48 protein-coding genes and 1 pseudogene (2 of these 49 only partly in view) are annotated in these 57,671 nt (G+C 58.5%); 24 read left to right on the top strand and 25 right to left on the bottom strand.

The features are described from left to right. Nucleotides 1–217 carry the 5' portion of an Lrp/AsnC family transcriptional regulator gene (locus tag CKW23_RS12190; protein ID WP_025259727.1) on the bottom strand. Its footprint begins 278 nt before the window's first position, so 217 of the gene's 495 nt are visible here — the first part of the coding sequence; it begins with the start codon at nt 215–217; the stop codon falls past the left edge of the window. 142 nt (nt 218–359) lie between these two features. Between CKW23_RS12190 and CKW23_RS12185 the strand changes: the two genes are divergently transcribed. Further along, nucleotides 360–1,310 carry a DMT family transporter gene (locus tag CKW23_RS12185; protein WP_025259728.1) on the top strand — a complete coding sequence of 317 codons (951 nt, stop codon included), beginning with the start codon at nt 360–362 and terminating at the stop codon, nt 1,308–1,310. A 223-nt stretch (nt 1,311–1,533) separates the two neighbouring features. On the opposite strand, the gene CKW23_RS12180 is transcribed toward CKW23_RS12185, so the two are convergent. Together CKW23_RS12180 and CKW23_RS12175 are read right to left on the bottom strand one after the other, a co-directional pair. Next, entirely contained in the window at nt 1,534–2,292 is a 759-nt protein-coding gene (locus CKW23_RS12180; RefSeq protein WP_095067638.1) for a carboxymuconolactone decarboxylase family protein, read from the bottom strand. Between the two features lie 19 nt (nt 2,293–2,311). Next, complete coding sequence (locus tag CKW23_RS12175) at nt 2,312–2,896, bottom strand: NTP transferase domain-containing protein (RefSeq protein WP_095067637.1); 585 nt, start codon at nt 2,894–2,896, stop codon at nt 2,312–2,314. A 278-nt stretch (nt 2,897–3,174) separates the two neighbouring features. On the opposite strand from CKW23_RS12175, the gene CKW23_RS12170 reads away from it, so the two are divergent. The 5 genes from CKW23_RS12170 (at nt 3,175) to CKW23_RS12150 (ending at nt 10,063) form a co-directional block, all read left to right on the top strand. Next, nucleotides 3,175–3,789 carry a TetR/AcrR family transcriptional regulator gene (locus CKW23_RS12170; RefSeq protein WP_095067636.1) on the top strand — a complete coding sequence of 205 codons (615 nt, stop codon included), beginning with the start codon at nt 3,175–3,177 and terminating at the stop codon, nt 3,787–3,789. 80 nt (nt 3,790–3,869) lie between these two features. Continuing rightward, entirely contained in the window at nt 3,870–4,979 is a 1,110-nt protein-coding gene (locus tag CKW23_RS12165) for an efflux RND transporter periplasmic adaptor subunit (RefSeq protein ID WP_095067635.1), read from the top strand. Continuing rightward, entirely contained in the window at nt 4,976–8,056 is a 3,081-nt protein-coding gene (locus CKW23_RS12160; protein WP_095067634.1) for an efflux RND transporter permease subunit, read from the top strand. Before CKW23_RS12165 ends, CKW23_RS12160 begins: the two co-directional genes overlap by 4 nt. Before the next feature lie 40 nt (nt 8,057–8,096). Beyond that, nucleotides 8,097–9,389: a beta-ketoacyl-ACP synthase II gene (gene fabF / locus CKW23_RS12155; protein WP_095067633.1), complete on the top strand. Its 1,293-nt coding sequence runs from the start codon at nt 8,097–8,099 to the stop codon at nt 9,387–9,389. Nucleotides 9,390–9,478: 89 nt separating this feature from the next. Beyond that, nucleotides 9,479–10,063, top strand: coding sequence for a flavin reductase family protein (locus tag CKW23_RS12150; protein ID WP_095067632.1), 585 nt, complete (start codon nt 9,479–9,481; stop codon nt 10,061–10,063). Between the two features lie 41 nt (nt 10,064–10,104). Here CKW23_RS12150 and CKW23_RS12145 read toward each other — a convergent pair whose 3' ends face one another. Next, nucleotides 10,105–11,496, bottom strand: coding sequence for an aldehyde dehydrogenase family protein (locus CKW23_RS12145; protein WP_095067631.1), 1,392 nt, complete (start codon nt 11,494–11,496; stop codon nt 10,105–10,107). Nucleotides 11,497–11,598: 102 nt separating this feature from the next. Here CKW23_RS12145 and CKW23_RS12140 point away from each other — a divergent pair, with 102 nt between their 5' ends. The 5 genes from CKW23_RS12140 to CKW23_RS12120 all read left to right on the top strand — a co-directional run bounded on the left by CKW23_RS12140 (nt 11,599) and on the right by CKW23_RS12120 (nt 14,560). Continuing rightward, nucleotides 11,599–12,486: a LysR family transcriptional regulator gene (locus CKW23_RS12140; protein WP_025259737.1), complete on the top strand. Its 888-nt coding sequence runs from the start codon at nt 11,599–11,601 to the stop codon at nt 12,484–12,486. Between the two features lie 65 nt (nt 12,487–12,551). Beyond that, nucleotides 12,552–13,256 (top strand): alpha/beta fold hydrolase, encoded by a 705-nt coding sequence (locus tag CKW23_RS12135; protein WP_025259738.1) that lies wholly within the window; start codon nt 12,552–12,554, stop codon nt 13,254–13,256. 98 nt (nt 13,257–13,354) lie between these two features. Beyond that, entirely contained in the window at nt 13,355–13,735 is a 381-nt protein-coding gene (locus CKW23_RS12130) for a VOC family protein (RefSeq protein ID WP_025259739.1), read from the top strand. A gap of 61 nt (nt 13,736–13,796) precedes the next feature. Beyond that, nucleotides 13,797–14,192, top strand: coding sequence for a DUF4280 domain-containing protein (locus tag CKW23_RS12125; protein ID WP_025259740.1), 396 nt, complete (start codon nt 13,797–13,799; stop codon nt 14,190–14,192). Between the two features lie 35 nt (nt 14,193–14,227). Continuing rightward, entirely contained in the window at nt 14,228–14,560 is a 333-nt protein-coding gene (locus CKW23_RS12120; RefSeq protein WP_095067630.1) for a hypothetical protein, read from the top strand. On the opposite strand, the gene CKW23_RS12115 is transcribed toward CKW23_RS12120, so the two are convergent. The 10 genes from CKW23_RS12115 to tssB form a co-directional block, all read right to left on the bottom strand. Continuing rightward, a complete protein-coding gene (locus CKW23_RS12115) occupies nt 14,561–15,106 on the bottom strand; it encodes a toxin-antitoxin system YwqK family antitoxin (protein WP_025259742.1) in 546 nt (181 codons plus the stop codon). Between the two features lie 10 nt (nt 15,107–15,116). Further along, nucleotides 15,117–17,123 (bottom strand): type VI secretion system tip protein VgrG, encoded by a 2,007-nt coding sequence (gene tssI, locus CKW23_RS12110; RefSeq protein WP_095067629.1) that lies wholly within the window; start codon nt 17,121–17,123, stop codon nt 15,117–15,119. Nucleotides 17,124–17,138: 15 nt separating this feature from the next. Further along, entirely contained in the window at nt 17,139–18,203 is a 1,065-nt protein-coding gene (locus CKW23_RS12105) for a hypothetical protein (protein WP_095067628.1), read from the bottom strand. Nucleotides 18,204–18,285: 82 nt separating this feature from the next. Beyond that, nucleotides 18,286–20,847, bottom strand: coding sequence for a type VI secretion system ATPase TssH (tssH, locus tag CKW23_RS12100; RefSeq protein WP_095067627.1), 2,562 nt, complete (start codon nt 20,845–20,847; stop codon nt 18,286–18,288). A gap of 2 nt (nt 20,848–20,849) precedes the next feature. Further along, nucleotides 20,850–21,869, bottom strand: a complete 1,020-nt coding sequence (gene tssG, locus CKW23_RS12095) for a type VI secretion system baseplate subunit TssG (protein ID WP_025259746.1) — start codon at nt 21,867–21,869, stop codon at nt 20,850–20,852. Next, nucleotides 21,833–23,629, bottom strand: a complete 1,797-nt coding sequence (gene tssF, locus CKW23_RS12090) for a type VI secretion system baseplate subunit TssF (RefSeq protein WP_025259747.1) — start codon at nt 23,627–23,629, stop codon at nt 21,833–21,835. The genes tssG and tssF overlap by 37 nt, the downstream gene beginning before the upstream one ends. Next, nucleotides 23,613–24,062 (bottom strand): type VI secretion system baseplate subunit TssE, encoded by a 450-nt coding sequence (gene tssE / locus CKW23_RS12085; protein WP_095067626.1) that lies wholly within the window; start codon nt 24,060–24,062, stop codon nt 23,613–23,615. Before tssE ends, tssF begins: the two co-directional genes overlap by 17 nt. A gap of 15 nt (nt 24,063–24,077) precedes the next feature. Then, nucleotides 24,078–24,575 carry an Hcp family type VI secretion system effector gene (locus CKW23_RS12080; RefSeq protein WP_025259749.1) on the bottom strand — a complete coding sequence of 166 codons (498 nt, stop codon included), beginning with the start codon at nt 24,573–24,575 and terminating at the stop codon, nt 24,078–24,080. A gap of 75 nt (nt 24,576–24,650) precedes the next feature. Then, complete coding sequence (gene tssC / locus CKW23_RS12075; RefSeq protein WP_095067625.1) at nt 24,651–26,138, bottom strand: type VI secretion system contractile sheath large subunit; 1,488 nt, start codon at nt 26,136–26,138, stop codon at nt 24,651–24,653. Nucleotides 26,139–26,172: 34 nt separating this feature from the next. Beyond that, nucleotides 26,173–26,733, bottom strand: coding sequence for a type VI secretion system contractile sheath small subunit (tssB, locus tag CKW23_RS12070; RefSeq protein ID WP_025259751.1), 561 nt, complete (start codon nt 26,731–26,733; stop codon nt 26,173–26,175). A 192-nt stretch (nt 26,734–26,925) separates the two neighbouring features. Between tssB and CKW23_RS12065 the strand changes: the two genes are divergently transcribed. The 5 genes from CKW23_RS12065 to tssA are packed head-to-tail and all read left to right on the top strand — an operon-like array spanning nt 26,926 to nt 34,453. Then, on the top strand, nt 26,926–27,396 hold the full coding sequence (locus tag CKW23_RS12065) for a hypothetical protein (protein WP_025259752.1): 471 nt from the start codon (nt 26,926–26,928) through the stop codon (nt 27,394–27,396). 51 nt (nt 27,397–27,447) lie between these two features. Continuing rightward, nucleotides 27,448–28,782, top strand: a complete 1,335-nt coding sequence (tssK, locus tag CKW23_RS12060; protein WP_025259753.1) for a type VI secretion system baseplate subunit TssK — start codon at nt 27,448–27,450, stop codon at nt 28,780–28,782. Nucleotides 28,783–28,800: 18 nt separating this feature from the next. After that, entirely contained in the window at nt 28,801–29,571 is a 771-nt protein-coding gene (locus CKW23_RS12055; protein WP_025259754.1) for a DotU family type IV/VI secretion system protein, read from the top strand. Continuing rightward, nucleotides 29,568–33,383 (top strand): type VI secretion protein IcmF/TssM N-terminal domain-containing protein, encoded by a 3,816-nt coding sequence (locus CKW23_RS12050; RefSeq protein ID WP_025259755.1) that lies wholly within the window; start codon nt 29,568–29,570, stop codon nt 33,381–33,383. The genes CKW23_RS12055 and CKW23_RS12050 overlap by 4 nt, the downstream gene beginning before the upstream one ends. Beyond that, a complete protein-coding gene (tssA, locus tag CKW23_RS12045; RefSeq protein ID WP_095067624.1) occupies nt 33,380–34,453 on the top strand; it encodes a type VI secretion system protein TssA in 1,074 nt (357 codons plus the stop codon). The genes CKW23_RS12050 and tssA overlap by 4 nt, the downstream gene beginning before the upstream one ends. A gap of 137 nt (nt 34,454–34,590) precedes the next feature. Here tssA and CKW23_RS12040 read toward each other — a convergent pair whose 3' ends face one another. Further along, nucleotides 34,591–35,679 (bottom strand): DNA/RNA non-specific endonuclease, encoded by a 1,089-nt coding sequence (locus tag CKW23_RS12040; protein ID WP_025259757.1) that lies wholly within the window; start codon nt 35,677–35,679, stop codon nt 34,591–34,593. A 100-nt stretch (nt 35,680–35,779) separates the two neighbouring features. Beyond that, entirely contained in the window at nt 35,780–36,697 is a 918-nt protein-coding gene (locus CKW23_RS12035) for a LysR substrate-binding domain-containing protein (protein ID WP_025259758.1), read from the bottom strand. Between the two features lie 185 nt (nt 36,698–36,882). Between CKW23_RS12035 and CKW23_RS12030 the strand changes: the two genes are divergently transcribed. The 4 genes from CKW23_RS12030 (at nt 36,883) to CKW23_RS12015 (ending at nt 40,925) form a co-directional block, all read left to right on the top strand. Next, nucleotides 36,883–37,632, top strand: coding sequence for an SDR family NAD(P)-dependent oxidoreductase (locus CKW23_RS12030; protein WP_025259759.1), 750 nt, complete (start codon nt 36,883–36,885; stop codon nt 37,630–37,632). Between the two features lie 94 nt (nt 37,633–37,726). Then, a complete protein-coding gene (locus CKW23_RS12025) occupies nt 37,727–39,031 on the top strand; it encodes an MFS transporter (RefSeq protein ID WP_095067623.1) in 1,305 nt (434 codons plus the stop codon). A gap of 17 nt (nt 39,032–39,048) precedes the next feature. Then, on the top strand, nt 39,049–39,909 hold the full coding sequence (locus CKW23_RS12020) for a transketolase (RefSeq protein ID WP_095067622.1): 861 nt from the start codon (nt 39,049–39,051) through the stop codon (nt 39,907–39,909). Further along, nucleotides 39,906–40,925: a transketolase family protein gene (locus tag CKW23_RS12015; protein ID WP_095067621.1), complete on the top strand. Its 1,020-nt coding sequence runs from the start codon at nt 39,906–39,908 to the stop codon at nt 40,923–40,925. The genes CKW23_RS12020 and CKW23_RS12015 overlap by 4 nt, the downstream gene beginning before the upstream one ends. A 54-nt stretch (nt 40,926–40,979) precedes the next feature. Here CKW23_RS12015 and CKW23_RS12010 read toward each other — a convergent pair whose 3' ends face one another. The 3 genes from CKW23_RS12010 to CKW23_RS12000 form a co-directional block, all read right to left on the bottom strand. Beyond that, complete coding sequence (locus tag CKW23_RS12010; protein ID WP_095067620.1) at nt 40,980–41,315, bottom strand: hypothetical protein; 336 nt, start codon at nt 41,313–41,315, stop codon at nt 40,980–40,982. 214 nt (nt 41,316–41,529) lie between these two features. Continuing rightward, nucleotides 41,530–44,667 (bottom strand): efflux RND transporter permease subunit, encoded by a 3,138-nt coding sequence (locus CKW23_RS12005; protein WP_095067619.1) that lies wholly within the window; start codon nt 44,665–44,667, stop codon nt 41,530–41,532. Nucleotides 44,668–44,682: 15 nt separating this feature from the next. Next, entirely contained in the window at nt 44,683–45,888 is a 1,206-nt protein-coding gene (locus CKW23_RS12000) for an efflux RND transporter periplasmic adaptor subunit (protein WP_095067618.1), read from the bottom strand. Nucleotides 45,889–46,026: 138 nt separating this feature from the next. On the opposite strand from CKW23_RS12000, the gene CKW23_RS11995 reads away from it, so the two are divergent. The 3 genes and pseudogenes from CKW23_RS11995 to CKW23_RS11985 form a co-directional block, all read left to right on the top strand. After that, entirely contained in the window at nt 46,027–46,689 is a 663-nt protein-coding gene (locus tag CKW23_RS11995) for a TetR/AcrR family transcriptional regulator (RefSeq protein WP_095067617.1), read from the top strand. A gap of 154 nt (nt 46,690–46,843) precedes the next feature. Beyond that, nucleotides 46,844–50,581: a hypothetical protein gene (locus tag CKW23_RS11990; RefSeq protein ID WP_095067616.1), complete on the top strand. Its 3,738-nt coding sequence runs from the start codon at nt 46,844–46,846 to the stop codon at nt 50,579–50,581. 168 nt (nt 50,582–50,749) lie between these two features. Continuing rightward, a pseudogene (locus CKW23_RS11985) lies at nt 50,750–51,201 on the top strand (IS5/IS1182 family transposase); the annotation flags it as partial. A gap of 5 nt (nt 51,202–51,206) precedes the next feature. On the opposite strand, the gene CKW23_RS11980 reads toward CKW23_RS11985, so the two are convergent. The 4 genes from CKW23_RS11980 to CKW23_RS11965 are packed head-to-tail and all read right to left on the bottom strand — an operon-like array spanning nt 51,207 to nt 54,748. Continuing rightward, entirely contained in the window at nt 51,207–52,043 is an 837-nt protein-coding gene (locus CKW23_RS11980; protein WP_095067615.1) for a sugar phosphate isomerase/epimerase, read from the bottom strand. 1 nt (nt 52,044) lies between these two features. Continuing rightward, a complete protein-coding gene (locus CKW23_RS11975) occupies nt 52,045–53,277 on the bottom strand; it encodes an NAD(P)/FAD-dependent oxidoreductase (RefSeq protein WP_095067614.1) in 1,233 nt (410 codons plus the stop codon). Nucleotides 53,278–53,291: 14 nt separating this feature from the next. Then, complete coding sequence (locus CKW23_RS11970) at nt 53,292–53,612, bottom strand: MocE family 2Fe-2S type ferredoxin (RefSeq protein ID WP_095067613.1); 321 nt, start codon at nt 53,610–53,612, stop codon at nt 53,292–53,294. Nucleotides 53,613–53,650: 38 nt separating this feature from the next. Further along, entirely contained in the window at nt 53,651–54,748 is a 1,098-nt protein-coding gene (locus tag CKW23_RS11965; protein ID WP_095067612.1) for a fatty acid desaturase family protein, read from the bottom strand. A gap of 178 nt (nt 54,749–54,926) precedes the next feature. Here CKW23_RS11965 and CKW23_RS11960 point away from each other — a divergent pair, with 178 nt between their 5' ends. Beyond that, nucleotides 54,927–55,985 (top strand): LacI family DNA-binding transcriptional regulator, encoded by a 1,059-nt coding sequence (locus CKW23_RS11960; RefSeq protein ID WP_095067611.1) that lies wholly within the window; start codon nt 54,927–54,929, stop codon nt 55,983–55,985. 309 nt (nt 55,986–56,294) lie between these two features. Here the strand turns inward: CKW23_RS11960 and CKW23_RS11955 are convergent, their stop codons facing one another. Then, complete coding sequence (locus CKW23_RS11955; protein WP_159918421.1) at nt 56,295–56,876, bottom strand: AAA family ATPase; 582 nt, start codon at nt 56,874–56,876, stop codon at nt 56,295–56,297. Between the two features lies 1 nt (nt 56,877). Then, nucleotides 56,878–57,671, bottom strand: partial view of a B12-binding domain-containing radical SAM protein gene (locus CKW23_RS11950; RefSeq protein ID WP_095067609.1) — the 3' portion only. The gene runs 433 nt beyond the window's last position; 794 of the gene's 1,227 nt are visible here — the last part of the coding sequence; the start codon falls outside the window, past its right edge — the gene reads right to left on this strand; it ends in the stop codon at nt 56,878–56,880.

Below are 57,671 nucleotides of genomic sequence, written 5' to 3'. Positions count from 1 at the left end.
TGACATGGATGAATACATTGAGATGCAGGCCCAATACCTGAGGGTCCAGCAGCGTCACCTGGCCTTTGATCAGGCCCGCTTCCTCCATGGCCTTGACCCGGTTGAAGCAGGGCGTGGGCGAGAGGTTGACCGAGCGTCCCAGATCCGCATTGGTGATCCCGGCGTCCTGCTGCAGCGTGTTCAGAATGCTTATATCGGTTCGATCCAGTTTTTTCAAAAGAATAAACCTCTGCAAAATCGTGATTTGGCAGAGATTACATCTTTGATCTGATGGATTGATAGCCAAGAAGGGAGAAACTTTCTCCCGATACGCCAGTTAAAATTTTTCCCTCGAAGCACTCGTTCAGAAGAGGGAAACCATGTCAGACGCAAGCAAGCACAGTGCCCTGGTGAACGACCCGGCTCATGCGCAGGGCCTGGTGTCTTCGCCCAAGGCCAAGGGTGTGCTTTTGCTGATCATGGCGATCCTGATCTGGGGTGCCAACTGGCCGGTCATGAAGGCGGGCCTTGAGCACATCACGCCGGTCTGGTTTTCGACCCTGCGCTTTGCGAGCGGTGCAGCCTGTCTGCTGGCATTGCAACTGGTGACCGGCAAGCTGCGGCTGCCCACCCGGCAGGATCTGCCGCTGATCCTGAGTGTCGGTCTGCTGCAAATGCTGACCTTTACCGTGCTGGGCGCGATTGCCATGACTCAGGTGCCGGCCGGGCGCTCTGCCGTCCTGGCCTACACCACGCCCTTGTGGGTGACGCCGATTGCCGTCATGTTCCTGCGTGAAAAACTGTCCACGCGGCAACTGATCGGCACACTGCTGGGCGGCGTCGGTGTCTGTGTCCTGTTCAATCCCCTGACGCTGGACTGGGGCAACGGAGCCCTGGTGAAAGCCAATCTGATGCTGCTGGCGGCTTCATTCTGCTGGGCAATGTGCATCCTGCATCTGCGCTACTCAAAGAACACCGCCAGTGCTTACCAACTGGCCCCTTGGCAGATGCTGGTTGCCACCATTCCCCTGATCGCGCTGGCTTACTTCACGGAAGGGCCATTCACTGGCGATGGCTCGAGAACCCTGTGGGAGATCCTGATTTTCATGGGGCCTCTGGCAACAGCGTTCTGCTTTTGTGCGGTCAATGCGGCCAGCATGTGGCTTTCCAGCACCAGCATGTCGACGGCTATGCTCGGTGTACCGGTCGTGGGGTTGTTGATGTCGGTGGTCTTCATGGGCGAGCAACTGACGATGACGTTGATTGTCGGGATCATGGCGATCATCGGCGGCATCCTGATCGTGACGGTCAAACGTTCCAGCGCAGCCTGATACCGTGATTGACGACCTTCATGCCCCGCCGGCGCGCTCATCCATGTAGATGGAGGACTGTAATTGAAGACGCTTGCAGCAACAGCACTTTCGTTGAGTGGATGCAGCAGGTCAGCGAACAGGAATACGCTCAGGCGGCTGCCCTGGATAAATGATAGTGAGCGTTTTGACGAACCCCGCAGAATCACCACGGTAACTCTGCGGGGTTTTGGTTCGAGCGGTTTCAGCTCTTGCGTGACTCGAAGACTTCCTTGAGCACCGGCACGGCGGACATCGCTTTCGGCCAGCCAGCATAGAAGGCCAGGTGCGTCACCACTTCCGAGGCCTGGGCCTGGGTCAGGCCGTTTTCCATGGCGCGATTCAGGTGAAATGTCAGTTGCGCCGACTGATTCTGGGTGATGAGCGCCGCGACGGTGGTCAGGCTGCGATCCCTTGGGCTGAGGTCGGTATTTCGCCATAGATCGCCGAACAGAACGTCATTGGTGTAGCGGGCAAGATCCGGTGCCACAGAGCCGACGGCATTTTCGACACTCTCCCGGCGCTTTTTCTCGCTTTCCTCATTCAGCGTCAGACGGTCTTTCGACGGCGGCTCGACTGTAAGGCCTCTTTCGGCAAAGACCTTTTTCGCTACGGCTGCTGCTGACATTGCATTGGGCCAGCCGCTATAAAACGCGAGATGGGTAATCAGTGCGCTGATTTCGCCGGGTTTCAGGCCATTGTCCAGACCCAGATTGATATGGCCGGTCATCTGCGCCGTTTGCCCGCCCGCCAGCAGAGAGGCCAGAGTGATCAGGCTGCGGTCCCGGGGTTCAAGGTCTTTGCGTTTCCAGACTTCGGCAAACAGCAAGTCTGTCGTGTAGCTATATAACTGTGGCGCGACTGCCAGAACATCCGGCGAAGGTTTGGGGTCCGGCTTGGGTGTGCCTTGACTGGCTTCTGCCATTGAACACGCGAGAAAGGTCGCAGCGGCTAAGTGCTTCATGGTGTGGGCTTCCCTGATTTCAACTTGAGTGAAGTTGCTCTGGCGTATCGACGTCGCGCACGGTGCCAGGATCATCCGTTGCCATGAGGTCGCATGCCGAGGCATTGCCTGCCAGCAATGTCTTTGCGCCCTGATCGCCTTTGAGCAAAAGAAGTTCTGGCCAGAAATGGCGGCCGATAATGACCGGGTGCCCGCGCTGTCCGGCATATACCGGCTGGGCGATACGTTGTGGATCGGCCCGTTGCACCAGGCTGCGCAGGGTCGCCGTTTGCAGCCAGGGCATGTCGGCAAGCAGGATGGCGACTGCGATGGCGGGCGAGGGCATCAGTGCTTCGATACCGCTGGCCAGGCTGTGTCCCATGCCCAGATCGGCCTGTTCGCTGCGCACGATGCCAACATCGGGCACAATCCCCAGCGCTTGCGCATCGTCATCGCTGCGCAGCACCACCCAGACCTCATTGAAGGACTCTCTGGCAGTGTCGATACTGGCGTGCAGCATGCTGCGCCCGTCGGGCAGAAGCGCCCGGCGCTTGTCGTCCGCAAAGCGTCGGCTGCGTCCGGCAGCCAATATGAGACCGATTACGTGGGGTGCAGACTCATTCATCCGGAGTCCTTGAGAACAGGAACAGAGTTGAACAGGCATCATAGAAGACGCACAGGGATTCATTAAGCCCGCAAGCGGGATGCTGTCATGAGCTGTTTTCATGAATAAACAAGGAGGCAGTTCAGGTTAATGCCGATCAGTGAAGATCATGAATCACTTTGTGTCTTGACTGATCGGCATTGCAGGGTGGGCGCTCTGTCTGAAAGATGGAAATTAATGACCAAATCACAATATAGTCACTATTTATCAATCAAGGCCACGCAAACCAGGCTGGAAAAATGACTGAAAAACAGAATGCATCCCCTTCGCGTGGTCCTTTGGATCATAACGTTCGTGACCAGATCGTCGAAGCCGCGACCCAGCACTTCGGTCACTATGGTTACGAGAAAACCACGGTGTCCGACCTGGCCCGTGCCATCGGCTTTTCCAAGGCCTATATCTACAAGTTCTTCGATTCCAAGCAGGCTATTGGTGAGGTGATTTGTACCAATCGACTGGCCGCCATCATGGTAATCGTCGATGCCGCCGTAGTGGATGCGCCGACCGCTTCCGAAAAGCTGAGGCGAATGCTCAAGGCCTTGGTGGAGGCGGGTAGCAGCCTGTTTTTTCATGATCGAAAGCTCTTTGATATTGCTGCTGTCTCGGCCAGGGATCAGTGGCCTTCGGCGCGTGGGCATGAAGTGCGGCTGCGGCAACTTATCGAGCAGATTGTCCGGGAAGGTCGGGAGGCGGGCGAGTTCGAGCGCAAGACACCCCTGGATGAGGTGAGCAATGCCATTTATCTAGTGATGTGGCCTTACATCAATCCGGTATTGTTGCAGTACAGCCTTGATCGGGCCGAGGAGACAACCGTCCATCTGTCGGCATTGATATTGCGCAGCATGGCGCCTTAGCTTGATGTTGTGACTATTGACTTAATTGGTCACTAGAATGAGAATCTGGCTCTGGATCATCTATCTGAGCCCGTGCCCTCATGTCCCGTCGCCGATCTGCTGTCGTTGCCTTTTGTTTGCTGCCGCTCTTCCTGGCAGGGTGTGGCGACTCCTCCGTCGCCCCTGATCCACGCCTTCAAGCGCCGCTGGTCAGGGTCGCTACCGTTCAGGAATCAGCGGATATTTCGCGTTCCTTTACCGGCACCGTCGCGGCGCGGATTCAGAGCGATCTGGGTTTTCGTGTATCGGGCAAGGTGCTTGAGCGCCTGGTCGATACCGGCCAGAGCGTCCGGCAAGGTCAGCCGCTGATGCGTATCGACCCGGTGGACCTCAGCCTGCAGGCCAAAGCGCAGCAAGAGGCGGTTGTTGCCGCGCAGGCACTTGCCAGACAGGCTGTCGACGACGAGGCGCGGTACCGGAATCTGGTCGCTACCGGCGCCGTTTCGGCTTCTACCTACGCCCAGATAAAAGCAGCGGCGGATTCTGCAAAGGCGCAACTCAGTGCTGCGCAAGCCCAGGCCAATGTGGCCCGCAACGCCACAAGCTATGCCGTTCTGCTGGCTGACGCCGATGGCGTCGTGGTGGAAACCCTGGCCGAGCCCGGTCAGGTTGTCAGTGCCGGGCAGCCGGTGGTGAGGCTGGCGCGGGCGGGGCAGCGTGAGGCCATCGTGCACTTGCCCGAAACCCTGCGTCCGGCTGTGGGCTCCGTGGCACAGGCCACCCTGTATGGCAGCAGCCTTGGGGCAGTGCCTGCAAAACTGCGCTTGCTCTCCAACGCCGCCGATCCCGTGACCCGCACTTTCGAAGCGAGGTATGTACTTGAGGGCGCGATGGCCAGCGCACCGCTGGGGGCGACGGTCAGTCTGCAGATCGCTTATGGCGCAGCGTCCGCTCAAGCACTGCAAATACCGATGGGCGCGCTTTACGATCCGGGCACTGGTCCGGGCGTGTGGAGCATTTCCGGCAAGCCTTTAAAAGTGAATTGGCAGCCTGTTCAGGTACTTGCCCTGCACGACGATGTGGTGAGAGTAACCGGCAATCTCAAGGCCGGCGAGCAAGTGGTGGCATTGGGAGCCCATCTGCTCCATGACGGCGATCAGGTCCGGCTGAGCGAAACACTGGATGCCAGAGTCGTCGGGAGCCAGCCATGAGCGAAGGGCGTTTCAATCTGTCGGCGCTCGCCGTTCGCGAGCGCTCCATCACCCTGTTCCTGATCTTTCTGATTTCCGCTGCCGGGATCCTGGCTTTCTTCGGCCTGGGACGTGCAGAAGATCCGCCGTTCACGGTCAAGCAGATGACGGTGATTACTGTGTGGCCTGGGGCTACGGCGCAGGAAATGCAGGATCAGGTCGCCGAGCCGCTGGAAAAGCGCCTGCAGGAACTGCGCTGGTACGACCGGTCGGAAACCTACACGCGTCCTGGCATGGCTTTTACCATGCTGTCGCTGCTCGACAGCACACCACCTTCGCAAGTGCAGGAAGAGTTCTATCAGGCGCGCAAGAAGATCGGTGACGAAGCCAGGCTCTTGCCGGCAGGTGTCATCGGTCCCATGGTCAATGACGAATTCTCCGATGTGACCTTCGCGCTGTTTGCCCTCAAAGCCAAAGGCGAGCCGCAACGGCTGTTGGTGCGCGATGCCGAGTCGCTGCGCCAGCGTCTGCTGCACGTGCCGGGCGTGAAAAAGGTCAACATCATTGGGGAGCAGGCCGAGCGCATCTTTGTGTCCTTCTCCCATGATCGCCTCGCGACGCTGGGCATTTCTCCTCAGGAGATTTTCTCAGCCCTGAACAGCCAGAACGTGCTCACCCCGGCCGGTTCGATTGAAACACTGGGGCCGCAGGTCTTTCTGCGCCTGGACGGCGCTTTCGACAGGCTGAAAAAGATTCGTGACACACCGGTTTCGGTGCAGGGCCGCACCCTGAAGCTGTCGGACGTAGCGACGGTCGAGCGCGGTTATGAAGACCCGGCGACCTTCCAGGTACGCAATAACGGAGAGCCAGCCTTGTTGCTGGGTGTCGTGATGCGCGAAGGCTGGAACGGCCTGGACCTGGGCAAGGCCCTGGACGCTGAAACCACGAAAATCAATGACGGCATGCCGCTGGGCATGACCCTGAGCAAGGTAACCGACCAATCGGTGAACATCAGCTCATCGGTCGACGAGTTCATGGTCAAGTTCTTCATCGCCTTGCTGGTGGTGATGCTGGTCTGCTTCCTGAGCATGGGCTGGCGCGTGGGTGTTGTGGTCGCGGCGGCCGTGCCCCTGACGCTGGCGGTGGTATTCGTGGTGATGGCGGCCACCGGCAAGAACTTCGACCGAATCACCCTGGGTTCGCTGATCCTGGCGCTGGGTTTGCTGGTGGACGATGCAATCATCGCAATCGAAATGATGGTGGTGAAAATGGAGGAGGGCTACAGCCGCATGGCCGCATCGGCCTATGCCTGGAGCCATACCGCGGCGCCCATGCTTTCCGGCACGCTGGTGACCGCTATCGGCTTCATGCCCAACGGTTTTGCCCAGTCCACGGCTGGCGAATACACCAGCAACATGTTCTGGATCGTCGGCATTGCGCTTATTGCGTCCTGGGTTGTCGCCGTGGTGTTCACACCTTACCTGGGTGTGAAGCTGCTACCTGAACTCAAGCAGGTAGAGGGCGGTCATGAGGCTATCTACAACACGCCCAACTACAACCGTTTTCGCCGTTTCCTGAAAAACGTGATTGCGCGTAAATGGCTGGTCGCCGGTACGGTAATCGGGGCCTTTGTGGTGGCGATTATCGGCATGGGCCTGGTCAAGAAACAGTTCTTCCCGACCTCTGACCGGCCGGAAGTGCTGATCGAAGTGCAGATGCCATACGGCACCTCCATCGAGCAGACCAGCGCTGCAGTTGCCAAGGTCGAAGCCTGGCTGCAAAAGCAGAAGGAAGCCCGGATCGTCACGTCCTACATCGGCCAGGGCGCACCGCGTTTCTATCTGGCCATGGCGCCGGAGCTGCCTGACCCATCCTTCGCCAAGATTGTGGTCCTGACGGACAGCCAGGAAGCACGTGAAACCCTCAAGTTCCGTATTCGTGACGCGGCTGCCGAAGGGCTGGTACCTGAGGCGCAGGTCCGGGTGACTCAACTGGTGTTTGGTCCGTATTCGCCGTTCCCCGTGGCCTATCGCGTGATGGGGCCTGACCCCTTGAAGTTGCGCGAAATCGCTGGCCAGATTCAGAAGGTATTGCAGGCGAGCCCGATGATGAGGACCGTCAATACCGACTGGGGACCGCTGGTGCCTGTGTTGCATTTCTCGCTGGATCAGGACCGCCTGCAGGCAGTGGGCCTGACGTCGAATGCTGTCGCGCAGCAATTGCAGTTTCTGCTTACGGGCGTCCCTGTCACGGCGGTTCGGGAAGATATCCGCTCGGTGCAGGTGGTAGGTCGCGCGGCGGGTGACATTCGCCTCGATCCCGCGAAGATTGCCGGTTTCACCCTGGTGGGCTCGGCCGGGCAGCGTATTCCGCTGTCGCAGGTGGGCGATGTCGATGTACGGATGGAAGACCCCATTCTGCGACGCCGGGATCGTACGCCGACCATCACGGTGCGCGGCGACATCGCCGAGGGTCTGCAACCGCCCGATGTGTCCAGCGTTGTCCTGAAGCAACTGCAACCGGTCATCGACGCGCTGCCCGATGGCTACCGGATCGTGGAGGCGGGTTCGAGCGAAGAGTCGGCCAAGGCCAGCAAGGCGATGCTGCCGTTGTTCCCGATCATGATTGCACTGACCTTGCTGATCATCATCCTTCAGGTGCGGTCGATCTCGGCCATGATCATGGTGTTTTTCACCGCACCGCTGGGGTTGATCGGTGTGGTGCCGACTCTGCTGCTTTTCCAGCAACCCTTTGGCATCAACGCCCTGGTGGGCCTGATCGCGCTGTCGGGGATCCTGATGCGCAATACCCTGATCCTGATCGGTCAGATTCAGGACAACAAGGCCCAGGGGCTCGACCCTTTCCGTGCCGTGGTGGAAGCCACCGTGCAGCGTGCCCGTCCTGTGCTGCTGACGGCGCTGGCGGCAATCCTGGCTTTCATCCCGCTGACCCATTCGGTGTTCTGGGGAACGCTGGCCTACACCCTGATCGGCGGCACCTTTGGCGGCACCATCATGACGTTGGTGTTCCTGCCTGCGATGTACGCCATCTGGTTCAGGATCCGTCCTGATAACGCACCAATCGAAAAAGCAGCATGACCCGCGTCTTGCTGCCGACTGTGTAATGAAGAGGTTTTGAATGACTGATTTCACGGCTCAAAAACGAATCGTAGTGACGGGTGTCGGGATTGTCGGACCACTGGGATGTGGCGTGGAGGCGGTCTGGAAAAGACTGCTGGCCGGACAGTCCGGTATTCGCAATCTTGCCCAGCACATCACAGAGGGCACGGGCGTAGCGGTAGGCGGACAAGTGCCGTCGCTGGAAGAAGACGCTATTGCGGGTTATGACCCGGACCGTCTCATTTCGGCCAAGGACCGCAAGAAGATGGATCGCTTCATCGAGTTTGCGCTGGTGGCCGCCCATGAGGCGCTGGAGCAGGCAAACTGGCACCCGGCTGATGAAGAAGCTCAGCAGCGCACTGCGACCATCATTGCATCGGGCGTGGGCGGTTTCGGGGCCATCGCCGAGGCCGTGCGGACCACCGATGCCCGTGGCCCGCGCAGGCTGTCGCCATTCACCGCGCCGTCCTTCCTGGCCAACATGGCGGCCGGGCATATTTCCATCAAGCACGGTTTCAAAGGCCCGCTCGGCGCGCCAGTGACCGCTTGCGCAGCCGGTGTACAAGCCATTGGGGATGCAGCAAGGCTCATCAGAAGCGGTGAGGCCGATATTGCGGTGTGCGGCGGGACGGAGGCTGCAATTGATCGAGTGACCCTGGGTTGCTTTGCCGCAGCTCGTGCCCTGTCCACCGGGTTTGCCGAGCGACCTCAGGAAGCCTCGCGCCCCTTTGACCGTGACCGTGATGGCTTTGTAATGTCCGAAGGGGCGGGGCTATTGGTCATTGAATCCCTCGAACACGCTTTGGCCCGTGGCGCCACGCCGCTGGCGGAACTGGTGGGTTATGGCACCAGCGCCGATGCCTATCATCTGACGGCTGGCCCTGAGGATGGCGGCGGAGCCCGGCGCGCCATGCAGCAGGCCTTGCGACAGGCGGGTCTGAGCCCGGACGAGATTCAGCACATCAACGCCCACGCCACCTCGACTCAAGTGGGCGACAAGGGCGAGCTGGCCGCCATCCGCTCGCTGTTTGGCGCAGGCACCGGTGTGGCGATCACCTCGACCAAGTCCGCTACTGGACATCTGCTGGGTGCGGCGGGTGGCATTGAAGCCATCTTTACGGTAATGGCGCTGCGCGACCAGATCGTGCCGCCCACGCTGAACCTCAATCAACCGGACGAAGCGGCAGAAGGGCTCGACCTTGTCGGCCTGACTGCCCGCAAACTACCGCTGACCCATGCACTATCGAATGGCTTCGGCTTTGGTGGTGTGAATGCCAGCGTCGTTTTCCGTCGTTGGGAGCCGTCAGCGTGAGGATGAACAAGGTTATCGATTGGTCCTACAGAAATGCTTCTTAGTCAGTAGAATGCGCCTTTGCGCTTGCCCGTTCTGAAGGAGTTTTCGTGGATAACCGTATTCGCCCAGTCGATCTGGAAAAGGCCTACAGATTGATCAATCACGGTCCTGCCGTGCTGGTTTCCTCCAGCCATGCCGGGACGCATAACGTCATGTCGGCTTCATGGGCCTGTGCCCTGGACTTTTCTCCGCCGAAGGTCACGGTGGTCATCGACAAGATGACCAGAACCCGTGGGCTTATCGAAAAGAGCGGTTACTTCGCTCTGCAGGTGCCGACGGTGGAGCAGGTGCAACAGGTCTATGACGTGGGCACGCAAAGCCTGAGCTTTATGCCGGACAAGCTGGAAAAGTCCGGTGTCGAGCTGTTTCGTATCGAAGGGCATGATACGCCGCTGGTGGCGGGTTGCTCGGCCTGGCTGATCTGCAAGCTCATACCCGAGCCCCATAACCAGCAGACCTATGATTTGTTCATCGGCGAGGTTGTGGGAGCCTGGGCCGATGAGCGGGCGTTCAAGGATGGCCATTGGGCTTTTGAAACCGCCGATCCTCGCTGGCGCAGCCTGCACTACATCGCTGGCGGGACTTTTTATGCTATCGGCGATCTGGTTCGGGTGGAGAGTGACGAGGAATAACAAGCAGTAGAAAAGGGGAGCGCAAAGCTCCCCTGAATCCATCAGCGGCGGTCCAGCCAGACGGTTTTTGCGTTGCAGAACTCACGCACCCCGAAGTGTGAAAGTTCACGACCAAAGCCGCTTTTCTTCACACCGCCAAAGGCAACACGCGGGTCGGATGCGCAATAGCCATTGATGAACACTCCGCCTGTTTCCAGCTCGTCAGCCAGTTGCTCAGCCAGTTCGACATTGCGGCTATAGATGGTCGAAGTCAGACCGAACTCGCTGTCGTTGGCCAGCTCCAGTGCATGCCTGGCATCTCGGGCGGTGATGATCGACGCCACCGGGCCGAACAGTTCTTCTCTGAAGGACGTCATCTGGTCGGTGACATTGCTCAGCACGGTGGGCTCATAGAAGTTGCCAGCGCCTTCGGCCTTTTTACCGCCCAGCAGCAAGGTCGCCCCTTCGGCGAGAGTCGCTTGCACCTGCTGGTCCAGTTCGTCACGCAAATCGAAACGGGCCATGGGGCCGATATAGGTTTCTGTACTTGATGGATCGCCAATCGCCAGCAGGCGAGTGGCTTCGACGAACTTGCGGGTGAAGGCTTCGACAATGCCCTGTTCGACGATCAGGCGCTTGGCCGCTGCACAGACCTGACCGGTATTCTGATAGCGACCGATCACGGCGGCTTTCACGGCTTCGTCCAGGTCGGCATCGTTGAGGACGATAAAGGGATCGGAGCCGCCCAGTTCCAGTACGCATTTCTTCAAGGCGGCACCCGCTTGTGCTCCAATCGCTGTCCCGGCCCGTACGCTGCCAGTCAGGGTCACGGCGGCAATGCGTGGGTCGGCAATGGCGCGGGATACGCCTTCCTGGGTCACGTTGATCACTTCAAACACGCCCTGCGGGAAACCGGCTTGCTGGAGTGCGTCGCGTATCAGATAGGCGCAGCCCATCACGTTGGGCGCATGTTTGAGCACATAAGTGTTGCCGGCGAGCAAGACCGGAACGGCACCGCGCAGCACCTGCCAGACCGGGAAGTTCCAGGGCATGACCGCCAGGATCGGCCCGAGCGGGCGGTATTCGATACGAGCCTTGTTGTTCTCGACCAGGGTCGGTTCTGGGGCAAGCATCGCCGGGCCATGGCTGGCGTACCACTCGCAAAGCTGCGCGCATTTCTCGATTTCGCCACGGGCTTGAGCAATGGGCTTGCCCATTTCCCGGGTGATCATCTGTGCCATTGCGGTCGCGTTGTCGCGTAATGCCTTGCCCAGCGCAATCAGCAGTTGGGCGCGTTCATCGACCGTCTTGCGTTTCCACAGCGCATAACCGTCAGCCGCGCGGGAAAGTGCAGCTTCCAGTGCCGAGTCAGACTCGAATGCATAATGGCCGACCTGCTCACCATTGGCCGGGTTGATCGAGATTGCATGGGTGTGGCTGGAAATCTGTGTCATGACGCCATCCTCTTGTGGGTGGGAATGGGGCCAGAGTATCGTCGTGCTATGCTTTGCGAAACTGAATAATAATGATCATATCGTTCACGTTTGGAGAATGAATTGGATCTCGTCCAGCTTGAAATATTCAAGGCTGTCGCCGAGCAGGGCAGCATCAGCGCCGCTGCGCAGCACATCCATCGGGTGCCCTCGAACCTGACCACGCGCATCAAGCAACTGGAACTCGACCTGGGCGTCGAGCTGTTCATTCGCGAGAAGCACCGTTTGCGCCTGTCACCGGCTGGCTGGAATTTTCTGGACTATGCCCGGCGCATCCTGGCACTGGTGGATGAGGCGCGCATGGCCATTTCCGGCGAAGAGCCCCAAGGGCCATTCTCCCTCGGCTCGCTGGAGAGTACGGCAGCGGTGCGTATTCCGGCGCTGTTGGCGGCCTATAACCAGCAATACGCCAAGGTCGAACTGGACCTGTCCACGGGGCCGTCCGGCACCATGATCGATGGTGTGTTGTCTGGACGTCTGGTGGCGGCGTTCGTGGATGGGCCGGTGCTGCATCCGGCGCTGGAAGGTGTACCGGTTTTCGAGGAAGAGATGGTGATCATCGCGCCGCTCAACCATGCGCCTGTTACGCGGGGGCTGGATGTGAATGGCGAAAGCATCTACGCCTTTCGCGCCAACTGCTCATACCGCCATCACTTCGAGAGCTGGTTCACCGACGACGCCGCAGTGCCGGGCAAGATCTACGAAATGGAGTCCTATCACGGCATGCTGGCGTGCGTCAGTGCGGGCGCGGGCCTGGCGCTGATGCCACGCAGCATGCTTGAAAGCATGCCGGGCTGCACCACCGTCAGCATCTGGCCGTTGTCCGAGCAATTCCGCTTTCTGCAAACCTGGCTGGTGTGGCGCAGGGGCACGGTTTCCCAGAGTCTGACGCGGTTTGTGGAGTTGCTGGAAGCGCGGGGTGGGCCTACTCGTAACGAGCCGCTTCAATGATGTGCCGAATGAGGTTCGGAAGATGTCATGTATGAGTATTTTTCTTTTGCTCCAGGAGAGCCACGTTGGCGTGCAATAACATTCCTCTCGTTCTTTTGCCCGGTTTGCTGAACGATGAGCGACTTTGGGCTCATCAGGTGGCGGCTTTCGAGTCTGCACGCAGGGTTTTCGTTGCGGATCTTTCCCAGGACGACAGCATCGCGCAAATGGCCCGGCGCACGCTGGAACAGGCGCCGCCGTTCTTTGCCCTGGCGGCCTTGTCCATGGGCGGGTATGTGGCGATGGAAATCATGCGTCAGGCTCCCGAGCGGGTGGTGGCACTGGCCTTGTTCGACACCATGGTCCGGCCAGACAGCGAGGATCGGGCCAGGGTTCGGCGTGGCCTGCTGGAACTGGCGAAGCTGGGCAAGTTCATGGGCGTGACGCCTCACTTGCTGCCCCGGATCATTCATGCTCGTTGCATAGGCACTGCCGCAGCACAGCAGGTCATGGACATGGCGCAGGCCATTGGCAGGGAAGGTTTCATCCGTCAGCAGCAAGCGATCATCGAGCGTCAGGACTACAGTTCGCTTCTGGAGGCGATCAGCGTACCGACCTTGATCGTCGTCGGGGAAAACGATGAGATCACGCCGGTAGAAGAGTCTGCATTCACTCAGCAAGGCATTGCCGGTTCGCGTCTGGTGGTTCTGCCCGAATGCGGCCATCTACCGCCTCTGGAGTACCCTGAACGCACCACCGAGCTGTTGCAGGAATGGCTGAACGCGGTGTGACCCTGTGAACTTGCTGTTTGAGAACAATGCACTGTGGGAGAGGGCCTGCCTGCGACGAGGCAAGTTATTTACATCCCAGACCTATGCAGGGAGAAACCATGCTTATCGATCATCTGGACCACCTGGTCCTCACGACTTGCGACGCGGCAGCCTGTGAGGATTTCTATACCCGCATCATGGGCATGAGCCTGGAAACCTTCGGCAATGGCCGTGTTGCCTTTCGCTTCGGCAATCAGAAGATCAACCTGCATGTGCGAGGCCACGAATTTGAGCCCAAGGCGCATCTGCCCGTGCCCGGTGCGCTGGATCTCTGCTTTATCGCCGCCGGGCCTCTGGATGAAGTGATCGCCCATCTTCGGCAGCAGAACTGGCCGATAATCGAGGGGCCTGTGCAGCGAACCGGTGCCGCGGGGCCGATCCGTTCGGTGTATGTTCGCGATCCTGACTTGAATTTGATCGAGATCTCCGAGTATTTGTGATTGGCAGGGCTAATAGCCTTGGGCTATTTTGTCAGCCGAACTTCACCCAGGGTGCCTGCCGATGTCATGTCCGCAAGTCTGTGCCGGAGCCACGTTGCAATGCAGTTTCGGCGCTGCGCCTACCGTATTGAACGTATTGCCGACCAATCGCGTGCTGACCAGCAGCATGCCGGCGGCGACCATCATGGATCACATCCCGTTGGTCAATATTCCCACCTTCGGAATGTGCATGAGCACGGCCAACCCCATGGTGATCGCGGCCACGGCAGCAGCATTGGGGGTGCTTACGCCAATGCCTTGCATTCCCGCAACAGCCTCGCCATGGATTCCGGGCGGTGCGCCAACGGTGTTATTGGGTGGCATGCCGGCAATCGACTCCAACAGCATGCTGATGTGCAACTGGGCCGGGGTGATCAAGATCGTGATGCCGGGTCAGGTGCAGATGTTGATTCCTTAGTTTGATAAAAACGCTTTTCTGCAAGGACGATATGGATGGGTGTGCTGTTCTCGATTGCTTTCAGTACGTTATCTCTGGTTCTGGCTTCCCGAGTCATGAATGTCGGGCTAGGTATTATTCCGGCGCTACTGATCGTTGTTTTTCTTCAGGTGATGGGCGCCGCTCTTGAAGGTACTGAAAAGCTTCTATATGCGTTTATCGTCATCATCAGCTTGCTGATCTACTTTGCGGGGTTGAAGCGATTTACTGGCGAAAGTACCTGGACGCTGATCAAGCTGACGATAGTCTGGATGATTCTGGCGGTTGTTATCGCGCAGGTCTTCTTCGAGTTACTCGGACTGTCCTTTGCGTTTTATCTGAGATCCTGATCAGGACTGTGCAGGTGACACAGTATTCATCCACCACCAGCGCAGCCGTGAAACCGGTTTGCCCTTGGCGTCCAGCGGGCGGCCGTCATCGGCGAATTGTTGTTCCTGATCCAGCAACTGGCCGTTCAGGTAGCGGGCTTTGAAGGAGGCTTGGCCGTTGGTGTGGAAACGCTGATACAGCCCGTCGCGTACACCGTCCTTGTAGTGCTCCAGTTCCGCCAGTTGTCCGTCAGGGTAATGAATGCTGGCCTCGCCGTGCAGCAGGCCCATTCGGTAGGTGGCCCGGCGTTGCAACAGCCCTTCGGGCGAATAGAAATTCGCGACGCCATGCAGCTTGTCGTTCACATAAGGCAACTGTGCGGAAACCCGGCCATTGGGATGGTAGGTGAGGCTCATGCCCTGTAACTCGCCCTGGCTGTAATTCAGGTTGGCCAGCGGGCGGTCGTTTTTTTCGATCCGCAACGGCCCGTCCAGTTGGCCGTTGTTGAGACGCCCAGCCAGCTGTGCATCGCCACTTTGTACATCCACAGTTTCTGTCTTGGCCATGCTCAGAATCTCAATTGACTTGTACCAGGCCGCCCTTGATGGTCAGCATGCCGCCACCATCCACGGTCTGTGACGCTGCGGCCTTGTTGGTCAGGCTGATGCCCGCGTCATTGGTCATGGTGGTGCCTGCCTTGTTTTCCAGCGATGTGCCCGCCTGATTGGTCAGGGCCGTTCCGGCTTTCTGGGTGATTGAGGTACTGGCCTGTACTGCCAGATCGGCACCGCTCTTGATCGTGAAACTGCCGCCGCTTTCCAGGGTGATGGTGCCGCTGACCTTGAGGGTCAGGTTGCCGTCCACGGTCAGGCTGTAATTGCCTGTGACCTTGTCGGTGTAGTTGCCGCCGGTGCTGTGGGTCTGGTCGCCGCCGACCTTGACGGTGCGAGTGTCCTTCACGTCCAGCGTGTCGCTACCGGTCTGGATGGTGACGCTGCGCTTGCCCTTTTCCAGCGTGACGGTTTCATCGCCTTCCTTGACGGTGCGGGTGCGGGCGTTCTGTACGGTCAGGGTTTCATCGTGGCCGACGGTGACTGTAGTGTCGTTGAGCACATTGGTCTTGAAGTCCTTCTGGGCTTGCAGAAAGACTTCCTCAGCGTCCTTCTTGTCCTCGAAACGCAACTCGTTGAAACCGCCGCCGCCCTTGGAGGAATTGGTCTTGATCCCCGATTGCGTCTGGTTGGCGGGCAAGGCATAGGGTAGGGCGTTGTCGCCGTTGTACACGCAACCGCTGACCAATGGCCGGTCCGGGTCGCCGTCGATAAAGGTGACGATCACTTCCTGACCGATACGCGGCACAAACTGCATGCCGAACCCCTTGCCGGTCCAGGGCAGTACCACGCGCACCCAGCAGGAGCTGGTTTCGTCGCTCTTGCCGTCGCGGTCCCACGGGAACTGGATCTTGATCCGGCCATATTCGTCGGTCCAGATTTCCTCGCCGGATTTGCCGACCACGGTGGCCGTCTGGGTGTGCATGCGCGGTTTGGATGTCACCCGCGCTGGGCGATAAGTCGTTGCCTTTGGGATAGCCTCGAAGCGGTTGCGATAGCCTTCATGACTGGCTTCGTGGGTAACCGCCGTTACTACCCAGTCGATATTCAGCGTCGCATCGTCATGGCCGCTCAGGGTGAAATAGTGCCCCGGCACCAGCCAGCGGCAGTCGCTTTCACCGATAAAGCGTTTCTCCTGACTGCGCAGGCCATCGACCCGTTGCTTGGTCAATGCATCGCCCCGTGCCTTGGCGATATAACCACCCGGATGCTCATACATCGACAACGGCCCGGCCTTGGCTTCGGCCTTGCTGTACAGCGAAGTGGTGGGCGTGGTGAATTCGTAATCCGACGCCGAATACACCCCGGAAACCGCTTGCAACACCAGTTGCCCGGAACGAATCCCGTGCAGCTCCCGATTGCCCATTCCCTGACCCAGATACTTCACCGCCGGCCCGTTGGGAATCGCCGGAAACGCATCGTTGTTGTCCGCCAACACCAGCGTGTGCTTGCCTTCCTCATGGGTGAAAAACCAGAAAATCCCTTCCTCTTCCAGCAGGCGCGACACAAACGCAAAATCGGTTTCACCGTACTGCACGCAATACTCGCGGGGCGTGTAACTGCCGGTCAGCGACAGCTTGTGATCACTGAAACCATGGTCAGTGAAGATCGATGTCACAATGTCCGATGTGGAGAGGTTCTGAAACACCCGGTTATTGCTCGCCAGCGTCAACCACCACAACCATGGGCGCAACAACACCTGATACCGATCTGCCGTGGCGTCTGCCGGAAGCTGCCGGATCTCCGCAACCAGTGCATCCATCGGCCGCAGCATCGCGTCGTTATGCAACGTCGCGGTAACGTGAGTGGCGATGGCAGAAGTCAGCGTCAATGCGGTATCCGCCTGACCATGCAGGAAATACTGCCCCAGAGTATTGAGGGATTCCTCACCGCTGATGGAGTCAGGGTACAGCTCGGTGAGGGCTGAGCCGGTCAGGGAGAGGCTGGTGGTGGTGTCGGTGGAGCGGGGCATGATTGCCTCAATGAATTAAAGGGCTGTGCAAGTGTAGATAACCGGAAAGTGATCACTTCTCATTAAAACGTTATCGCATAGCCTCTGTGTGGAGGTAACTCCTAAAACTGCCGAAGTGTGGACGGCCACTGAGCCGTGACAGACAGCTTGCCAATCACTTGTATTGTGTACAAATGCATAATCCAAAAATCGATTTGTCACTACAACACTCTCATGTGTTTCACTGCCTTCGTGGACAGAATACTGACGATCAAAATGAGCATCGACATACGCAAATGCGGTGTCTAACTCTTGTAGCCTTGTTGTGATTTTGAGGACACGGGCTTTGCTTTTTTGTGTGGTTGTCGGTGCTTTGAGGATGTTTCTTTTCTCTTCTGTCAAATTTCCGTAGTGGCTGTTGAATGCCCGTGCCAAACCGTGCCGGTTGATCAACCCTTCATACCGTCTGGCCACGTCGAGGTGGAGGGTCTTGGTCTCGACTAACGTAAATTTACTGTGAGTGTATCCTACGCCGACGGGACCCAGCTTTTTAAGGTGCCCTATTGAGTCGTTCATGCTGTAGTAGTCATGGTTAAGATCGCCTCCAAAAAAAATCAAGTCATCTCCGACTTCTTGATGGATGAACTGGATGGCGTCTCTGATATGACCGAATGAAGTATTTTCATTGGCATTGGCATGATAAAACGCAAGGTACTTGCCAGTTTGATGTTTTAGTATGACCGGAGCGCGCCGCTCCTGGTCTCCCAATACGTATTCAAAGTCAGGCAGTCCTACCTGTCCTTTTTTGTCTTCGCGAACAAATGTGCTGATGCCCAGTGTGGTGTTTTTTGTGAAGCCACCTTCTTGAGTGAGGTGGACGACAGGTACAAAGTTCCCGGGAAGGTTGTACACTTCGCTGGTCAGGCTTTGATTGATGTTTCCGGTCTTTCCTGTTTCCAGGAAGACCAATATGTCGATGTCGCTTTGTTGGGCGAGGTATTGTTTCAGGAAGTCCCGTTTTTCTGTAAAGGCCTGGGAGTGAGTCGAACTGGACTGGTTGTCGAAATGCTGTGCATTCCACACCATTATTTTTAATGCCATATCTTTTCCTGGTTTATCCCATGGCTGTCTTCGGCGTTGGGTACACTGACGCCTGATTCATGTCGTCGAGGTGATGTAAGTTTCACTCCAACACCCACTCCGCCAACTTCCCCGTCACCTGTTTCATCAATACATTCTCAATATCCCTCGCCCCGGCCCCGCTGCATTTCGCCAGTACGGCCTTGACAATCCCGTTATCAAAATCAAATTGCTTGCCCGTCGCGGCCTTGTACCGGCCACGCAATTTCTCCAGTTTGGCCAGCACGATTCCTTCCAGCGTCGCTTCATCCAGCGGGCGATAAGGCACCACGGTCATGCGGGCGAGGAAGGCGGGGCGGAAGGCTTGTAGCAGGACTTTGTGCAGGCGTTCGTTGAACGGGTCTGTGTCGAGTTCGGGGCTAGGGGTGTCGAGGATCAGTTCGGCACCGACGTTGCTGGTGGCGAGCATGACGGTGTTCTTGAAGTCCACCACCAGGCCGGTGCCGTCTTCCATGACACCTTTGTCGAACACGTTGTAGAACGCTTCCAGTACGTCCGGGTGGGCTTTTTCGATTTCGTCCAGCAGCACCACGGAATAGGGTTTGCGGCGTACCGCTTCGGTCAGCACACCACCGGTGCCGTAACCGACGTAGCCGGGTGGCGCGCCTTTGAGTTGGCTGACGGTGTGGGCTTCCTGGTATTCGGAAAGGTTGATGCTGATCAGGTTGCGCTCGCCACCGTATAACGCGTCGGCCAGGGCGTAGGCGGTTTCGGTCTTGCCGACACCGGTAGGGCCGGGGAGCAGGAACACACCCACCGGTTTCTGCGGGTCGGTCAGGCCGGCGCGGTAGGCTTGCAGGCGTTGGGCGATGGTGTCGAGGGCGGCTTTCTGGCCCATGACTCGCTGACCCATGCGCTGCCCCAGGGTCCGTACGGCATGGGCCTCGTCGGCGAGCATCTTGCCGACCGGGATGCCGGTCCAGCCTGCAATCACGGCGGCGACGGTCTTGGAGTCGACCTGTTCCGGCACCAGCGGATCGTCCTGGCGAATGGCGTCCAGACCGGCTTCCAGACGCACCAGTTCCGAGGCCAGGTAGTCGATGCGGCTGTCGGTGTCCGGGTCGCGTTTGGCGAGGTCAGTATTGGCGTCCACGCGCTCGCTCAGGGCCAGCAGTTCGCGGCGGGTTTCCAGCAGTTCGCGCACGGCTTCCCGCTCTTCGCCCCAGCGCACTTCCAGTTCACGGATAGCTTGCAGGTTGCTGGTGGATTCGCTTTCCAGTGTGGTGATGCGTTCCCGGTGATCGAGGCCTGTGGCCTGTTCGCGACGCAGGCGTTCGAGTTCTTCTTTCAGGCTTTGCTGGCGATGGCGCAGGCTTTCAAGTGGCGGTGGCACGTCGTGTTGGCCGAGTGCGACACGGGCACAGGCGGTGTCGAGGATGCTGATGGCCTTGTCCGGCAGTTGCCGCCCGGATATGTAGCGGTGTGAGAGTTTCACCGCATCGTGAATCGCTGCATCCAGCACTTGTACGCCATGGTGCTGTTCCAGTTTGGTGGCCACGCCCCGAAGCATTTCTACGGCTGTGGCTTCGTCCGGTTCTTCCACCTGTACCAACTGGAAACGCCGGGCCAGGGCCGGGTCTTTCTCGAAATACTTCTTGTATTCCATCCAGGTGGTGGCGGCCAGGGTGCGCAGTTCGCCGCGGGCCAGAGCGGGTTTGAGCAGGTTGGCGGCGTCGCTGCCGCCTTCCGCGCCACCGGCACCGATCAGGGTGTGGGCTTCGTCGATAAACAGGATGATCGGCTTCTCGGCACTGCGCACCGCATCAATCACCCCTTTGAGACGCTGCTCGAATTCGCCTTTTACACCAGCACCGGCTTGCAGCAGGCCAAGGTCGAGCACCCGCAGGCTGACATCCTGCAAGGACGGCGGCACATCGCCCGCGGCAATACGCAAGGCCAGGCCTTCGACCACGGCGGTTTTACCCACACCCGGCGCGCCCACCAGAATCGGGTTGTTCTGGCGACGGCGCAGCAGGATGTCGATGCACTGGCGGATTTCCCCGTCGCGGCCGACGATGGGGTCGATGCGCCCGGCGTGGGCATCGGCAGTCAGGTCCTGGGTGTATTGGTCGAGAGTCGAGCCTTCGACGGTCTTCGCCGCAGCCTTGCCCGGTTGGCCGGGTGCGGCGATAGCGATATGTTCGCGAGAAGGCTGCGCCCATTCCTGCAAATTATTGCGCAGCACATCCGGGGGAATGCACAGCAACGAGGATGCACTGTTGAGCAGCAGGCTGCGATGTTCATCCCGGTCCAGCAAGGCCAGCAGCAACAGCCCTGAACGAATGCTTGGCTGGCCCATGACGCTGGCCTGCACCACGGTGTCTTCTAAAAGGCCGATGGTCTGCGCGGACAATGCCGGTGTGCGGGTGCTGCCGGATTTGAACAGCTCCAGCGCCTTGTTGATTTCTGCGCTCAGCGCATCGCGCTCCAGGCCGAAACGCGGCAGCAGGCAAGCCAGGTCGCCGCCTTCGATATCCAGCAGTTCCAGCAGCAGGTGCTCGATTTCAACGTAGTGATGACCCCGTTGCAGGCAGCGCTGCGCGGCACGTTCCAGGGCGCGGCGGCTGTCGGCGTTGAGGCGTGCTATCAGGCTGCCGAGTTCCATATTCAGGCCATCTCCGCTTGGCGCAGCCGGGTATCGATGCGCTGCACGTCTTGGTTGGGTTTTCTACGCAAGCCACCGTTCCAGTTCAGGGTTGGTGGATTCTCGCGATTCATGACCATCGGTTCTGCGCCTGACACCAGCAGGGTCAGCGAGCAGTCCAGATCGGGGCCGAAATACAGCGCAGCCATGCTTGCCAGTTGCTGATGGGCTTCGCCGTCGGGCAGCAGGCGTCTGGCCTGTTCGTTTTGCAACGGGCCGATCGTCAGGCGAATGCCGGCATGCTCATCCCAGACGCGGGTCCCGGCAATGGCGGTGCTGCCCAGTTTCAGGTTGCGGCCACCGGGTTTCAGGAGGCTGCGACTGGCTGGCGGAATGCTGCGCCATGCGCCTTCGTAGGCGCTGATCTGTACCGGCAGCCCGAAATGCTGGCGCACGATGGCGGCGAAACCGGCAATTGAACGACGACCACCCGAGTACAAGGCGCTGCGTGCCATGATCGCAGCGTCGGGCAGTGCCTGGCGTTCCTGCAATGATTTGGGCAGCAAGCCGGTCAGTGCGCGTAGCTGCGCTTGCACCGGGCTGGCCGAAGGCACCGAGAACCCCAGCGCCACGCGATGCTTGCGCAGCACCCGATAGAGCAGGCTGAGCAGGCGATGCTGGAACAGGTCGAGAAATTCGCCTGGCGCATGATCCTTGGCGCGGGCACGTTGTTGCAGCCATTCCTGAAAGGCGTACGGCAAAGGACCGTCGGGCCCGCCCAAACCAAAGATCGGCGTCGTCAGTACCGGTTGCTGACCGGGTTCCTGTGTCAGGTTCTCGACTTCGCTGGAGGCAAACAAGGGCGTCAGCGGGCCGCGCAGGCGGATGGCTTCGGCCTGGGGCGAGGTGCCAGTGCCCAATGGCGAAGCCTGCGGGTGCTCGCGCTCCAGAATCAGCAAGGCCTGCAACAGCTCGAAAGCCTGTGGCTCCTTGCGCAAGACCTCGCTTAGAGGGACAGGGGCATGCCGGCCTGGGGTTGCCATGTCTTGACCTCCTTGTCCGAGTTGACCAGCACCGTACGCACGAAGCGGTTGGCCGTGGCGTAAAGCGAGAAGAATTGCGCCAGCACTGCCGAGAACAGCACGGCGCTATTGCCGACGAAGTGTTCCGGGTCCAGTTGCAGGCTGACTTCCAGCCCGTTGCGCCAGCCGCGCCAGGCATCTTCACCGACTTGGGCGATGACCCGTTCACAGGTTATTTTTTGCAGGCCTTCGATCTGCCGACGGGCACTGGCCTCGTCGCGCAGGTTATGCAGGCTGAGGATTTCCTTGAGGGCTTCCAGCGCCTTGGGACCTTCCACCAGCGACAGATGGTTGAGGTTCAGTTGCGAAATCAGCCGCCAGCGCGATTCACCACCCAGTTGAGGGATGCTTTGTGAGCTTGGTGGGTTGATCAGGCTGGCCCTGGCCACCGGGCCGGGTCGCTCGAAACTCAGTGGAGTACCTGCGCTCAGGCTTTGGGCCAGATGGCGATTGGTGCAAAGCAGTTCGGCTGTCAGGCTGTAGTCGGGCGCATCGAGCAGCGGGTCGAAGCGGGTGTCGACCAGACTGAGCATCAGGTCGCTGCCCAGTCGGTTGGGCGTCAGACCGCTGATGCGTCGGGCATGCCAGTAGAGGTTGCTGTCACCCAGGCTGTGCTGGCTGCCGTAATAGGCGGGCACCGGGCGTACACCCTGGGGCGAAGCGGCGCGCATGCCACGGATGCTGTGGATCTCGACGCTGTTCTCGCGATGGCTGTCGGCAATCAGGCGATATTCGCTTTGTGTACCGTCCGGGCGCAGCGGTTCGGAAGTTCGCGGGAACAGATTGATTGCCGGAGTACAGCCCAAGGCGAGATCGCTGGCTTGCAAGTGCAGGCGTGCCTGAGGGGCGCGATCAAAGACGATATACAGATAGAGCGTTCGCCCCTCGACATGGACCGTGTTCAACGGGATATCGAAGAAGTGGAATTTTTCCGGGAATGCAAAGTACTCGGCGAGCAGGCGCATGCCGGGATGTACGCCATCTTCTTCCGGCAGCAGGGCTTCGTCGTTGGCGAAACCGGCAATTTCCGGCAGGTCGCCATGGGCAACTGGCTGAGTGCCAGGCGCGCCGCTCAAGACCTTGACGGCATTTGCCCCCAGCAAGTCGTAAAGCGCGGCATTCACTACCGGCGAGGCGTCCAGATGCAGGCGCAGGTGTTCAATGCTCAGTTGTGCCCAGTCTGTGGTTTCACCCAGGCATTCCAGCGTCAGACGCAAGGCCGAGCGGGCCTGGAAGATGCCCGTCAGTGACTGGGCTTCCTCTGCATTGAGTAGCACGGCTTCGCTGATCTGAATGGGCCACAAGGTCACTTCGGCACTGGTGCGAAAGTGGATGCTTTCACCTTTGGTCGTGGTCACAAACAAGGGGGTGTCCCGGGGCAATGGATAGCCCGCTGCCAGATTGCCTTTGCTCGGGTCCGGCTCGAACCGCACGATGCTGCACGAGGGCAGGGGCCTGATGGCCAGCGGGTAAAGCTGTTCCAGCAGGGCGTTGCTGAATTCGTCGTAGTCGTCATCGAGGCGCCGTTGCAGGCGCGCAGCAAGCAGGGCGAAACCTTCCAGCAGGCGCTCGACATGCGGGTCCTGGCTTTCGCCGGGAGACAGTTCCAGGCGTTTGGCGACTTTGGGGTAGCGATTGGCGAATACACTGCCGGCATGTCTGAGCCAGGTCAGTTCGCGCTGGTAATAGTCGAGCAGTTGCGGGTCAATCGAATCGCTCATGCCTGACCTCCAGCCCGGCTTCCGAGGTCTGCACCGCGAATGCCACGGGCCATTCCTGACGGTCATGGCGCAGGGTGCCGCTCAGGCGTATATCCAGTTGCCGAGGGCGTCCGGGTACGGCTTGTACGTCCACACCGCTGAGGTGCAGTCGTGGCTCGAAATGAGTGATTGCTGCGCGGATTTCCCGTGTGATGCGGCGTCGGTCATCGCTGTTGCTGGCTTGCAGGGCACTCCAGTCGGCGATGCCGTAGTCGAGCAGGGTCGGTGGCGTGGTCATGTTCCCTGAAGCACGGCGGGTATTGAGCAGACGCACCAGTTCGGTTCGGACCGAGTCGGCCAGAGCCTGTCGGTCGAAAAACCTCGTGTGCTGCGTCTGCTCCTCGCTGAAAGCCAGGCGCTCGAATAGCGGCGGACGAATGCCTGTGCCTGGCATGGCGAGTTACCTTTCTCAGCTGGCTTTCTTGTTGGCGGCCAGGTCCCAGCTGGTGCCAGCCACGCCTTCCTTGGTGCCATCGTCTTTCTGGGCTGTCAGTTCCCATTTGATCTTGGTGAAGTTCAGCGAGATGGTTTCCACCGGCTTGCCGCCAGCACCGCCGCTGACGCTGACGTTGGACAGCACCACGTTGTCCAGGGTGTAGACAATGAACGGCATGATCTGACCGCTGCCTTCCGAGGCGTTGCGGCCAATGGTGATCTTGGCGGTGGTGATCGGCTTGCCCGCACAGCAGTAGCTGTTGAGGTTGGGCGTCGAGCTGTCGACGAACTTGGTCAGGGTGAACTCACCGACATGGGGTTTACCCGAAGTACGCTCCGAGTTGCTGACGTCGTTGGTCACTTGCATGGCAACGTTATGGCTGTAGGACATGATTTCGATCTTGTCCGTGAAGCCTTCCAGCATGCTGTCGCCTTTAATATCGTCACCCAGATCCAGAATGATCGCATCCATCGGGTGTAACTCCTGCAAATTGTCAAAAAGAAAGTGGGGGAGACGTCCTGCGAGCCAGGCCCGCAGGACTCAGGGTCAGGCTGCTACCGGCGGTGGCAGACTGGCGACCAGACGGATCGAGGCGGTCAGTTCTTCCAGTTGGAAGTGCGGACGCAGGAACACCGTGGCACGGTAGGCGCCAGGCTTGCCGGGAACCTCGGTGATGTCCACGCGCGCTTCACGCAGCGGGTACTGGGCCTTTATTTCCTGGGGCGCGTTGTCGTTGATCAGTACGTAATCTGCGATCCAGTTGTTCAGGTAGGTCTGAACGTTATCGCGGGTCATGAAGCTGCCGACCTTGTCGCGCATGATCACTTTCAGGTAGTGAGCGAAACGCGAGGCGGCGAGCACGTACGGCAACATCGCAGAAATCCGGGCGTTGGCGTTGGCTTCGTTGGTGTTGTAGAGCTTGGGCTTGTTGGTGGTCTGGCCGCCGAAGAACACAGCGACATCGCTGTTCTTCTTGTGGCAGAGCGAGATGAAACCCAGGTCATTGAGTTCTTTCTCGCGACGGTCGGTAATCGCCACTTCGGTCGGACACTTGAGTGAGATATCGCCCGAGGACGTGCGGAAGGTATGCGCTGGCAAGCCTTCAACCGCGCCACCGCCTTCAGCACCTCGAATCGCTGCGCACCAGCCGTATTTGGCGTAGGCCTCGGTGATGCGCTGGGACAGAGCCCAGGCCGCATTGCCCCACAGGTATTTGCTGTGGTCGGTGCCGGTGACGTCTTCCACGAAGTTCATGCCTTCCACCGGGCTGGTGTCCGGGCCGTAAGGCAGACGCAGCAGGAAGTTCGGCAGTACCAGCGAGACATAGCGCGAATCTTCGCTTTCGCGGAAGGAGCGCCACTTGATCAGTTCCTGGCTCTCGAACACTTTGGCCAGGTCACGAGGCACGGCCAGTTCGGTGAAGCTGCTCATGTCGAACAGGCGCGGGCTGGCGGCGGCAATGAACGGCGCGTGGGCGGCGGCTGCAACGTTGGACAGCTTCTCCAGCAGGCCGATGTCCTGCGGGTGACGGCCAAAGGTGTAGTCGCCCACCAGGACGCTGAACGGATGGCCACCGAAGGTGCCGTATTCTTCTTCGTAGATTTTCTTGAACAGCGCGCTCTGGTCGAACTCGACAGCCTTCTCCAGATCCGTCTGCAGTTCTTTCTGCGAGACGTTGAGCAGGCGCAGTTTCAGGCGGGTGCTGGTTTCGGTGTTCTGCACCAGTGAGTGCAGGCCGCGCCATGATGCTTCGAGCTTTTGCAGGTCCTCGTGATGGAGGATCTCGTTGAGCTGGTCGCTGATCAGCGAGTCGATCTGGCTGATGCGGTCGTTGATCATGGCGACGGTGTCTTTATCGATCGCCATGCCTTCATCAAGGACCTGGGTGGCGAACTCGGCAAGCATGTCGCGAGCGTAACCTTGCTGGCTGTCGTCATGCGCCATGCGGCCTTCGGCGATGATCTTGTCCAGCAGGGACAATGTCTGGGTTGAGCCTCCGCTGCCTTGATTCTCAGCGCTGGTTGATGTGGCCATGGTTAATCCTCAGCGAATGGGTGGGCAATGACAATCAGGCTTGCGGCTCGGCAGGCGACTCTTCGGCTGTGCCGGTACCTGCTTGTGGCGCTCCCGTTTCGCTTTCAGGACGGGCTGATTTGATCTGTTGCAGACCTTCGGTATTGGCGACGACTTCCTGAAGCAGCTTGTCCAGATCGTCATTGCCGTCGAGCTTGGTCAGCAGGTCACGAAGACGCTGACGGGCTTCGAGCAGGCGACGCAGAGGCGTGACTTGCTTGACCAGGTTGATGGGATCGAAATCGTCGATATGGCCGAAGCGCAGTTCGACGTTGAGCTTGCTGTCGTCGCCGCTGAGGGTGTTGTCGACCTGGATGGCCGCACGTGGAGCGATGGAGGCGAGCACTTCGTTGAAGTTGTCGCGATCGATTTCAACGAAACGTCGATCGATCAGTTTTGCAGGAGGAGCATCAGGTTTGCCTGACAGGTCGGCCAGAATGCCGACTACAAGTGGCAGTTCCTTTTTCTCGATGGCATTACCGATTTCTACGTCGTAGGTGATCTGAACACGAGGCGGGCGAACCCTGTCTAGCTTGTGCTGAGTACTCTCGGCCATGGTGGCTGAACTCCGATGCATAAGGCGGGCGCAATGCAACGGTTTCCCAATGCTCGCATTCCCTTGCTTGACCGCAGAACAGATCCGCACGGATCTATTTCTGCAATCGTCTAAATTCGTCATGGTGGCGAATTGGCCTTGATGCTATAACAGGAACGCCCAAAAGCAATACAAAATTTTTCTTGGACAATCATGATCGTAAAACAGTTCAAATACCGACAATGGATTGCCGTATTGATGGCTGTTTTCACGCTCACGGGTTGTTCGTTTTTGGATCCAAAAGTAAGTGTCGACTCACTCGTCCTGGACGTAGCCCTGCGCGCCAACGATGACTCGCCTGTCGCTGTCGATTTCATCTCCGTCAATGACCCCGACCTGCTCAATAAACTGTCCGGCCTGACCGCCAGCCAGTGGTTCAGCGAGCGTGAACAATACCGCCGCGATTACCGCCAGCTCATGGCTGTCTGGGGCATGGAGCTGGTGCCGGGGCAACTGATCGAATCGGGTACTTTCCCGCTGGACGGTAAGCCCTCCATGGGGCTGCTGGTTTTTGCCAATTACAATACGCCCGGCGCGCACCGCCTGCGGCTCGATGGTCAGCGCAGGATATGGCTGAAATTCGATAGCCGGGAAATGACGCTGTTCGACGAAAATGTTCATTGAGTATTGCGTCGCACTGACCATGCGCCACACACAGGATGTCAAGGAAACTTTATGAGCGTGCTACCTGATGCAGTCTGCTGGCACGAAGGCATGCAATTGCTGCCCCAGCATTTTCAGTTGCAAGGCTTGCGGTCCGAAGCGCTGGCAGCCCATCTGGCCCAGGCATCGAACCCTTGGTACTGGGGTGTTTCGAATCTTGATCTGGATCCTTCGGCCCTGTTTGCCGGGCAGGTTCGCATCCTGGCGCTGGACGCCACCTTGCCTGATGGCATGCCCCTGAGCATTCGTGCCGGATCCGGGCCGATGGTGGAACTTGATATCAATGAGGCGGCTGCAGCATCCGCCACTTCGACCGTGATGGTCTATCTGGCGATCAGCCCCTTGTGGCGCGCCGGTCAGTTGTTGCCGCTCAAGGGCCGCCTGCAATCGGTGCTCGGCGATTCGCTGCCGGATCTGGCCAGTGGCGAGAACCCGGAAACCATCACTGTCTGGCGACCCAATCCACGGTTGGTCACCGAGGCCAACAGGGCCGACTCCATCTGCCTGCCTCTGCTGCATGTGCGTAAAGAAGGTGGCGGTTTCGTTCAATTGCCCTATGTCGCGCCGACACCGTTGATCCTGCCTGAGTCCTTGTTGGGGCGTCGCGTGGCCGAGTTGTGCGCCCGCACCCGTGAAAAATGCATGTTTCTGGCCGGACGTTTGCGTCAGGCCCAGCAGGCGGGTAATCAGGACGATGCCGAGGAAATCCGTCTGCAATCCGCTGCGCTCTGGGCCAGATTGCCCGAGGTGGAAGGTGCCTTGAGCAGCCGGGTCGCCACGGCCCAGGGGCTGCATGGGCTGTTGCTCGGAATGACCGGTAGCTGGTCGGTACTGGACCCGGTTTCGGGTGTGCCTGCTTATGCGCCGCTGGACTTTCTCGATCTGTATCGCGGCTACGATCAGGTGCTGACCTGGCTGGAGCGCACTCTGGAGCAGGTGCGAGTCGGCTTTCGCAGCGTGCCTTTCGAGCAGGCCGACCATGTCTTTTCCATTACGCTGCCCGAGCAGAAACCTCGCCAAAGACTGGTGGTCGGCTTGCGCATGCCGGCCGGTGCGGCTGCGCAGGCAGCAACCGACTGGCTGGGCAGGGCAATCATCGCTTCCGGGCCGCACATTCCGGTGCTGGCACGCCAGCGCATGAGCGGTTTGTCCCATCAGGCGATGAGTCGTCAGGAACAGGTTGCCTACAGCATGGGCGATGACACGCGGCTGTTTGTCATCCAGGCCAGTGGCGAGTGGTTCGACCCGACGCAGCCGTTACACATCGTTTCATCCATTTCAGGAGGCGCGGTCAGCCCCTGGCAAGTCGTTCTGTTCATCGACAAAACCACCAACGAATCCGCCTGAGTACGGTAGGGAAATCGTATGCCTGAAGGGAATGCCGTTTCGCGGGTGCGTGCCATGCAGGATGCGCCGTTGAGTAGCGCTTTTCGTGAGGCGTGGCAGCAATGGCTGACCGCCTGGAACGAACTGGACAAGAGTGGCGAAGATACCCCGAAGCTGGTCGAGACCGTGGCCGAACTGTCGACCCGGATCACGCGCCTACTGTGGCGCAATGCATTCTCCAATGTAGGGGATTCCGCGACTCAGCAAATGAAAGCCATGGTTTATGCCTTTGTCGCACTGGTGGATGAAACCCTGCTGTACGCTGACTGGTCAGGGCAGAGCGCCTGGCAGGAAAAGCCCCTTGAATCGCGCCTGTATTCAAGTCGCCAGGCCGGTCAGCGACTGCCACTGGAAATCAAGCGCTTGCTCGATGAGCAGGTTTCCACCAATCGGGATCTGGGCAACGTTTACCTGCTGTGCCTGATCCTCGGTTTTCACGGGCACTTGCGTGGGGAGCGCGGTCAGGCGCTGCACGAAAAATGGCGTCACGCGCTGTTTACCTTCACCCGCCAGCGCGAGCCGGATTACGCCAACGTCAGCCAGTTGCTGGCCGAACCTTCCAGCGTCGCGCCGCGCCAGTTGCCGTTGCGTAAATCATTGCCTGACGGCTTGCGTCTGGGGCTGGTGATTCTGGCGTTCACACTGTTGTTTATCGGTATCGGTCAATTGTTCTGGCATGACATCGGCCAGCGTCTGGAGCCGGTTCTGCATCTGGCGACACCTTTTGTGGTTGTGGAGAACCTGTCATGACGCTGGCCATGCTGGGCTGGGTGATCGGCATCGTTGTCGTCCTGCTGATTGTGCTGTTGTGCATCGGGTGGCTGCGTACCCGTGGCGGTGCGGCGATTCGCAGTTTCCATTTTGCCGTGCGCCAGATGGAGAAGGACCAGGGCGTGCGCGATCACTACCAGACTTCCTGGCTGTTGATGGTGGGCGATGAGGCTCAGGGCTCCCAGTTGTGCTCGGCCTGGAATCTTTCGCCAACGGACAAGCCCGCATGGTTTGGCCGTTGGTGGTCCGATCCCGAAGGCGCGGTGCTGGTTGTGCCGCAGTCGCTGTTCATGCCCGAAGAAGGCATGAAGCTTCAGGGTAACGGCTGGGCGAGCCTGCTGGGCCTGTTGCTGCGCATCCGTGGTCAGCGCCCGCTGGACGGGGTGATCTGGAACATCAGCGCAGCCGATCTTCTGGATGGCGAGCGTGCGGCCTCGCTTGGGCTGGCGGCGCGTCGGCGCTTTATCGATCTGCTGCAACGCCTTGGGCTCAGTGTGCCGGTGTATGTCGTGATCAACGGCATGGACGAGATTCCCGGCTTTCAGGATCTGGTCATGGCCTTGCCGCAGGACACCCGCCAGCAGATTCTGGGCTGGAGTTCGCCTTATGACCCGGAAATGGTCTGGCAATCCCAGTGGAGCGATACTGCGCTCGATTCCGTGGTGCAGGCACTTTCGGAAGCCATTGTTCAGGTGGGTGCGTTGTCGGGCCACTTGAGTGGTGAGCTGAGTTTCCTGCCCGAGCGTCTGAAGGATTTGCGCCGCTCTCTGCAAATGCTGCTGGAGCCGGTCTTTCAGGGCAATGCCCAGGGCGAGGCGGTATGTTTTCGGGGGCTGTACTTCACCGCGGATCAGGCATCGGCTCCGGGTCATGAAACTCTGTCGGCAACCGATGCGCCGCTCATGCAGAGCGTCTTCGCCTCAATGCTCTGGCAGCATCGCATCAATGCCGAGCGCGGCCTTGCGCAACCTGTGCCGCGCCTTTTGCATCTGCGTCGGCGCTGGCAGCGGGTCACGGCCATTGGTGCGCTGATCTTTGGCGTGATCTGGGTCATTTCCATGCTTTGGGTCTGGCGTTATTCGATCGATGAAGCCGACGAGCTGTCCCGCCTGTTGCAGGAAGCTCAGCGCAATTACGTGCAGGTCAACGATGACGCGCACCGTCAGGAACTGACCCGCAGCAATGTGCAGGCATTCTGGAATGTTCTGCAGAACGCGCCGCGTTGGCATTTCGCTTCTCCGGTTTATCCAAGCTCCTGGTTTTCCTCGCTGGATACCCGTCTGGACGGGGTATTGCGGCACATGTCCATGAGCCACATGCGCCAGCCTTTGCATGACTTGCTGCTGGCCCAGACCAACGAATTGCTGGCGATCACCGACAGTGACCGGCGCTCCGCTCAAGAGGGCGATGACCCAGCGCTATGGCAGAGTTACGTCAAAGCCAGGGATCTGGTAGAGCGGGCAACACGTCTGGAGCAGATGAGCAATCTGTACAGCCTGTCCTTCAGCAACCAGAAAACCCCGCTGGAAGAACTGGTGCCCCTGAGCAATAGCGCCTTGGGCCTGAATCTCAATGCGGGCACCTTGCATCGCGAGTCGTTCTACAACCGGCTGATGGTGGAGAAGGGCGCTTCATCTCTGCAACCGCTGGACCTTCTGGCTCATCGCAAGGAAGTGACCACCAACTTCACCAAGCTCATGGAGAAGTGGCTGGTTCAATATTACCGGGCGGACAACTTCATCACCGCCGCTGGTTATCTCAAGCTGCATCTGGAGCGTCTGGAGTCGAGTACCGAGAATGATCTTGAAGAACTGGAGCGCATCAAGGACCTGATTGACGATTTGCAGGCAGTCATCGACCTGACCAACGCCACCTGGAGCCGTGGCAAGGGGCAGGAACTGGTGCCTGGTTATCTGGCGATGATGGACAGTGTCAGGCAAAGCAAGTTGCTGGGGCCGCAGGTGGCCCAGGAGCTTGAAAGCCAGGCGGCCCAGTTGCAGCACAGTTTCAAGGGGCAATGGATCGCTCAGGGCGCCGCAAGCAATAGTCTGCTGACCCAGAGTGGCAGTGGGCAACTGACCTTGCAGGAGCGGGTTTCGCAACTGCATGCGGCCATCAATTCGTTGCTGCGCCGCGACTTCGTGGCCAGCGCGTTGCGTCAGGACGGCCGTGGTGAAAACGGGCCGGCGCAGCATATCGATAACGACGGCCTGAGCATCGCCCTGAATCACTACAACAGCTACAAGCTGTATGCCCGTGAAGAACTGCCGAATATTCCGGCCATGTATCGCCCGGCCATGTTGAGCACCGCCGAAGAGGCTGCCGCCGATTCCATGTGGTCGAGCCTGAGTACCCATGCGTCTTCGTCGGGATCTGAGGAGGACGCCCGGCTTTTCGATATCCGCACCGATCAGGCACTGGCGCTGCACAAGGCCTTTATCGAGCTCAAGCATCCCCAGCTCGCTATCAGCCTTCAGAACTACCTGAACCGGGTCGCACTGGCGGATATCTCGACGGCGACCGACATGGTGCTTGAACAACCGCTGTTCCGGGATCGTGCTGACATCAGTGAATGGGATGGCGGTAAGAACTTTGGTCTGCAATTGTTGCGAGCCACGGATGCCCAGGATCTCAAACGCGGTCTGGACCAGCAGTTCGCAGTGATCTCCAAGATCACCGAGCAACATGCACCGGCCGTGGAATGGCTGAAGACTCAGTTGCAGAACCTGCCTATGGTCAGCGTCGAGGAAGTGACCCGGTTTGCCTCTCTGAGTGAGGAAATGAACAAGTACAAGGCGCAGAACCCGTCGAGTTCTCCAGCCTTGATCACTCAGTTGCTCAGTCGTGACTTCAACGACATGGACGAGAACACTTGCCTGGGCATCTTGCAGTCGGCCAATGTGCCGGTCAGTACCGGGCAGTTGACTCAGCGTTGGCTGACCTTGCAACAAGGGGCTCTGCGCCGTTGCCAGCTCTTGCAACAGCAGCAGGGCACCGCCGCCTGGAACGCACTGGCCAGTTACTTCAATCAATACCTGTCGGGGCGTTTCCCCTTCGCCCATGACTTGAGCGCGGCGGATGCCGACCCGGCGCGTGTTCAGCACTTCCTGACCCTGATCGACGAGCGATTGCCTCAGGCTCAGGACGGGCTCAAGAATGCCCAGTCCCGCGACCGCGCGGCGGCTGCCGAGTTTCTTGAACGCCTGAAGCTGGCCCGACCCTGGCTTGGTGCTCTGCTGCTGCGCGACAAGGCCGGTCTGGTGGGCGCGGACATGGAAATCCAGTGGCGCACCGATCGTGACAGTGAGCGTGGTGCCGATCAGGTCATCAGCTGGAAACTGGTTTCAGGGAACCGTGAAATCAGCTATCCGGGCCAGGCGCAGCAGGTCCTGCACTGGAATGTCGGTCAGCCGCTGAGCCTGATCCTGCGCTGGGCCCGGGATGGCACTCAGCGTCCGGTCAACGATCCATTGCAGCCCGACTTGCGTGTCAGCGGGCTGGAAGCCGAGTGGCAATACCTTGGGCCGTGGTCGTTGCTGCGCCTGATGAGCGCCCATGTGTCGGTGCAACGTCAGCCCAACGTCGATTACACGGAATTCCCGCTGTCGCTTGAAGTGCCGGTCCATGCGCCGGCCAATGAAGAAAACCAGACCCTGATGTTCGTGCGCCTGTCGTTGATGAGCCAGGGCGGCAAGGCCCCGTTGTCGATTCAACCCTTGCCGGTGCAGGCACCTCGCTCGCCATTCGGCTCGGCCCCTCGTTCTGTAGTTGATGCTGGAGTGTATCGATGAGTCAGCTTTCGTCACGGGTCAGCGAACTGCTGGAGCCCCTGTTTGGTCACTCGCCCTGCGGCGTAAACCTGCGCCACGAGCCTATCTACGATCGCTTGCGACAGTTGCGTCGCGAAGACGATGCAAGTTTGCCGATGGGCGTCTGGCAGGCGGACATCAAACGGGCCGACTGGGGGCAGGTGGAATCCATTGCGACCTCGGTACTGCTCAAGGAAAGCAAGGACCTGATGATCGCCGCCTGGCTGGGCGAAGCCTGGCTGCACAAGGATGCCAGGCCGGGAATCATTGATGCGTTGAGCCTGCTGATCGGCTTGTGCGAGCGCTATCCGCAGGAGTTGCACCCACAACCCGCCGATGGTGACTTGTCATGGCGAGCGACGCCCCTTGAGTGGATCGTGCGTCGCTATACCGAACTGCTGCGCACGCAATTCCAGTTGTTCGAGAGTCGGGAAGGCGAGTTTGCCGGTTATGTTCTGAGTGACTGGCAGCAACTGCAACGCAACCGAGTGCAGGTCAACGACAGCAAGGCATCCAAAATAGCGGCCGAAAACGCTGCCGGCGACCAGGCCCGAATCAATGAACGGGTACGTGCCACGCCGGTTGCCTGGTGGTTGAGCAGCTTTGAAGTCACCCAGGCGGCGTTGCAGAAACTGGAGGCGCTGGACAACTGGAGCACTCAGTACTTTGCCGAGGATGGCCCGTCGTACGCGCCCCTGAAACAGACGCTGGTATCCCTGGCGTCACTGTTCAAGGAATTCATCGCCATGCACCCCCCGCAACCCTTGCCGCCGGAAACCGAAGAGGCCCCAGCCGACATGACGCTTGATACCCCGCTTGAGTCGAACGCCGGAGCACGAGCCTTCAGCGAGCCACGCAATCGTGAAGAGGCCTATCGGCAATTACTGTTGATTGCCGATTATCTGGCCCGCAACGAACCCCACAGCCCGGTGCCTTACCTGATCCGCAAAGGCGTGGAGTGGGGCAACAAACCCCTCAAGGAACTGCTTTCGGAACTGATTACATCCGATGCCGAGGCAAGAAGGGTCTGGGCGTTGTTGGGGGTGCTTTAGAGGCGGGGCGATAAACGCTGTATTCGTGGAGCAGTCCGTTTCCAGTATGCGTTGACGTGTTCATCGTCTTGTCCGTATGCCCGGACTGTTCATGCGTTCGAGTGCCTGGCTGTTTCGAGAAACGTGCAGCAGTCTGCTCAGTAGGGACTGAATTTATAGCTTTTTTTCTTTATGCGGCCGGTGCCACGAATGATGCCATATAGGGATTTGCTGTCATCATCGTTTATCCGTGCGCGCTTGTCGCTGTTGTGCTTGGCGCTGATGAGCATGGCGTTGCTATAGGAGGCGGCTCCGCTGGCAGACTTGGGAATCACGTGATCGACCTGAGGCGTCAGGTCATGCCCGCCTTCGACCAGCAGACCCAGTGGCTGGCCCGGTATGCGATATCTGTCGGTGTGTACAGGGTCGTTCGGTGAGTCGCTTATCAGGAATCCGTCATTGAGTACGCGATTGACTGCGCGGATGGTTGCGATCTGTGAGCTTGTGAATTCTGAGGCCTGAGCCAGTATTAGGCCGTTGTTCCAATGCTCAAGCGCTTGCGGGTAGTCCTTGACGGCTTTCCACTCTGCATAATCGAGGAAGGCGTATGGCTTGGCTGCGGTGGGGAATAGGGGCATGCGTCGATAGGAAGGAAAATCTGCGGTACTGAGATAGTCCTTGATATCCCAGCCCAGATTTGTCATTTCGGCAATAAGCGCCAGATATTCAGCCTTCTTGATCGGGTCGGCACCGCTGACGACCGGTACCGGTTTGGTGTGAGTAATAGGCCATGTGTGGGTGCGTCCCGTCTGCAGGCCATTCATGACTCTCACTGTGATCATAAACATTGTGGGCACACGCTGATCCTCGGCAGGATCAATGGCGTAATCGCAGACGATGGTGACTTCGCAGTTGCCACCGGCGGCGTTGACCCATATTTCGAGCTCACGTTCAAATTGGCGCCAGATACCGCCAGAGTTGAACGCCCCATACATCGGGACCAGATTTCCCGAGTGTTCGGGGCCGCCAAACTCCAGGGCGATCAAATGGCCGCGGTGACAGTCCTGATGTCGAGTGTCTGAAATGCCTGCCTCATACATTGAAAGAGGCAAGACATTATTGTCTCGTAGAGTCGGGGTATGCGGTTTGAACCCCGGGGACATCTCTGCGACGAGTCGCTTTACTCGCTGGCGCGTCCCTGCCTTGAAGTTCTCTGGCAGGGCACTGATGAAGTTGACGAAACGCATGATCCTTCCTTGGGTGAGCGGATTGCCGAGAGAGTGATGGCAAATCGTACATGTCGCATGGAGAGCGAAGCAAGACAGACTTGCCCGGGCATTGCCTGCCTCAATACGAAAAATCCCCGCCCAACTCTTCCTGCATCCACTCCAGAAATCGTTTCACCCTTGGAAAATTGGCATGTGCCTTGGGGAATACCAGATGGTGAGCGGTAATCGGCGCGCTCAGTGCCTCTGGTGATACAACCACCAGATCGCCTCTGGCCAGATACTTCTGGGCCAGCAGGGTGCTTTCCAGGGCAAAGCCAAGACCCTGGCTGGCGGCTTCGAGGGCCATGTAGGAGCGGTCGAAACTCAGCGGGTAGGGCTTTTCCGGGCGGGAAAGGCCGTGCCGGGCAAACCATTGTGGCCATTTGATAAGCGTTGCTTCGGACAGAATCAGCGGGCTGCCGAGCAGGTCTGCTGCACTATGGATGGGACTCCTGTGCAGCAGGGCAGGTGAGGCCATGACCGCGATCTGTTCGTTGCGCACCGTGCGCACTTCCAGCGTTGGCCAGTCGGGCAGCCCATGGCGAATGTCCACATCGATCTTGTCGCGGCTGAAATGCAGGGATTCGTAGGAACACGACAGATTCAACTGAATATCGGGGTTACTCTGGCGAAACTTTTCCAGGCGCGGCATCAACCACAGAAAGCCGAAGCTGGGTGCTGAATGCAGCCGCAGGCAGTCCAGGCTGATATCACTGGCAGCCCGTTCGGTGGCCACGGCGAAGCTGTGCAGTATCCCTGAAATTTCCGACAGGTATTGTTCGCCCACAGGTGTCAGGCTTACGCCTCTTGCCGTGCGCAGGAACAACTGGCGACCGATCATCGATTCCAGTTTGGCCAGTTGATGGCTCACAGCCGAGGGCGTCAGGTTGAGCTGTTCGGCGGCTCGCGCCACATTGCCGAAGCGGGCAGTCTGTTCAAAGGCTTGAATGGCCTTGAGCGGTGGCAGATTGAGTGAAGGGTCGCCTGGGGTATGCATGCTGTTTCCGGCCTTGCTCAGCTTTTCTTTGCACTCAAATATCACTCATTCATTTCCCGAGTGCTGATTTTTTTTCAGCACTTGCTGAAAGTCGCGTTATTGCTCAGCTCCGGGGTGGGGCACAAGCTGGGCCATCGATTCGACACGGGTCGATCCAATAAAAACAATTCAGGAGAACCCTGCCCATGATTCTTCAAGACAAGATTGCAATCATTACCGGCGCCGCCTCTGCACGCGGCATTGGTCGAGCCACTGCTGTCACGTTCGCCCAACAGGGCGCCCGCGTGGTCATTCTGGATCTGGATGAGTCTGCCGCCCGTGACGCTGCCGCCTCTCTGGGCGAAGGCCATCTGGGGCTGGCCGCCAACGTGGCGGACGAAGCCCATGTCTCTCAGGCCGTTGCCCGCGTTCTGGAACACTTCGGCCGCATCGACGTGCTGGTCAACAACGCTGGCATCACTCAGCCACTCAAGACCCTCGACATCGGTCGCAGCGATTACGACAAGGTGCTGGATGTCAGCCTGCGCGGCACATTGCTCATGTCTCAGGCGGTGATTCCGGCCATGCGCAAGCAGGCCAGCGGCAGCATCGTGTGCATGTCTTCGGTTTCCGCCCAGCGTGGCGGCGGTATCTTCGGCGGTCCTCATTACAGCGCGGCCAAGGCCGGTGTACTGGGGCTGGCCAAGGCCATGGCGCGTGAGCTGGGACCTGACAATGTGCGGGTCAACTCCATTGCGCCAGGCCTGATCCATACGGACATCACTGGCGGTCTGATGCAGGATGAGCGTCGCCACGCGATTATCGACGGCATTCCCCTCGGACGTCTGGGCGTGGCTCAGGATGTGGCCAATGCGGCACTGTTCCTGGCCAGCGATCTGTCTTCGTACCTGACCGGCATTACCCTGGATGTGAATGGCGGCATGCTGATTCACTAAACCGGGCGGGCCCATCCTGCCCGTACTGTTCTGTATCGATGATACCGCCGGGTCACGAGCCTGGCGGTCAATAAAAACAAGAGATCAGACCATCATGACAACGACCACCTTGTCTGCGGACGCGGTCACCACCGTGCGCTCCAACGCTTATCGCAAGACCGCCTGGCGGCTGATGCCATTTCTGATGCTGTGCTACCTGTGCGCCTATCTGGATCGGGTCAACGTCGGCTTTGCCAAATTGCAGATGATGAACGACCTGGCCCTCAGTGAAGCGGTCTATGGCCTGGGTGCAGGCATGTTCTTCATCGGCTACTTCCTGTGCGAGGTGCCCAGCAACATCATCCTGCACCGTGTCGGCGCAAGGATATGGATCGCCCGCATCATGATCACCTGGGGGATCATTTCGGCGCTGTTTGCCTTCGTCGAAACCGCCTGGCAGTTCTATGTGCTGCGCTTCCTTCTGGGGGTTGCCGAAGCCGGCCTGGCTCCGGGACTGCTGCTGTACCTCACCTACTGGTTTCCGTCCTATCGTCGTGCGCGCATGACGGTGCTGTGGTTTGTCGCCATTCCTCTTTCCGGAATGATTGGCGGGCCGCTGTCCGGCTGGATCATGAACAGTTTTGCCGGTTACCACGGCTGGGCGGGCTGGCAATGGATGTTCGTCATCGAAGCCATTCCCACCGTTGTGGTCGGCTTGATGGTACTGGGCTATCTCAAGGACGGCGTGCATCAGGCCACCTGGCTCAATGACGAGGAAAAAGCGCTGGTCCTGCGTGAGCTTGAAGAAGACAACAGCCAGAAAGTCGTCCATGAATCCACAGGTGCCTTTATTCGCGACCGGCGTCTGTGGTTGCTGGCGGGCATCTACTTCTGCGTGGTCATGGGCCAGTACGCGATCACCTTCTGGTTGCCGACGCTGGTGCGTAATGCCGGGGTGTCCGACCCGTTGCACATCGGCCTGCTGAGCAGCGTGCCTTATATCTGCGCCATCGTCGCGATGCTCTTGATGGGGCGTAGCGGTGACAAGCATCGCGAGCGGCGCTGGCATCTGGTGATCCCGATGATCGCCGGGGCGGCAGGCCTGAGTCTGGCAGCCTTGATGGGCGGCAATCTGCTGCTGTCGATCATGAGCCTGTGCCTGGCAGCCGCCGGAATCCTGTCCGCGTCATCGCTGTTCTGGATGCTGCCCACCACCTTGCTGGGTGGCGTATCGGCAGCGGCTGGCATCGCGGCGGTCAACAGCTTCGCCAACCTTGCCGGCTTCTGTTCCCCCTATCTGATCGGCTGGATCACGACCACTACAGGCTCCAGTGCCATTGGCATGTACCTGATTACAGGCGTGCTGATCTTTGGTGCCTTTCTGGTGCTGCGTGTCCCGGCTGCACTGGTCAACCGCTAAGTTGAGGAGTTTCCCGAATGACTGCTATTGATACATCGACCGGCGCCCTGACCTTGGCGCAACGTGCTCTGAATATTCGCCGTAATGCTTTGCTCATGGGGCAGGTTCAAGGCCAGGGCTATGTCGGCCAGGCGCTGGGTGCTGCCGACCTGTTGGCGGTGTCCTACTTCCACTCCATGAACCATCGGCCCGAAGACCCGGAGTGGGAGGGCAGGGACCGTTTTTACCTGTCCATCGGCCACTATGCGATTGCTCTGTATGCCGCATTGATCGAGGCCGGAATCATTCCTGCCGATGAGCTGGAAACCTACGGCTCCGATGACAGCCGCCTGCCGATGTCAGGAATGGCTGCCTATACACCGGGCATGGAAATCACCGGTGGTTCACTGGGCCACGGGCTGGGTATCGCGGTAGGAGCCTGCCTGGGCCTCAAGCGCAAGCAATCCTCGTCCTTCGTCTACAACCTGCTGTCCGATGGCGAATTGAATGAAGGCTCAACCTGGGAAGCAGTGATGTCCGCCTCTCACTGGAAGCTCGATAACCTGATCGCCATTGTCGATGTGAACAACCAGCAGGCCGACGGCTATTCCAGCGAAATTCTGGCCTTCGAACCCATTGTCGACCGCTGGCAGGCCTTTGGCTGGTTCACCCAGCGGGTGGACGGCAACGATCTTGACGCGCTGGTCAAGGCTTTCGATGCAGCGCGCAACCATAGCGCAGCACAGCCGCGGGTCATCATTTGCGATACCCGCATGGGCAAGGGCGTACCGTTTCTGGAAAACCGTGAAAAGACCCACTTCATTCGTGTGGATGAACATGAATGGAATATCGCACTGGATAATCTGGACGCTGGGCTGGAAGCCGGGAGAACCGTATGAGCACTTTGAAAAACACCACGCCTGGCAGCGAAGCGCCGAAGAAACGCCTCACCACCTCGGCCATGATCGCCTCGATTGCCTCCGAAGGGCAGGCGACCCGTTCGGCTCCTTTCGGTCATGCCCTGGCGGCCCTGGCCGATCAGCGTCAGGACATCGTCGGGCTGTCTGCCGACCTGTCGAAATACACCGACCTGCATATCTTCGCCAAGGCGCACCCCGAGCGTTTCTACCAGATGGGCATGGCCGAGCAATTGCTGATGAGTGCCGCAGCGGGCATGGCCCGGGAAGGCTTCGTACCGTTCGCGACCACCTATGCGGTGTTCGCTTCGCGTCGTGCCTATGACTTCATCTGCATGGCGATTGCCGAAGAGAACCTGAACGTCAAGATCGTCTGCGGTTTGCCGGGCCTGACCACCGGCTACGGCCCAAGCCACCAGGCCACCGATGATCTGGCGATCTTCCGTGCCATGCCGAACCTGATGATCGTCGACCCTTGCGATGCCCTGGAAATCGAACAGGCAGTACCTGCAATCGCTGCGCATCAGGGCCCGGTCTATATGCGTCTGCTGCGGGGTAACGTGCCTCTGGTGCTGGACGAATATGGCTACACCTTCGAACTGGGCAAGGCGAAAACCCTCAGGACCGGTAATGATGTGTTGATCATTTCCACAGGCCTTATGACCATGCGCGCCCTGGAATCGGCCAAGCAGCTTCAGGCCGATGGTGTGGACGTGGCGGTATTGCATGTTCCGACCATCAAGCCGCTGGACGAGCAGACCATCCTGGCCGAAGCCCGTAAACCGGGTCGACTGGTGGTGACGGCTGAAAACCACTCGATCATCGGTGGTCTGGGTGAAGCGGTGGCGGGTGTACTGCTGCGCAATGGCGTAACCCCGACCTTCCGGCAGATTGCCTTGCCGGATGCCTTCCTGGATGCCGGCGCCTTGCCGACCCTTCATGATCGTTACGGGATATCAACCAACGCGGTCAGCCAGCAGATAAAAGCCTGGCTCTAGGCACAAAAAAAGGGGCGCCTGTTGAAGGCGCCCCTTTTTGTTTTCGGTGTCTGGTCAACTGCAGGCTTCGGCATGAATATCTTCAGCCGTTGAGTCTCGAATGATCGGGCCCATGCCACTGACCGGGCGCGATTGTTCCAGGATCTCCAGCGTTGCTCCGGTACCCACCAGATTCACCGTACGGTTCTGGCAGTCATAGACGCGCTTTGAATACATCACGCCCAGAAAACCTTCACGTTTGGTGACGACTACACGCTTCCCGGCGTTTCCGCTTTTTTCTACCAGAGCGTAGTTTCCGTTCGGATCGCTGGGAACGATAATGTTTTTCTCGGCGGCATGGGCAGAGAAAACGGGGATCAAGAGTGCCAGCAAACAAGATTGAATTTTCATCGGTGCTCCTGCGGATGAACTGCACTTTCATTGGATCCAAAAGTACTCCTACGGAACTTTTCTGAATAGCACCTGACTAGACCTTTCGTCGCTTTGAGGGGGAACAGAGGCTGCCGTTTGTCGCTTTTGGGTGTCTGGCGTTCAGATGTGGAAAGCTGGCGGCTCAGTGAGTACCGGTCTCACGACCTGTGCCCACTGAGCCCGATGAGATTTTTCAAGTCTCTTTCAAGGTATCCGGCAGTGCTGGTTCAGGGCTTCGTTTGCCATGGAACAGTTGCGACACCATCACGTAAAACAGCGGAACGAAGATGATCGCCAGGATCGTCCCGGACAGCATGCCGCCAATCACCGCTGTTCCCAGGGCATTTTGTGCGCCTGATCCGGCACCGTTGCTCATGACCAGAGGCACACAGCCGAGGATGAAAGCAATCGATGTCATCAAGACCGGTCGCAAGCGCATGCGGGCGGCTTCGAGTGCGGCTTCCACAAGACTCTTTCCGGCCTCGTGCTGCTCTTTGGCAAACTCGACGATCAGAATGGCGTTCTTTGAAGCCAAGCCGATGGTAGTAAGCAGGGCGACCTGGAAATACACGTCATTGAGCTTCCAGGTCAGCATTGCGCCCAGCAGTGCGCCGAATACGCCCAAAGGAATCACCAGAAGCACCGAAACCGGGATCGACCAGCTTTCATAAAGTGCTGCCAGACAAAGGAACACGATCAGGATCGACAGGCTGTAGAGCAGTGTCGTCTGGCCGCTGGAGGCTTTTTCCTGAAGGGAAATGCCGGTCCACTGAAAACCTATACCTGCTGGCAGCTTTGCGATTGCCGCCTCGACGATCTGCAGGGCTTCGCCGCTTGAGGCGCGTCCGGGCATTCCCATACCGAGAATTTCCACCGACGGTACGGCGTTGTAGCGTTCGAGGCGTGGAGAAGCCAGCATCCACTCGCCTTTGGAAAAGGCATCGAACGACACCATGGTGCCAGCACTGTTTCGCACATACCAACGGCGGATGTCTTCCGGCAGCATCCGGTAGGTGGCTTCACCTTGCAGCATCACCTTCTTGATGCGGCCCTTGTCGATAAAGTCGTTTACATAGCTGCTGCCCCAGGCATTGGAAAATACCGTATTGATGTCATCAATCGAAACGCCCAGGCTTTCAGCCTTGTGCGTGTCTATCTCCAGTTTGAATTCCGGAGCGTCTTCCTGACCGTTGGGGCGTATGGCGACCAGTCGATCATCCTTGCTCAAGTCGGCCAGCAACTGGTTGCGCGCCTGCATGAGTGCTTCGTGACCGAGGTTGGCCTTGTCCTGCAGCATCAGATCGAAGCCCGATGCGTTGCCCAGTTCAGATACCGCAGGTGGCGCGAAGGCAAACACCCTGGCGTCCCGGATGCTGGCAAAGAAAGCACCGGCTTTTGCCGCCACAGCCGTGACGCTCTGATCCTTGCCGGTCCGCTGGTCCCATGGACGTAGCTTGACGAAAGCAAAGCCGACGTTCTGCCCGCTGCCGGCAAAGCTGAAGCCCATGACAGCAAACATGCCCTCGACCGAATCTTTCTGATCCACCAGGAAATGGTGTTCGACCTCTCGCAGGACCTCATCGGTGCGGGTCTGTGTCGCGCCCGGTGGCAATTGGACCAGCGCGAACAAGGTGCCCTGGTCTTCGTCAGGGAGAAAACCGCCCGGAAGCTTGCTGAATCCGAACACGACAGCGGCCAGCAGCACCGCGTAGACGAGCATATATCGGCGTCCCTTGCCCAGCATGTGCGTCACGACGCCCTGGTAGCGCTTGTTGCCCCGGTCGAATGTGCGGTTGAACCAGCCAAAGAATCCTTTGTTGGTCAGGCCGTGAGAGGGTTTGAGCATTGTCGCGCAGAGTGCGGGAGTCAGTACGAATGCCACCAGCACCGACAGGGTCATGGCCGAAACGATGGTGATGGAGAACTGGCGATAGATCACGCCGGTCGAGCCCCCGAAGAAAGCCATCGGAACGAACACTGCGGCCAGAACCAGAGCGATGCCGACCAGCGCACCGCTGATCTGTGTCATGGATTTGCGTGTGGCCTCCTTGGGAGGCAGGCCTTCTTCCTCCATGACCCGTTCGACGTTCTCCACCACGACAATGGCGTCATCCACCAGCAAGCCAATGGCCAGGACCATGGCGAACATGGTCAATGTATTGATGGTGAACCCGAAAACCGCCAGTACACCAAAGGTGCCCAGCAACACCACAGGCACCGCGATGGTCGGGATCAATGTGGCGCGCAGGTTCTGCAGGAACAGAAACATCACCAGGAAAACCAGCGCCACGGCTTCGACCAGCGTCTGAACGACCTGCTTGATCGAGATCCTCACGAAAGGCGTCGTGTCATAAGGCTTCTGCACTTTCATGCCGGGCGGAAAAAACTTCTCCTGTTCTGCGAGGCTGGCATCGATTGCCTTGACCGTGTCCAGTGCGTTGGCGCCCGGAGCCAGCTTGATGGCCAGACCTGTCGCCGGTTTGCCGTTGTAGCGACTGGAGGTCGTGTAAGACTCGGCTCCCAGCTCGATTCGGGCGACATCCTTGAGGCGTACCTGAGAGCCATCGGTCTGGGTGCGCAGCAGAATGTTTCTGAACTCCTCGGCGGTCTTCAGCCGGGTCTGGGCGGTGATGGTCGCATTGATCTGCTGGTTCGGAGCCAGTGGCAAGCCGCCCAACTGACCGGCCGAGACCTGTGCGTTCTGTGCCTTGATCGCGTTGGAGACATCAATGGGCGTAAGCCCGAAATTGATCAGTCTGTTCGGATCGAGCCAGATGCGCATGGCGTATTGAGAGCCGAAGAGGGTGGTGTCGCCGACGCCATCCAGACGACTGATCGTTTCCTGCACGTTGGCCGCGACATAGTCGGCGAGGTCCGTATCGCTCATGCTGCCGTCTTCGGAAGTGAAGGCGAGCACGTTGAGGAAGTTGGTTGCCGACTTGGCAACCGTGACACCCTGTTGCTGAACTTCCTGCGGCAACAGTGGTGTGGCCAGCGACAGTTTGTTCTGCACCTGTACCTGTGCGGTGTCGGGGTCGGTGCCGTTTTCGAATGTCAGGGTAATGGTGGCAGTGCCCGAGGATTCACTGGTCGACGCCATATAGCTCAGTCGATCCAGGCCCTTCATCTTCTGCTCGATGACCTGGGTGACGCTGTCCTCCAGGGTTTTCGCCGACGCGCCGGGGTAGGTGGCGGTGATGGCTATTGCCGGCGGGGCAATGCTGGGGTACTGCGCGATAGGCAAGGTGAGGATCGACATGACGCCCGCCAGCATCACGATAATGGCAAGCACCCAGGCAAAAATGGGGCGGTCAATGAAAAAACGCGACATAGGGGACCGTCCGGCTTAGTTCGAGGCGCTGGCTGGCGCTGATGAGGGAGCGTTCGCAGTAACAGCCTTGGGCTGCCAGGGCGTCGTCTTGACTTCGGCACCTGGCTGGGCACGCGGGATGCCGTCCACCACGATCTGCTCGCCAGGTTGCAGGCCTGACCGGACCAGCCATTGGTCGCCAACGGTGCGATCGGTATCCAGGGCCCGGAGTTCGAGTCTGTTGTCCTTGCCGACGACATAAACAACGGGCTTGCCTGCACTGTTGCGCGAAACAGCCTGTTGCGGGATCAGGATGCCGTTTTGTTGAGTGCCTTCCTGCAGCACCGCACGCACATACATCCCCGGCAGCAGTTCTGCCTGAGGGTTGGGGAAAACGGCCCGCAAGGTGATGGAGCCGGTATTCTGGTCCACCGTGACGTCCGAGAACTCCAGTCGCCCCTCGAATGGGTACTGACTGCCGTCTTCCAGCATCAACCGGACTCTGGCAGCGGATTCACCGGATTTCTCCAGTTCGCCACGTGCCATGGAGCGCTTGAGGCGCAGCAGCGACATGCTGGGCTGGGTCACGTCTACATAGATGGGATCGAGTTGCTGAATGGTGGTCAGCGCCGTGGTCTGACTGTCGGTCACCAGTGCTCCGGGGGTGACGGCCGATTTACTGATGCGCCCGGATATAGGGGCTGTGACTCGGGTATAGGCGAGCGTGATGCGAGCACTTTCGACGTTTGCCTTGGCGGCATTGACCTCGGCATTGGCCTGTCCCAGCTCTGCGTCGGTGTCATCGTAGTCCTGCTGACTGACGGCCTTGATGGTAATCAGCTCCTTGTAACGTTCTGCCTTGAGGCGCAAGGAACGCTGATTGGCCTGGGCCTTGCCGAGGGTTGCCAGGTAATTGTCGTAACTGGCCTTGTAGGTGGCCGGGTCAATCCGGTACAGCGTTTCGCCTGCCTTGACGTCAGCCCCTTCGCGGAAAGTACGTTCCTGAATGATGCCGTTCACCTGAGGACGAACTTCTGCGATCAGGTACGGAGTCGTGCGCCCGGGAAGCTCTGTGGTCAGGTCGACGGGCTGGGTCTTGACAGTCGTGATGCCCATCACCGGAGTGCCTTCTGCGGGTGGAGGCCCGCCGGGCGGGTTGCCGCACGCCGTCAGCAGCAAGGGTGATGCAAGCGCAAAAACAATACAGAGATTCAGGCTGTGACGGCTGGCTACAGGGCGCAAGGGCGTTCTCCGGACGAGTGAGGAGGCGGTTGATCTTTAAAACGGTACTGGTCGGTATACTAATAATGGCTTTTCGGGGCGTCAACCTAAACTGCCCAGCCTGGTGTACTATTGGCGACCGTTTATCAGGAGTCTCATATGCGCGTCAGGACAGAAGCCAAGCGCGAAGCCATCCTTGAAGCGGCTTCTCAGGTTTTTCTGGAGGCCGGTTTCGAGGGGGCATCGATGTCGCAGATTGCTGCCCGGGTCGGCGGCTCGAAACGCACGCTTTACGGTTACTTTGCCAACAAGGAAGAGCTTTTCGTCGCGGTTGCACACAGCGCTGCCGAGAGTCTGCTAGGCCCGCTGTTTGATTCGCTGGGGTCTACCGAGGAACCGCTGGTAGTGGTTTTGGCGAGAGTCGGCTACAGCTTGAGCAGGCTGATGACCGATGAGCAGACATTGCAGATCATGCGAACGATGATTGCCATCTCCGGGCGAAGCGATATCGGTGAAATGTTCTATGCGACGGGACCGGCCAAGGGACTGAAGGCGCTTGCCTCTTACCTGGAAGGGCAGATGGAAGCAGGCACGCTCACCCGCAGTGATCCAATGATCATGGCTCAGCACTTCCATGCGTTGCATCAGGCTGAAATCCTGTTGCCGGGCTTGCTCGGGGTCCTCAAGAACCCCACCAATCAGTATCTCTGCGAGTCAACAGCCCGAGCGTTGGGGGCTTTTTTCAATGCCTATGCGGTCCTCGACCAGCCTTTGTCGGATGAGGAACTGGCGCAGGTGCTCAAAGGGGTTTCGCAGGCATAAGGAATAAATTGTGGTGTCGGTCTGGTTCGGTTTCTTCCCGTGCGATTTAACTACATAGCACTACAGGTGTAGGACTCGCACCGTGTTATGAGTCTCTGCCTGCCTGTATAGTGCGCGAAACTGCCCCCTGTTACGGCCTCTTCAAGGAAGATCCATGCTGGATATCACTGGCGATCATGTCGCCGCACTTAACGACACTGACCTCAGGGCGTTGGTTGGTCTTTTGTGTGAAGCCGAATTGGATCTGACAGGGCATTCAACTGCAGCGGTGACATGGGGAGGCTCCCAGACAGCCCCCGATGGCGGGATCGATGTGCGGGTTGAGTTACCTGTTGGTGCGCTCGTCGATGGCTTTATCCCTTCGGTCTCGACAGGTTTTCAGGTCAAGAAGCCTGATATGCCAAAAGGTGAAATCATCACCGAAATGCGGCCCAAAGGTGTCATCCGTGAATCCATTGTCAAGTTGGCGGCTGTGGGCGGTGCTTACATTATTGTGAGCAGTAGCGGCTCGACAGCCGATAGTGCTCTTACCGAGCGCAATGACGCTATGCGTGATGCGCTTTCCGGTGTGGCGAATGCCGATCAGCTCACAACGTTGTTTTATGATCGAGGCCAGCTCGCTACTTGGGTGCGTAGGCATCCTGCGCTGATAGTCTGGGTTAAGGAGCGAATCGGTCAGGCGGTTTCTGGCTGGCATCCCTTTGGTTCATGGAGCGCCAGCGATCGGGACGTGAAAGAGGAGTATTTGCTTGATGACGAACCCAGGGTGACGATTAACGACCCTGAGGGTGCTTCGGCTTTGTCGGTCATGGAGGCGATCGCGAGGCTTCGGACTGCCTTGGGTACGCCGCGCAAGGTTTTGCGGATGGTGGGTCTTTCAGGGGTAGGCAAGACCCGCTTGCTGCAGGCGCTATTCGATAAGCGGGTCGGGCAGGATGCTCTTCCAGCATCGCGTGTGTTCTATACCAACTTCTCGAATCATCCTGATCCACATCCACTGCGGGTGATATCGGACTTGATCGCCCGTCGCCGTTCGGCAGTGGTTATTGTCGATAACTGCCCGCAGGATGTGCACCGTGGCCTATCCGCCCTTTGCCAGGCCCCAAATGGTCTAGTCAGTATCATCACGGTCGAATATGACGTGCGTGATGATCAGCCCGAGCATACTCAGGTCATCAAGCTGGGGCCTGCGTCATACCATCTGACGGCACAGTTGGTACGGCTTCGCTGCCATAACATCAGGCAACAGGGCGCCGCGACCATCGCGCAGGCTTCCGGCGGCAATGCAAGGATTGCACTGGCCCTTGCGAGCACCTTTAAGTCGTCCGAGCATATTGCCGGGATTTCCGATGATGAGCTTTTTCAGAGGCTGTTCGTGCAGAAACACCAGCCTGACGTAGCGTTGTTTCGCGCCGCCCAGGCGCTTTCAATAGTCTACTCGTTTCAGTGGGAGTCATTGGCTGGGGAGGAGTCCGAAATCCCTTTACTGGCTGAGCTGGTCGGGCAATCCGCTCAAGAAATTTACCGGCATGCCCAAGAGTTGCTAAGGCGCGATCTGATTCAGAAACGAGGCAAATGGATGGCGGTGTTGCCCCATGCTCTGGCCAATCGGCTGGCGTTAGGTCTGCTCCGGGATACTTCAGCGCCAATTCTTGAGCAGCAAATGAGTCGTTTCAGTGCGCGGATGCTTGTATCGCTCTCCACACGATTTTCGTTTCTTCACGCAGATGCTCAGGCGCTCGGAATCATCAAGCGCTGGTTAGGTACGGGCGGTTACCTTGCAGACCTGACAGCGTCAACGGACGAGCAGCTAGCAATGTTTCTCAATGTTGCGCCACTGATGCCTTCACTGGCCATACGTGTGCTTGAGCGAGGCGATTATTCGCCCCGCATCTTGGGGCGATATGCCGCCTCTATTCACCGGCTGGCCTGTTGTGACGGGCTTTTTGAGCGCGCTTTCGATTTGCTGAAAAACGTTGCGGTGGACTCTTCTGATGCTGAGGTGGCAAAAAACGCTGCAGAGCTTGCTGCTTCGTTATTTTTCATGGGCCGAGGAGAAGTGTCTGTCCCTTGTGCGGGAAGGCTGCTGGTCGTCGAGCCCCTACTGATGTCTCAGGTGGTTGAATTCCGGACTCTGGGGTTTAAATGTCTGGATGCCATGTTGGGTAGCGTAGGCCCTAGCACAACTGCTGCTATGAATTTCGAGGCATCATCCGTGAGCGAGGGGTTTGTCCCTCTGAGTGAAAAGGATCGTCAGGGCTGGCTGGACTCAGTGTTGGGATTCATATGCCAGTGCGCAGAAAACGAGGTGTTGAAGGCGGGATTGCAGGATTGTTTCGTTTTTGCGTTGCGCCGGCTATGTGGTCGGGAGCAATTGCTAGACACACTATTTTCATCCGTGAAAGTACTGCTTTCAGGGCGCTTTCATCGTGACGCTTGGGTCGCCGGCGAGCGGGCTCTGTTGAATGATGGAGAAAGCTTCAGCACAGCTCATCGAAAAAAACTGCGAGCGCTCATCGATGAAATGGGGCCGGTTACGCTGGAAGATCGGCTGCTTGCGATTGCTGGCGACGAGTCGATTGAGTTTTTTTGCGTTATGAAAGATGCCGGGCGTGGGCCTGATCCCTTGCAGGTCGGCGCTGATTTGGCAATGCATAGCTCTGCATTTACTCGCCTATCTTCAATGTTGTTCAGCGGTGGTCTGAGCACTTGGCAAGTCGGTGAGGGTATTGCAGGGGCTTCTACGGATTTACCCGCGACATGGAGCGCGCTTGTCGAGAGTTTCAAGCTCGCGCCGGTGGCACCTGTCAGCGTTCGACTGCTGAAAGGCTTTTTGCATAAGGTAGAGCTTAACGACAAATCGCTTGTTCAGGATCTACTGGACGGTGCTCTCCATGAACCGGCGTTACTGCCATTCATAGCGCAACTGCAAAACGCCAACAGTTTTGATGAACGTGAGTTTCAGCGGATTATGACTGGGCTTGCAACGCACGGCATTCCGGTATCGAACCTAGCGCATCTAGCGCATTCACCGGTTGTTCTATCTATGTGGGCGGCAGATTTGAGTCGTCTGTTGCTGGCGCTCATCAAACAACCCGATAGCTTTCTTTTGGCGATGCAAATTCTCTCCTTGCGCGTCAATTTTGATTTAGGGAATGACAGGCAAGTTGACCCGTTGCTGCTGGAAGCCGGTCGCACGGTTCTCGACCACAGCCAGTTCGTGAGCAATGCAGACTACAGCGATGCGCCGTTAAGCAGGTTGATCAAGCTCTGCCTGTCGCAACCGGAGCATGCCAGTACCGCCAGGGTTGTGTTCGAGCGCTTGAAGTGTGCTGTCATGCACAAAATCGTTCATCCACTTGCTTACAGGCAGACAATAAGCGCCCTGATAACAGCGTACCCACACGTCACTCTGGATGTTTTGTTTGAAGGGGGAGCAAGTGGGCGTGATGAACACGCCTCAATACTGTATGTCTTCGATGAGGCCGAAAACACTCCGACTGACGGGTTTGCTACTGATGATGTCATTGATTGGTGTCAGCACGAGCCTGTTTCTCGATATCCCTTTGCAGCCCTGATCGTTCCGTTATTTCAGTATTCTGCCCTCAGTCAGCCAGAGTCATGGACGCCGCTCGCGTTGAGAGTTTTGAATCGTGCACCCGACCAGATCGCAGTGTTAAAAGCGTACGGGTTACGTTTAGGGCCACGTGGTCTGTTCTTGCGTGATGAATTGATGGAAACGTACGCATGCCTACTTGGCAAACTTTCACTCCAAGTGAAACCCGAAAGCCACTCAACGATCCGCACGTTGCAGTTGCATTTACAGCAATCTGCGCAAGACCAGCGAGATGAGGAGGAGCAGTATCGTGAGTCTGAGGAGGGATTCGAATAACCTGATGTAGGGTCGTACACCTATACCCAAATGCGCCAGATCCATCGACCTGGCTCATCCAGCCCTTACCACTGCAGGTTTGTCGCGACTCAGCATACGGGCACCAACCAGCTCCAGAACCAGCACGAGCACAAGTGCGACATAGGCGACCATCAGCAGTGGCGCATGATGACCGACTCCACCGAAGTGCGCACAACTCGGGCCTCATCAGGTGCTGGCAAAAAAGGAAGTCTGAAGAACCCGAAGATCATGCGTGAAGGCATAGTCGCGGAGGTTTGACGACCAAAATCTACATGCTTTGCGATGCAAGCGGTATACCGCTCTACTTCGAGCTGTCGGTTGGTCAGCCAGCGATATTGCTTATGCTCATCTACTGCTTGATCAAGTTTAAATACTGAGTCGCTGTGGTCGCCCTCGTAGACAACGAAAGCAAAAAAACGCGCTTCCCCGGCTGTTCGATAAGCCCAAAATACATACAGCGCAACATCATTGGACGCATGTTTGGCTGGCTCAAAGAGAGCAGAAGGGGTGGGACACGTTATGACAAGCTGGCGAAAAGTTTTGAAACAATGACATCACTCGCCTGCGCCATGAGATGTTTGCGACTTTACTTTTCGTAAAGAGCCTAAGCCGCCAGGCACTCCTGCCAGAGTTCACCGACCAGGCGTTTGAGCAACAGCGCTTCGGCCCAGCGGTCGGTGATGTCGCGTCCGTCTGCGCCGGTGATGGCGTAGGGCGGCGGACCCAGTTCGCAGGTGAAGGACAGGCTGCCTGTTTCGTTGACCGGGCGGCTCAGCCAGTCCTCCATGCCGTAGCGCCAGAGCTTGAGGAAGTAGTCCAGCCAAGGCTGATGCTGGGCGAAGGTGATGGGAATCTGCACCTGTTCACTGCTGGCAACCCGGCCATGAAACCCCCAACTGTGACGCAGGATGGTCTGCAAGTGTTCTTCATCTTCCGGGGCAGGCGGTACGGGCAGTTCCCGACCCACCACGTAATGGGACAGGTCGGCCAGAAGTTTGAGATCCGGCATTTCGGCGAGGATATCCAGGGTGAACAGCAAGTCGCTGGTGATGCGATAGCGATGGGTTTCCACCAGAATCGGGAAGTCTGCCTGTTCGGCCAGCCGCTGCCAGCCTTCGAGCAGGTCGATGGCCTGGCGCAAGGTGCGTGGCTGTACATCCGCTTGCAAGGTGAGGTGATGGCAACCATAAGGTGAAATCACATCGATTGCCCTGGCCACATCGTCCACGGTTCGCGGGAACAACTGGCCTTCGATCTGCAAACCCTGAGCCCTGGCTGCCGATGACAGGCGCTGGACATGCTCGGCTACCCAGAAGTGATCGGTCACTCCGTCGAATCCGGCTTCCGCTATTTTCTCCAGTTGTGCCTCCAGAGAGAGGTCGCACCGGCCTCTGTGATCGAGCATTGCCCAGAGCGACTGGAAGATCAGGAATTCACGCATGTCAGCTCCTCAGCAGTTGCTTGAGCGGGGTATCGGGATTGGCCAGTTGTCCGGCATCCAGACGAATCCGGCTGCCGATCAGTCGTTCGCAGATCTTGATGTCTTTGGCAACGCTATTGCCCGGTCCCCAGCCACAGGCTCCTGTCAGGCATTGGTGCTGATCGAGATAGAACAGCACGAAGCCACCTGTCGATATCAGGCGCGTGGCATCGGGCCGGGCATTTGAAACCTGGCCGATGGTCTGCAGTCCCCAGTCGTACTGATCGGACCAGAAGCCGGGCGTGTCCTGAAAGGGCAGTTCGCGGCCCAGCAGATTCAAGGCCGCATGCCGTCCCTGTGCTTCGGCATTGCGCCAGGTTTCCTGACGCTGGAAGTCGCCATCGGGATGCAAGCGAAACTCGCAGACATCCCCCGCGGCATAGATATCCGGGGCGCTGGTGCGCAGCGTGTCATCGACACGAATGCCCTGGCCGACTTCAAGGCCGGCAGATCTGGCCAGTTCGATATTGGGTTGCATGCCGATGCCGACGACCAGCAGATCGCAGGCAAGCTGTTCGCCGCTGACCAATTGCACGGCTTCGGCACGGGTCTCGCCTTGCAGGGCTTCAATGCTGACGTTCAGACGGACGTCCACACCGTTGCGCACATGCAGTTCCAGCAGGGCAGCGGACAGTCGCTCCGGCAGCACACGTCCCGCCAGACGCGGACCGGCTTCCAGCAATGTCACCTGACAATTGAGTGCGCGTGCAGTGGCCGCGACTTCCAGACCAATGAGTCCGCCGCCGATGACCACCAGGCGGGTTCCGGGTTTGAGTGCGGACCTCAAGGCAATGGCTTCGTCATGGGTGCGCAGGTAAAGCACATTGGCAAGCCGGGCCGGTAAGTTGGGCAGCAGCCGTGCCCGGCCACCGGTGGCGATCAGAAGACGGGCATACTCCAGCCATTGTCCGTCGGCCAGTTGCAGGCGGTGACTGGCCGGGTCCAGCGCCGTTACCGGATTGCCCGCCAGATGCTCGATATCCAGCTCGGCCAGCCGTGGCGGATCACAGAGGCTGCAAGCTGCAAGATCCATGCTGCCCTTGAGCAATTCCTTGGACAGCGGCGGGCGCTCGTAAGGCAGGTGGCGCTCATCACCGATCAGCACCAGACGCCCGTTGTATCCCTCGGCCCGCAAGGTCAGGGCCGCACGACCACCGGCATGACCGGCACCTATTATCACCAGTGGAGCAGACATGACGGACGCTCCTTTCACTGGCCGAGGTCAAGCAGGACACGTCCCGCTTCGACCCTGACCTGATAGGTCTTGAGGTTGATGCAGACCGGAGCCCCGAGCGCCTTCCCGGAGCGGTAGTCGAAGCGTCCGTTGTGTTTGGGGCATTCGATCACATGATCCATCACCAGACCGTCGGCCAGGTGAATGGCTTCGTGGGAACACAGCCCGTCGGTGGCAAAGAACTCACTGTCGGCAGAGCGGTAAACGGCGTAGGTACGCTGGGCGTGGTCGAAGCGAATGACATCTTCTTCATCTATATCGTCCACGGCGCATACATCGATCCATTGTTCGGTCATGGCAATCTCTCTTGTTATTTTTGAACGGCTGGAATCCTTCAGGACTCGGCAAGCACCTGTTCGGTGGCTGGCGGTTGCGGGCGCAAGGGGCGACGAACGAAGTAGGTCGGGTCCTTGCGCTGCTTCAGGACCGTGGGAATGATCTCTTTGAAGGCCTCGAACAGAGAGCGATAGGGCGGCGGGCAGTCGTCGATTATTTCGGCATGAAGTTGGGAAAGTGCGTGATAAGGCACCATCGGGAACATATGGTGTTCCAGGTGATAGTTCATATCCATGTATAGGAAGCGAAGAACCGGATTCATATAGATGGTTCGGCAGTTAGTTCGATGATCCAGCGTATCTTCAGCCAGCCCTACATGTTGTGTAATACCAAAAATATAGGAGAGCCAGCCGCCATAAATGGACGGAAGACCGATAAACATCAAGGGCAGCCAACTGTGCAGATAGAGCGCGGACATGATGACCAGCGCATAGATCACCAGCCAGATGCGGGCTGTACGAAAGACCTTGGGCAGTTCGGACTCGGGGATGAAATCCCGTTCCTCGTCACTCGCCCGGCCCTGAGCGTGACGCAGGACGGCACGCAGGGTATCCAGCGCACGGGGCAGGCTGCACAGGTTCAGAAACATCTTCAACAGACTGGGCGGACGCGGTTCGACGATTTCCGGGTCCCGGCCGACAATGATGGTGTCGGTGTGGTGCCGGGCATGACTCCAGCGCCAGACATGGGGTTCGAACAGGCACATGAAACTGGAGACATGATAAAGGGCATCGTTCATCCAGCGGGTCTTGAAGGCCGTGCCATGCCCGGTTTCATGCCAGCGGGCATTGGAGGCGGAGCCATACAGCACGCCATAGACAATGAAGAACGGTACGCAGGCCCAGCTACCCCAGAACCAGTAACCGCCCAGGCCGGACAACCCCAGCGTCAGGAACCACAGCGCGGTATCGCGCAAGGCAGGGCCATCGCGGCGTTGCATCAACTCTTTCATGCGCTTGCGAGAAACAGGGCATTGATACCAGGTGGCCGATACCAGGCCTTTCTCTGCAGCAAGTGCTGCTTCGGGGCCGGTCAATCGATAATCCCGACGCCGGTATTGCAAGTCCTGCTCAAAGGCCGAATCGTGTTCAGGCATTTTATTATTCTCCGCAAGTATGTCTATTGTTGGAACTTGCCGCGATATGTGCTGGACAGCATCGCTGGAGAAAAGAGTAGGCAGTTGCAATAAGTCACTCAATCCCTTGAATACATTCTCTATCAAGCTATCATCCAGAGCCTGAGTGGCATGATAGTTTTCTATCAAGGGATCAACGATGAATAACAAGAAACGTCCTACCATTGCCACCGTGGCCGAGCGCGCCGGATTGAGTGTTGCCACCGTGGACCGGGTGCTCAACGACAGGGCTCCGGTCAGCCCGCAAACCGCCGAGCAGGTGCTGCAGGCAGCCGAGGCCGTCGGTTATTTCGCGGCCCGGCTGATCGGCCAGCGGCTGCGCGAGCGTCGTCCTCACTACCGTTTCGGCATTCTGCTGCTGGGCACCGCCCAGGAGTTCTACGCCAACCTTGCTGCTGCCATTAATGATGCCGCCCGGGCCTGGACCGATGCCAATATCAGCTGCCACTTCGAATACATCACCGACCGTACCCCGGCAGTGATTGCCGGACAGATCGAACAACTTGCAGTGAAATATGACGGACTGGGCGTCGTCAGTTTCGCTCATCCGCTGATCAACCAGACCATCATGCAGATACGCGCCGCCGGGGTGCCGATAGTGGCTCTGCTGTCGGACTTCCACGAGACCCCGCAAGGGCCTTATGTCGGCCAGGACAACCATGCATTCGGGCGCACCATGGGCTGGCTGGTCGCTCATATCTCGGGTGCCCGCGAAGGATGCGTCGGGGTGCTGATGGGCGGCCATCGCTTTCTCGGGCATCAGGCCCGCGTCGACGGCCTGCGCAGCTACCTCACGCAACACGCACCGCACCTGCGCCTGCTGGAGCCGCTGGTGAACATGGATAACGACGACATCACCGAAGAAGCCACCCTCGACCTGCTGGCCCGCCATGACGACCTGCGCGGACTGTGCGTAGTGGGCGGGGGCGGCGACGGAATCATCAAGGCACTGGCCCAGTTACCCGAACGGCCGCCGATCTGCAGCATCCTGCTGGAGTCGACGTCCAGCTCGCATCGGGCGCTTGAGCAGGGCGTAGTGAGTCTGGTGATCGATTCGCAACCACTGCTAATCGGCACTTCCCTGATCCGGCTGCTGGTCGAGTTGCAGGCAGCGCCAGTCTTTGATCCAAAGCGGCATTGTGTGCATGTGCCTTTGCAGATCGTGACGAGTGAGAATAGTGGGGCTTTGGGCTGTTGAGGTATGGCCGATGCTTTTGGCTTTTGGAGGGGCATCCCTGCGCCTTGCTGAATTTCATTACTACTTTCCCTGTGTTTGTAGCCGTGCAATAGCCCTGGATTCTTCAGATGTTTAGGGTAGGCAGTTTAGGGCGGTGGGTTTCCTGGGCCAATGTTTGCTGAATATTGTTGTTGGACAAGGGGGGCTTTGGGGGGCTGTGAGTTGCGATTGGCAGAAATCGGCCAAAAGCGGACACTAACGTCCACGCTCAAGGGCGTTTGAGGTGAGGGCTGCCTTTACGGTAGAAAAATTGGGCTGTGGTTAAGGAGTTTATTTAGGCCCACCAGATAAGCCGAGCGTCAGCTGCCTAATCCTCTGCTCCAATTCGATTGCCAAGGCTTCCGCAGTAAAGTGAGCGACATCAACTGAAATGTCTGCATGCGACATTAGTTCATCAAGTACGCACTTACGAAAGCCGGGATTAAACGTTTCCATATCCTCTAGCGTTGCGCCACGTGCATGGAGGCGTTGTTGGCGGTCAGGCTCGTCGAGCAGAAGCAATATCGTTATGTCCGGCTTGACTAGGCTTTGGCCCAAAAGCTCCAGCTCGGCTGATACACCGCGAGCTTTTGCATAGGCCAGTGTCGAGGCCCAGTAGCGATCCATAAACACCCACTCGCCACGTTCAACCAGGCTGCGTGCATGCCTTCCTTCGCTGGAAACGCTGGCTGCATAGAACAGCGCCTTGGCAAGTTCATCATGGGCAAAAGCCTCCAGAATGGCTTTGCGGCTACTTCGCAATGCGGGTCCAGGGGTACTCATTGCGTGGCCCGAGAAGCGCTCGGCCAGCCTGTTCAGAATCGTAGATTTTCCCACGCCGTCGAGGCCCTCAATAGCAACAAATCCAGCCATTTCAGTTCTCCTCCAGCAGCTTGGCAATACGAGCCATTTCGGCATACTCCGTTTCAGAGAAGCTATTGCTGGCGACTACGATGGGAATAGCCTGGTCATCGCTTTCCTTGAATCCATAGAGCTGTTTCTGCTCGTATAGCGGCGTCCCCCTGAGCAGCATCAGTGGCCAGGCCCTTACACGAGGCACCCGTCGCTGCACACACCAATCAACACTGCTACGGAAGCTGTCCAGTGTTTGGTTGGGCAAGCCGTAAATCAGTGAAACCTCAAAGTCTATTTGCCGTTCATGTAACTGACGAATCCGGCTGCAGACGATATCCAGATGATTGGGCCTTTTGATCGCCCTGTACTCGGCCTCTACTGTGGTCTGCAGTCCGAACTCTAAAGTGACATTGAGCCCCTCAAGCGCATCCAGAAAGTCCGGGGTGCAGGTCTCGAAGCGGCATTGCAAAGAAAGGTGGGCAGTTACACCCGCCGCTTTAGCGCTGTTGAGTATCTGAATGGCACGCTTGGCATCATTGTGAAAAATCGGATCCAGTACCGAGATGCGCTGTACCTTCGCAGCAGCAAACATCGCGAGCTCTTTCTCCAGCCGATGGCCATCAAACCATTGATGTTTGAGACGTATGCCTGGCTCGCGGTGCTGGCAGAACGAGCACTTGAACGGGCAGCCGCGCTGAGTTTCCCAACGAATGCTGCTCTGCAACTCAGCTGTTTCCAGCAGATACGGTGAGGGGAGGGTCAGCAGATCGTGATCTGCTTTGCGGCCCAGATCTGGTGTGCCGGCGATATGGA

The sequence above is a fragment of the Pseudomonas sp. Irchel 3A18 genome (assembly GCF_900187465.1).
GTDB classification, from domain to species: Bacteria; Pseudomonadota; Gammaproteobacteria; order Pseudomonadales; family Pseudomonadaceae; genus Aquipseudomonas; species Aquipseudomonas cichorii.
The sequence above is the reverse complement of the archived record's forward strand: the minus strand, read 5'-3'. Positions and strand labels throughout refer to the sequence as shown.

Coding starts and splice junctions, on each gene's coding strand:
- CKW23_RS12185 (WP_025259728.1), top strand. CDS start 360: ATGTCAGACGCAAGCAAGCACAGTGCCCTGGTGAACGACCCGGCTCAT.
- CKW23_RS12180 (WP_095067638.1), bottom strand. CDS start 2,292: ATGAAGCACTTAGCCGCTGCGACCTTTCTCGCGTGTTCAATGGCAGAA.
- CKW23_RS12175 (WP_095067637.1), bottom strand. CDS start 2,896: ATGAATGAGTCTGCACCCCACGTAATCGGTCTCATATTGGCTGCCGGA.
- CKW23_RS12170 (WP_095067636.1), top strand. CDS start 3,175: ATGACTGAAAAACAGAATGCATCCCCTTCGCGTGGTCCTTTGGATCAT.
- CKW23_RS12165 (WP_095067635.1), top strand. CDS start 3,870: ATGTCCCGTCGCCGATCTGCTGTCGTTGCCTTTTGTTTGCTGCCGCTC.
- CKW23_RS12160 (WP_095067634.1), top strand. CDS start 4,976: ATGAGCGAAGGGCGTTTCAATCTGTCGGCGCTCGCCGTTCGCGAGCGC.
- fabF (WP_095067633.1), top strand. CDS start 8,097: ATGACTGATTTCACGGCTCAAAAACGAATCGTAGTGACGGGTGTCGGG.
- CKW23_RS12145 (WP_095067631.1), bottom strand. CDS start 11,496: ATGACACAGATTTCCAGCCACACCCATGCAATCTCGATCAACCCGGCC.
- CKW23_RS12130 (WP_025259739.1), top strand. CDS start 13,355: ATGCTTATCGATCATCTGGACCACCTGGTCCTCACGACTTGCGACGCG.
- CKW23_RS12125 (WP_025259740.1), top strand. CDS start 13,797: ATGTCATGTCCGCAAGTCTGTGCCGGAGCCACGTTGCAATGCAGTTTC.
- CKW23_RS12120 (WP_095067630.1), top strand. CDS start 14,228: ATGGGTGTGCTGTTCTCGATTGCTTTCAGTACGTTATCTCTGGTTCTG.
- CKW23_RS12115 (WP_025259742.1), bottom strand. CDS start 15,106: ATGGCCAAGACAGAAACTGTGGATGTACAAAGTGGCGATGCACAGCTG.
- tssI (WP_095067629.1), bottom strand. CDS start 17,123: ATGCCCCGCTCCACCGACACCACCACCAGCCTCTCCCTGACCGGCTCA.
- CKW23_RS12105 (WP_095067628.1), bottom strand. CDS start 18,203: ATGGCATTAAAAATAATGGTGTGGAATGCACAGCATTTCGACAACCAG.
- tssH (WP_095067627.1), bottom strand. CDS start 20,847: ATGGAACTCGGCAGCCTGATAGCACGCCTCAACGCCGACAGCCGCCGC.
- tssG (WP_025259746.1), bottom strand. CDS start 21,869: ATGGCAACCCCAGGCCGGCATGCCCCTGTCCCTCTAAGCGAGGTCTTG.
- tssF (WP_025259747.1), bottom strand. CDS start 23,629: ATGAGCGATTCGATTGACCCGCAACTGCTCGACTATTACCAGCGCGAA.
- tssE (WP_095067626.1), bottom strand. CDS start 24,062: ATGCCAGGCACAGGCATTCGTCCGCCGCTATTCGAGCGCCTGGCTTTC.
- CKW23_RS12080 (WP_025259749.1), bottom strand. CDS start 24,575: ATGGATGCGATCATTCTGGATCTGGGTGACGATATTAAAGGCGACAGC.
- tssC (WP_095067625.1), bottom strand. CDS start 26,138: ATGGCCACATCAACCAGCGCTGAGAATCAAGGCAGCGGAGGCTCAACC.
- tssB (WP_025259751.1), bottom strand. CDS start 26,733: ATGGCCGAGAGTACTCAGCACAAGCTAGACAGGGTTCGCCCGCCTCGT.
- CKW23_RS12065 (WP_025259752.1), top strand. CDS start 26,926: ATGATCGTAAAACAGTTCAAATACCGACAATGGATTGCCGTATTGATG.
- tssK (WP_025259753.1), top strand. CDS start 27,448: ATGAGCGTGCTACCTGATGCAGTCTGCTGGCACGAAGGCATGCAATTG.
- CKW23_RS12055 (WP_025259754.1), top strand. CDS start 28,801: ATGCCTGAAGGGAATGCCGTTTCGCGGGTGCGTGCCATGCAGGATGCG.
- CKW23_RS12050 (WP_025259755.1), top strand. CDS start 29,568: ATGACGCTGGCCATGCTGGGCTGGGTGATCGGCATCGTTGTCGTCCTG.
- tssA (WP_095067624.1), top strand. CDS start 33,380: ATGAGTCAGCTTTCGTCACGGGTCAGCGAACTGCTGGAGCCCCTGTTT.
- CKW23_RS12040 (WP_025259757.1), bottom strand. CDS start 35,679: ATGCGTTTCGTCAACTTCATCAGTGCCCTGCCAGAGAACTTCAAGGCA.
- CKW23_RS12035 (WP_025259758.1), bottom strand. CDS start 36,697: ATGCATACCCCAGGCGACCCTTCACTCAATCTGCCACCGCTCAAGGCC.
- CKW23_RS12030 (WP_025259759.1), top strand. CDS start 36,883: ATGATTCTTCAAGACAAGATTGCAATCATTACCGGCGCCGCCTCTGCA.
- CKW23_RS12025 (WP_095067623.1), top strand. CDS start 37,727: ATGACAACGACCACCTTGTCTGCGGACGCGGTCACCACCGTGCGCTCC.
- CKW23_RS12020 (WP_095067622.1), top strand. CDS start 39,049: ATGACTGCTATTGATACATCGACCGGCGCCCTGACCTTGGCGCAACGT.
- CKW23_RS12015 (WP_095067621.1), top strand. CDS start 39,906: ATGAGCACTTTGAAAAACACCACGCCTGGCAGCGAAGCGCCGAAGAAA.
- CKW23_RS12010 (WP_095067620.1), bottom strand. CDS start 41,315: ATGAAAATTCAATCTTGTTTGCTGGCACTCTTGATCCCCGTTTTCTCT.
- CKW23_RS12005 (WP_095067619.1), bottom strand. CDS start 44,667: ATGTCGCGTTTTTTCATTGACCGCCCCATTTTTGCCTGGGTGCTTGCC.
- CKW23_RS11995 (WP_095067617.1), top strand. CDS start 46,027: ATGCGCGTCAGGACAGAAGCCAAGCGCGAAGCCATCCTTGAAGCGGCT.
- CKW23_RS11990 (WP_095067616.1), top strand. CDS start 46,844: ATGCTGGATATCACTGGCGATCATGTCGCCGCACTTAACGACACTGAC.
- CKW23_RS11980 (WP_095067615.1), bottom strand. CDS start 52,043: ATGCGTGAATTCCTGATCTTCCAGTCGCTCTGGGCAATGCTCGATCAC.
- CKW23_RS11975 (WP_095067614.1), bottom strand. CDS start 53,277: ATGTCTGCTCCACTGGTGATAATAGGTGCCGGTCATGCCGGTGGTCGT.
- CKW23_RS11970 (WP_095067613.1), bottom strand. CDS start 53,612: ATGACCGAACAATGGATCGATGTATGCGCCGTGGACGATATAGATGAA.
- CKW23_RS11965 (WP_095067612.1), bottom strand. CDS start 54,748: ATGCCTGAACACGATTCGGCCTTTGAGCAGGACTTGCAATACCGGCGT.
- CKW23_RS11960 (WP_095067611.1), top strand. CDS start 54,927: ATGAATAACAAGAAACGTCCTACCATTGCCACCGTGGCCGAGCGCGCC.
- CKW23_RS11955 (WP_159918421.1), bottom strand. CDS start 56,876: ATGGCTGGATTTGTTGCTATTGAGGGCCTCGACGGCGTGGGAAAATCT.